The sequence below is a fragment of the Pelagibacterium limicola genome, assembly GCF_015694405.1.
In the GTDB taxonomy this organism is placed as follows: Bacteria; Pseudomonadota; Alphaproteobacteria; order Rhizobiales; family Devosiaceae; genus Pelagibacterium; species Pelagibacterium limicola.
In genome coordinates, this window is sequence record NZ_JADQDB010000005.1 from 344344 (window position 1) to 402014 (window position 57671).

52 protein-coding genes and 1 tRNA gene (1 of these 53 running past the window's edge) are annotated in these 57671 nt (G+C 62.9%); 22 read left to right on the forward strand and 31 right to left on the reverse strand.

Going from position 1 to position 57671, the window contains the following annotated elements:
- The 4 genes in view from I2G20_RS12445 to I2G20_RS12460 are tightly spaced (at most 21 nt apart) and all read left to right on the forward strand, a layout consistent with a single transcriptional unit that may run on beyond the window.
- Positions 1-690: the 3' portion of a carbohydrate ABC transporter permease gene (locus I2G20_RS12445; protein ID WP_196260107.1), read on the forward strand. The gene continues 189 nt to the left of window position 1, outside the view; only the last 690 of its 879 coding nucleotides appear in the window; its start codon lies beyond the left edge, outside the window; the stop codon is at positions 688-690.
- A gap of 17 nt (positions 691-707) precedes the next feature.
- The gene (locus I2G20_RS12450) at positions 708-1730 is read left to right on the forward strand and encodes a Gfo/Idh/MocA family protein (RefSeq protein ID WP_196260032.1); all 1023 of its coding nucleotides are present in this window, start codon (positions 708-710) and stop codon (positions 1728-1730) included.
- Complete coding sequence (locus tag I2G20_RS12455) at positions 1727-2821, forward strand: Gfo/Idh/MocA family protein (protein WP_196260033.1); 1095 nt, start codon at positions 1727-1729, stop codon at positions 2819-2821. The genes I2G20_RS12450 and I2G20_RS12455 overlap by 4 nt, the downstream gene beginning before the upstream one ends.
- A 21-nt stretch (positions 2822-2842) precedes the next feature.
- Entirely contained in the window at positions 2843-3928 is a 1086-nt protein-coding gene (locus I2G20_RS12460) for an ABC transporter ATP-binding protein (protein WP_196260034.1), read from the forward strand.
- A 4-nt stretch (positions 3929-3932) separates the two neighbouring features.
- On the opposite strand, the gene I2G20_RS12465 is transcribed toward I2G20_RS12460, so the two are convergent.
- Genes I2G20_RS12465 through I2G20_RS12480 form a run of 4 tightly spaced genes read right to left on the reverse strand, consistent with a single transcriptional unit; the run spans position 3933 to position 8532 of the window.
- Complete coding sequence (locus tag I2G20_RS12465; RefSeq protein ID WP_196260035.1) at positions 3933-4766, reverse strand: sugar phosphate isomerase/epimerase family protein; 834 nt, start codon at positions 4764-4766, stop codon at positions 3933-3935.
- Positions 4756-6198, reverse strand: a complete 1443-nt coding sequence (locus tag I2G20_RS12470) for a mandelate racemase (protein WP_196260036.1) — start codon at positions 6196-6198, stop codon at positions 4756-4758. The genes I2G20_RS12465 and I2G20_RS12470 overlap by 11 nt, the downstream gene beginning before the upstream one ends.
- 5 nt (positions 6199-6203) lie before the next feature.
- Positions 6204-7376: a dihydrodipicolinate synthase family protein gene (locus I2G20_RS12475; protein ID WP_196260037.1), complete on the reverse strand. Its 1173-nt coding sequence runs from the start codon at positions 7374-7376 to the stop codon at positions 6204-6206.
- A gap of 4 nt (positions 7377-7380) precedes the next feature.
- Positions 7381-8532: a Gfo/Idh/MocA family protein gene (locus I2G20_RS12480; protein WP_196260038.1), complete on the reverse strand. Its 1152-nt coding sequence runs from the start codon at positions 8530-8532 to the stop codon at positions 7381-7383.
- Positions 8533-8925: 393 nt separating this feature from the next.
- On the opposite strand from I2G20_RS12480, the gene I2G20_RS12485 reads away from it, so the two are divergent.
- From I2G20_RS12485 to I2G20_RS12500, 4 genes are all read left to right on the forward strand, one after another.
- A complete protein-coding gene (locus I2G20_RS12485) occupies positions 8926-9963 on the forward strand; it encodes a tripartite tricarboxylate transporter substrate binding protein (protein ID WP_196260039.1) in 1038 nt (345 codons plus the stop codon).
- Between the two features lie 66 nt (positions 9964-10029).
- Entirely contained in the window at positions 10030-10578 is a 549-nt protein-coding gene (locus I2G20_RS12490) for a tripartite tricarboxylate transporter TctB family protein (protein WP_196260040.1), read from the forward strand.
- Positions 10579-10598: 20 nt separating this feature from the next.
- Positions 10599-12125, forward strand: a complete 1527-nt coding sequence (locus I2G20_RS12495; protein ID WP_196260041.1) for a tripartite tricarboxylate transporter permease — start codon at positions 10599-10601, stop codon at positions 12123-12125.
- A gap of 22 nt (positions 12126-12147) precedes the next feature.
- On the forward strand, positions 12148-12792 hold the full coding sequence (locus I2G20_RS12500; protein WP_343070338.1) for a TetR/AcrR family transcriptional regulator: 645 nt from the start codon (positions 12148-12150) through the stop codon (positions 12790-12792).
- Here I2G20_RS12500 and I2G20_RS12505 read toward each other — a convergent pair.
- From I2G20_RS12505 to I2G20_RS12540, 8 genes are all read right to left on the reverse strand, one after another.
- Positions 12781-14070, reverse strand: a complete 1290-nt coding sequence (locus I2G20_RS12505; protein WP_196260043.1) for a Gfo/Idh/MocA family protein — start codon at positions 14068-14070, stop codon at positions 12781-12783. The genes I2G20_RS12500 and I2G20_RS12505 overlap by 12 nt on opposite strands.
- Positions 14071-14174: 104 nt before the next feature.
- Positions 14175-15044: a LysR family transcriptional regulator gene (locus I2G20_RS12510; RefSeq protein WP_196260044.1), complete on the reverse strand. Its 870-nt coding sequence runs from the start codon at positions 15042-15044 to the stop codon at positions 14175-14177.
- A gap of 108 nt (positions 15045-15152) precedes the next feature.
- Positions 15153-15473, reverse strand: a complete 321-nt coding sequence (locus I2G20_RS12515; RefSeq protein WP_196260045.1) for a cupin domain-containing protein — start codon at positions 15471-15473, stop codon at positions 15153-15155.
- A 7-nt stretch (positions 15474-15480) separates the two neighbouring features.
- Positions 15481-17622, reverse strand: a complete 2142-nt coding sequence (locus I2G20_RS12520; protein WP_343070339.1) for a methyl-accepting chemotaxis protein — start codon at positions 17620-17622, stop codon at positions 15481-15483.
- A gap of 412 nt (positions 17623-18034) precedes the next feature.
- Positions 18035-18487, reverse strand: coding sequence for a TspO/MBR family protein (locus I2G20_RS12525; RefSeq protein ID WP_196260046.1), 453 nt, complete (start codon positions 18485-18487; stop codon positions 18035-18037).
- A gap of 189 nt (positions 18488-18676) precedes the next feature.
- Positions 18677-20929: a putative bifunctional diguanylate cyclase/phosphodiesterase gene (locus I2G20_RS12530; protein WP_196260047.1), complete on the reverse strand. Its 2253-nt coding sequence runs from the start codon at positions 20927-20929 to the stop codon at positions 18677-18679.
- A gap of 100 nt (positions 20930-21029) precedes the next feature.
- The gene (locus tag I2G20_RS12535; RefSeq protein ID WP_196260048.1) at positions 21030-22412 is read right to left on the reverse strand and encodes a mechanosensitive ion channel family protein; all 1383 of its coding nucleotides are present in this window, start codon (positions 22410-22412) and stop codon (positions 21030-21032) included.
- Between the two features lie 108 nt (positions 22413-22520).
- On the reverse strand, positions 22521-23432 hold the full coding sequence (locus tag I2G20_RS12540; protein WP_246473051.1) for a helix-turn-helix domain-containing protein: 912 nt from the start codon (positions 23430-23432) through the stop codon (positions 22521-22523).
- A 61-nt stretch (positions 23433-23493) separates the two neighbouring features.
- Here I2G20_RS12540 and pobA point away from each other — a divergent pair, with 61 nt between their 5' ends.
- Positions 23494-24663 (forward strand): 4-hydroxybenzoate 3-monooxygenase, encoded by a 1170-nt coding sequence (gene pobA / locus I2G20_RS12545; protein WP_196260049.1) that lies wholly within the window; start codon positions 23494-23496, stop codon positions 24661-24663.
- A 98-nt stretch (positions 24664-24761) separates the two neighbouring features.
- Entirely contained in the window at positions 24762-25277 is a 516-nt protein-coding gene (locus I2G20_RS12550) for a DUF2937 family protein (RefSeq protein WP_196260050.1), read from the forward strand.
- A gap of 49 nt (positions 25278-25326) precedes the next feature.
- Here I2G20_RS12550 and I2G20_RS12555 read toward each other — a convergent pair whose 3' ends face one another.
- Entirely contained in the window at positions 25327-26745 is a 1419-nt protein-coding gene (locus I2G20_RS12555) for a DEAD/DEAH box helicase (RefSeq protein WP_196260051.1), read from the reverse strand.
- Positions 26746-27152: 407 nt separating this feature from the next.
- Between I2G20_RS12555 and ahcY the strand changes: the two genes are divergently transcribed.
- The 7 genes from ahcY to trxA all read left to right on the forward strand — a co-directional run bounded on the left by ahcY (position 27153) and on the right by trxA (position 39383).
- Entirely contained in the window at positions 27153-28556 is a 1404-nt protein-coding gene (gene ahcY, locus I2G20_RS12560; protein WP_196260052.1) for an adenosylhomocysteinase, read from the forward strand.
- 242 nt (positions 28557-28798) lie between these two features.
- Complete coding sequence (locus I2G20_RS12565) at positions 28799-31234, forward strand: ATP-binding protein (RefSeq protein WP_196260053.1); 2436 nt, start codon at positions 28799-28801, stop codon at positions 31232-31234.
- 4 nt (positions 31235-31238) lie between these two features.
- A complete protein-coding gene (gene tsaE / locus I2G20_RS12570; protein WP_196260054.1) occupies positions 31239-31718 on the forward strand; it encodes a tRNA (adenosine(37)-N6)-threonylcarbamoyltransferase complex ATPase subunit type 1 TsaE in 480 nt (159 codons plus the stop codon).
- Positions 31715-32446: a nucleotidyltransferase family protein gene (locus I2G20_RS12575; RefSeq protein ID WP_196260055.1), complete on the forward strand. Its 732-nt coding sequence runs from the start codon at positions 31715-31717 to the stop codon at positions 32444-32446. Before tsaE ends, I2G20_RS12575 begins: the two co-directional genes overlap by 4 nt.
- Positions 32446-35520, forward strand: a complete 3075-nt coding sequence (addB, locus tag I2G20_RS12580) for a double-strand break repair protein AddB (protein ID WP_196260056.1) — start codon at positions 32446-32448, stop codon at positions 35518-35520. Before I2G20_RS12575 ends, addB begins: the two co-directional genes overlap by 1 nt.
- The gene (addA, locus tag I2G20_RS12585) at positions 35517-38939 is read left to right on the forward strand and encodes a double-strand break repair helicase AddA (RefSeq protein ID WP_196260057.1); all 3423 of its coding nucleotides are present in this window, start codon (positions 35517-35519) and stop codon (positions 38937-38939) included. Before addB ends, addA begins: the two co-directional genes overlap by 4 nt.
- Positions 38940-39059: 120 nt before the next feature.
- Positions 39060-39383, forward strand: coding sequence for a thioredoxin (trxA, locus tag I2G20_RS12590; protein WP_196260058.1), 324 nt, complete (start codon positions 39060-39062; stop codon positions 39381-39383).
- Positions 39384-39482: 99 nt separating this feature from the next.
- On the opposite strand, the gene I2G20_RS12595 is transcribed toward trxA, so the two are convergent.
- The 13 genes from I2G20_RS12595 to aroA form a co-directional block, all read right to left on the reverse strand.
- Entirely contained in the window at positions 39483-40775 is a 1293-nt protein-coding gene (locus I2G20_RS12595) for a bifunctional folylpolyglutamate synthase/dihydrofolate synthase (protein ID WP_196260059.1), read from the reverse strand.
- Between the two features lie 67 nt (positions 40776-40842).
- Positions 40843-41820: an acetyl-CoA carboxylase, carboxyltransferase subunit beta gene (gene accD / locus I2G20_RS12600; protein WP_196260060.1), complete on the reverse strand. Its 978-nt coding sequence runs from the start codon at positions 41818-41820 to the stop codon at positions 40843-40845.
- A gap of 108 nt (positions 41821-41928) precedes the next feature.
- Entirely contained in the window at positions 41929-42756 is an 828-nt protein-coding gene (trpA, locus tag I2G20_RS12605) for a tryptophan synthase subunit alpha (RefSeq protein ID WP_196260061.1), read from the reverse strand.
- 196 nt (positions 42757-42952) lie between these two features.
- Complete coding sequence (locus I2G20_RS12610; protein ID WP_196260062.1) at positions 42953-43132, reverse strand: hypothetical protein; 180 nt, start codon at positions 43130-43132, stop codon at positions 42953-42955.
- A gap of 126 nt (positions 43133-43258) precedes the next feature.
- Complete coding sequence (gene trpB / locus I2G20_RS12615; protein ID WP_196260063.1) at positions 43259-44479, reverse strand: tryptophan synthase subunit beta; 1221 nt, start codon at positions 44477-44479, stop codon at positions 43259-43261.
- The gene (locus tag I2G20_RS12620; RefSeq protein WP_246473052.1) at positions 44476-45138 is read right to left on the reverse strand and encodes a phosphoribosylanthranilate isomerase; all 663 of its coding nucleotides are present in this window, start codon (positions 45136-45138) and stop codon (positions 44476-44478) included. The genes trpB and I2G20_RS12620 overlap by 4 nt, the downstream gene beginning before the upstream one ends.
- Position 45139: 1 nt before the next feature.
- The gene (locus I2G20_RS12625; RefSeq protein ID WP_196260064.1) at positions 45140-45490 is read right to left on the reverse strand and encodes a lipopolysaccharide assembly protein LapA domain-containing protein; all 351 of its coding nucleotides are present in this window, start codon (positions 45488-45490) and stop codon (positions 45140-45142) included.
- A gap of 80 nt (positions 45491-45570) precedes the next feature.
- Positions 45571-45852: an integration host factor subunit beta gene (locus I2G20_RS12630; protein ID WP_196260065.1), complete on the reverse strand. Its 282-nt coding sequence runs from the start codon at positions 45850-45852 to the stop codon at positions 45571-45573.
- A gap of 54 nt (positions 45853-45906) precedes the next feature.
- Positions 45907-46848 (reverse strand): signal peptide peptidase SppA, encoded by a 942-nt coding sequence (sppA, locus tag I2G20_RS12635; RefSeq protein ID WP_196260066.1) that lies wholly within the window; start codon positions 46846-46848, stop codon positions 45907-45909.
- 63 nt (positions 46849-46911) lie between these two features.
- Positions 46912-47400 carry a GNAT family N-acetyltransferase gene (locus tag I2G20_RS12640; protein WP_343070340.1) on the reverse strand — a complete coding sequence of 163 codons (489 nt, stop codon included), beginning with the start codon at positions 47398-47400 and terminating at the stop codon, positions 46912-46914.
- 75 nt (positions 47401-47475) lie between these two features.
- The gene (rpsA, locus tag I2G20_RS12645) at positions 47476-49182 is read right to left on the reverse strand and encodes a 30S ribosomal protein S1 (protein ID WP_196260067.1); all 1707 of its coding nucleotides are present in this window, start codon (positions 49180-49182) and stop codon (positions 47476-47478) included.
- A 214-nt stretch (positions 49183-49396) separates the two neighbouring features.
- Positions 49397-50038, reverse strand: coding sequence for a (d)CMP kinase (gene cmk, locus I2G20_RS12650; RefSeq protein WP_196260068.1), 642 nt, complete (start codon positions 50036-50038; stop codon positions 49397-49399).
- The gene (gene aroA, locus I2G20_RS12655; RefSeq protein ID WP_343070341.1) at positions 50035-51384 is read right to left on the reverse strand and encodes a 3-phosphoshikimate 1-carboxyvinyltransferase; all 1350 of its coding nucleotides are present in this window, start codon (positions 51382-51384) and stop codon (positions 50035-50037) included. The genes cmk and aroA overlap by 4 nt, the downstream gene beginning before the upstream one ends.
- A gap of 228 nt (positions 51385-51612) precedes the next feature.
- Here aroA and I2G20_RS12660 point away from each other — a divergent pair, with 228 nt between their 5' ends.
- The 3 genes from I2G20_RS12660 (at position 51613) to I2G20_RS12670 (ending at position 53069) form a co-directional block, all read left to right on the forward strand.
- Positions 51613-52029 (forward strand): TIGR02300 family protein, encoded by a 417-nt coding sequence (locus I2G20_RS12660; protein ID WP_196260070.1) that lies wholly within the window; start codon positions 51613-51615, stop codon positions 52027-52029.
- Between the two features lie 92 nt (positions 52030-52121).
- A tRNA-Ala gene (locus I2G20_RS12665) sits at positions 52122-52197 on the forward strand.
- A 263-nt stretch (positions 52198-52460) separates the two neighbouring features.
- A complete protein-coding gene (locus tag I2G20_RS12670; RefSeq protein ID WP_196260071.1) occupies positions 52461-53069 on the forward strand; it encodes a YdeI/OmpD-associated family protein in 609 nt (202 codons plus the stop codon).
- Positions 53070-53138: 69 nt separating this feature from the next.
- Here I2G20_RS12670 and I2G20_RS12675 read toward each other — a convergent pair whose 3' ends face one another.
- Entirely contained in the window at positions 53139-53789 is a 651-nt protein-coding gene (locus tag I2G20_RS12675; RefSeq protein WP_196260072.1) for a pyridoxamine 5'-phosphate oxidase family protein, read from the reverse strand.
- Positions 53790-53906: 117 nt separating this feature from the next.
- On the reverse strand, positions 53907-54764 hold the full coding sequence (locus I2G20_RS12680) for a glycosyltransferase family 2 protein (protein WP_196260073.1): 858 nt from the start codon (positions 54762-54764) through the stop codon (positions 53907-53909).
- A 129-nt stretch (positions 54765-54893) separates the two neighbouring features.
- Here I2G20_RS12680 and I2G20_RS12685 point away from each other — a divergent pair, with 129 nt between their 5' ends.
- Positions 54894-55316, forward strand: a complete 423-nt coding sequence (locus I2G20_RS12685; protein ID WP_196260074.1) for an Hsp20 family protein — start codon at positions 54894-54896, stop codon at positions 55314-55316.
- A 13-nt stretch (positions 55317-55329) separates the two neighbouring features.
- Entirely contained in the window at positions 55330-55632 is a 303-nt protein-coding gene (locus I2G20_RS12690; RefSeq protein WP_196260075.1) for a DUF1150 family protein, read from the forward strand.
- A gap of 46 nt (positions 55633-55678) precedes the next feature.
- Here the strand turns inward: I2G20_RS12690 and I2G20_RS12695 are convergent, their stop codons facing one another.
- The 3 genes from I2G20_RS12695 to hpf all read right to left on the reverse strand — a co-directional run bounded on the left by I2G20_RS12695 (position 55679) and on the right by hpf (position 57544).
- The gene (locus I2G20_RS12695; RefSeq protein ID WP_196260076.1) at positions 55679-56350 is read right to left on the reverse strand and encodes an NADPH-dependent F420 reductase; all 672 of its coding nucleotides are present in this window, start codon (positions 56348-56350) and stop codon (positions 55679-55681) included.
- 56 nt (positions 56351-56406) lie between these two features.
- Positions 56407-56874, reverse strand: a complete 468-nt coding sequence (locus I2G20_RS12700; protein ID WP_196260077.1) for a PTS sugar transporter subunit IIA — start codon at positions 56872-56874, stop codon at positions 56407-56409.
- A gap of 100 nt (positions 56875-56974) precedes the next feature.
- Entirely contained in the window at positions 56975-57544 is a 570-nt protein-coding gene (gene hpf / locus I2G20_RS12705) for a ribosome hibernation-promoting factor, HPF/YfiA family (RefSeq protein ID WP_196260078.1), read from the reverse strand.
- Positions 57545-57671 lie beyond the last annotated feature (127 nt).

Consider the following 57671-nt stretch of genomic DNA (forward strand, 5'->3'; position numbering starts at 1 on the left):
GTTTCTCTCGAGGCCTATCCGCGGGGCTGGTTCGGCCTGCGGGTCGATTTCGGGACCTTCTTCTGGAATTCGCTGGTCATCTCGGTGCTTTCGGTCGCGGGCAATGTCATGGCGTGCTCGCTGGCCGCCTTTGCCTTCGCTCGTCTTCAGTTTCGGGGGCGCAACTTCTGGTTCGCGATCATGCTGGGCACGCTGATGCTGCCCTATCACGTGACGCTGATCCCGCAATATGTGCTGTTCCTCAACCTGGGGTGGGTGAACTCCATCCTGCCGCTGGTGGTCCCCAAATTCCTCGCTGCCGATGCCTTCTTCATCTTCCTGATGGTGCAGTTCTTCCGGGGCATTCCCAAGGAGCTCGACGAGGCGGCCATGATGGACGGGTGCAGCCCGTGGCGCATCTACTGGCGGATCATGCTCCCGCTCTCCATGCCGGTGCTGGCGACCGCCGCCATCTTCACCTTCCTGTGGACCTGGGACGACTTCTTCGGGCCGCTCATCTATCTCAATGACATGCGCACCTATACCGTCCAGCTGGGCCTGCGCTCGTTCGTGGATTCCCAAGGTGGACAGTCGGATTGGGCGGGCCTTTTTGCCATGTCGATCCTCTCGCTGGTTCCGGTCTTCTTCTTCTTTCTGTTCTTCCAGCGCCTTCTCATCGAAGGCATCGCCACAACCGGCATGAAACGCTAGGCAGGGGAGATCGCGATATGACGGCTTTGCGCTTTGCTGCCATCGGCATCAATCACGGCCACATCTACGGGCAGGTCGACGCCCTTGTTAGGGCCGGGGCCCAACTGACCAGCTTTCACGCGCCCGAGAACGACCTGGCGGCCGCATTCAGCGCCCAATATCCCGATGCCATGCGCGTTTCGGACCCGCGTGCCATTTACGAAGACGAGAGCATCGGGCTCGTCACCAGCGCGGCCATTCCTGCAGACCGCGCGGCGATCGCGATTGCGGCCATGGAGCACGGCAAGGACGTGCTGATGGACAAGCCCGGCATGACGACCTTTGGCCAGCTCGCGGCCATAAGAGAGGTCCAGCAACGCACCGGGCGGATCTTTTCGATCCTCTATTCCGAGCACTTCGAGAACAGGGCGACGGTTAAAGCGGGAGAGCTGGTCCAGGCCGGCGCCATCGGCAAGGTGATCAACACCGTGGGCCTCGGACCCCATTCCATTGGCAATTCCAAACGCCCCGGGTGGTTTTTCGAAAAGGACCGGTATGGCGGGATACTTGTCGACATAGCCTCCCATCAGGTCGAGCAGTTCCTGTTCTTCACGGGTGCCGAGACAGCCGAGATCGTCTCGGCCAATGTCTTTAACCGTGCCCATCCCGACAAGCCCGGGCTTGAGGATTTCGGCGATTTCCATTTGAGGAGCCCCGAGGCCACGGGCTATGTCCGGGTCGACTGGTTTTCGCCCGCGCGTCTGCCCACCTGGGGAGATGGTCGGCTCACCCTCCTGGGCACAGAGGGGTATATCGAAATCCGCAAGAACATCGACATCGCCGGACGCGAGGGGGCCAACCACCTGTTCCTCGTCAACGGCGAGGGCGTGCAACACTTCGACTGCAATAGCGTCGATCTGCCCTTCGGGCGCCAGCTGATTGCCGATATCGCCAACCGGACCCAGACGGCAATGCCCCAATCGCGGTGCTTTCTGGCCATGGAACTGGCGCTCAAGGCACAGGCGCTCGCCGACGCCAACAGGACGACCCCCATAAGATGACGACCAAGATTTTCAATGTGGCCATCGTTGGATGCGGGATCGGCCGCTCGCACATGACGCAGGGTTATCTCAACAACGAGGACCGGTTTCGCGTCGTCGCTGTCTGCGACCTCGACCCGGTCCGGCTCGACGCCGTTGCGGACGAGTTTGGAATTGCGCGCAGGACGACGCGGTTCGACGATCTTCTGGCGATGGACGATCTGGACGTCATCGATATCTGCACCCCGCCCGCGATCCATTACGGGCAGATCATGGCTTCGCTCGCGGCGGGCAAGCACGTCATCTGCGAAAAGCCGCTGGTGGGGACGCTTCGGGAGATCGATGCGGTGATGGCCGCCGAAAAGGTTGCCGGCAAACTGCTAATGCCGATCTTCCAGTATCGCTACGGCAACAGCGTTCAGAAAGCCAAGGCGATAATAGATGCCGGGATTGCAGGGCGCCCTTATGTCGGGACCGCCGAGACCTACTGGCAGCGCCTGCCCGAATACTATGCCGTGCCCTGGCGGGGCAAGTGGGCCACCGAACTGGGGGGTGTGCTGATGACGCATGCCATCCACCTGCACGACATGCTGAGCTACCTCATGAGCCCGCCCGCGGCGATTTTCGGACGCATCGCAACCCGGGTGCACGATATCGAGGTCGAGGATTGCGCCTCGGCCACCCTCGAACTGCAATCGGGAGCGCTGGCCTCGCTCACGGCGACGCTCGGCGCGCGCGAGGAAATCTCCCGGCTCCACCTTGCTTTCGAGAATGTGACCTTCGAGAGCAGCCATGGCCCTTATAACCCGGGAGAGGACCCCTGGCGGATCGTGCCGCGCGATGCGGAAACCGCGGCCCGGATCGATGCCCTGCTCGATGGCTGGACGCCGGTGCCGCCGCGCTTTGCCGGTCAGGTCAGGGATTTTTACGATGCGCTGACGGGAGAGGCGCCGCTGCCCGTGACCACCGCCGATGCCCGGGCCGCGCTCGAACTGATCGCGGGCTTTTATCATTCGCACCGGACCCGGCAGGAGGTCCGCTTTCCCATCGATACGGGGCACCCGACCTATGAAGGCTGGATACCCGTGCCCCAGCCGACCTCCAATGCCTGAGCCGGAAGGAGACCCGACCCGATGTCCACCCCGATAACGCTTTCACAGGTCTACAAGCGATATGGCAGCGTCGAGGTCATCCATGGGATCGATCTCGAGATCGAGCCGGGCGAATTCACGGTGTTTGTCGGCCCTTCGGGGTGCGGCAAGTCCACGCTGTTGCGCATGATCGCGGGGCTTGAGCCCATTTCCGGGGGGAAGCTACTGATCGACGGGGAGGTCATGAACGAGGTGCCCGCTGCCGAGCGCGGCATTGCGATGGTCTTCCAGTCCTATGCGCTTTACCCGCACATGTCGGTCTACCAGAACCTCGCTTTCGGGCTCGAGACCGCCAAGTTGCCCAAGGCGGTCATAAAGGAAAAGGTCCAGCGGGCGGCCGAAATCCTCCAGATCGAACCTCTGCTCGGCCGCAAGCCCAAGCAGCTTTCCGGCGGGCAGCGCCAGCGGGTGGCCATCGGACGCGCCATCACGCGCGAGCCGCGGATATTTCTGTTCGACGAACCGCTCTCGAACCTCGATGCCGAGCTGCGCGTGCAGATGCGGGTCGAGATCGCCAAGCTCCATCGCGACCTGGGCAACACGATGATCTACGTCACGCACGATCAGGTGGAGGCCATGACGATGGCTGACAAAATAGTCGTGCTGCGCCTGGGCCATGTCGAACAGATCGGCGCCCCGCTCGAACTCTACAACAGGCCGGCCAACCGATTCGTGGCCGGGTTCATCGGCAGCCCCAAGATGAATTTCATCAAGGCGGCGATCAGTTCGGCGGGCGGGGGGCAGATCGTGCTCGACGTTGCGGGCCAGACCCTCGCGCTGCCCCGCACCCTCGCAAAGGGCGCGCCGGGCGATGCGGTCGAATTCGGCATTCGCCCCGAACACCTCTCGATCGAGGACGGACCGGGCAAGGTTCCCCTTGCCGAGGTTTCCATCGACCTTGTCGAGAACCTGGGCGGGCAGACGCTGCTCTATACCAGAGTGCCCGACGGGCAACCCCTCACCATTGTGTTGGACGGGCAGCACGATCTCGGTCCGGGGTCGCGGATCACGGCCCGGTTCGATCCGGCCCGCTGCCATGTCTTTGACCGCGAAGGCGCGGTGATCTGAGGGGCTAGCGGGTGCAGACGGTGTTGAAACGCTCGATGCAGGTTGCGAGCGTTTCATCACCGGGACGCTTCCACCAATTGTCCTGCGAGAAGATTTCCACCTCCTGGGCGCCGTGGAATCCGGCGGCCTCGATCCAGCCGCGGATGCGCGGCAAGTCGATGACGCCATCGCCCATCATGCCGCGATCGAGAAGGAGGTCCCGGGTCGGCACGAGCCAGTCGCAGATATGGTGGGCAAGGATCGCGCCCATTTTCCCGGCGCGGGCGATCTGGGCTTCAAGCTCGGGGTCCCACCAGACGTGATAGACGTCGATGGCGACGCCGACGCCCTCCCCGAGCTGCTCGCATATGTCGAGCGCCTGACGGAGCGTGTTCACGCAGGCCCGGTCTGCCGCATACATGGGATGGAGCGGCTCGATGGCGAGCGGCATGCTCTGCGCCTGGGCATAGGGAAGGATGGCCGCGATGCCCTCAAGGACTTGCTTGCGTGCCTCGCCGATATCTTTCGACGACCCGGGCAGCCCTCCGACGACCAGGACGAGGCAATCGGCACCCATTGCCGCAGCTTCGTCGATCGCACGCTTGTTGTCCTCGATATTAGCCTGGCGGCCTTCCAAGGTGTCGGCAGGGAACATGCCGCCCCGGCAATGGCCGGTGAGCTTGAGCCCATTGGTCTGGACGATGCGCACGGCTTCCTTGAGCCCGATGGCATGAACCTGATCGCGCCAGGGCGAGATGGCGGTAATGCCATGGCGAAGGCAGCCGTCCACCGCTTCGGCAAACCCCCACGCGCCGCGGGTGGTGGCGAGATTGATCGAGATACGGCCTTCAAGGCTCATGGGTTTCCTCCAATTTCAGTGCCGACATCGCTGCGCGATCGGGAGCGACGAGCGCCCCCAGCCCCGGCGCACTGGCCACGGAAGCAAGCGCAACGCGACCCTTTTCGATCTTGAGACGCGTCCGGCCTAGCGTCGATGCGTAAAGGTCCCCGTGCGCTGCGAGAAAAGCATCCTGTTCCGCTTTCGGCGCGTTGGGCATGCCATCGACGAAGTGGTGCCCATTGCGCTCGACATGGTCCGCACCCACCAGCCCCGCGAGGACCAGATCCTGCTGCAGGGCGATGCCCGATTGCATGGTCAGGTCTTCGGCGGACATGAAAAACGGCTTGTCGGGGGTGTCCGCATTCCAGCGCGCGATGCGCGCCCGATTGAGCAGGGCACGGTAAAAGCCTTTGCACGATTTCGATGAGATGCCGCGATAGCCGAGATGGCGCGCGCGCAAGAAGGCATCCATATCCGCATCGGATTCATCGATTTCGAGCGAGACACGCTGCGCGATCCTTTCGACCGGCGCGGAAAGGGCTTTTGCCCTTGCGATAGGCTGCTCGAGAAACAGCAGGCGTTCGCCTAAAAGCCGGAGCCCGGGGGCGGATTCGAACGCGTCGAGAAAGGCAAGGACATGGCTTTCGTCCTCGAACTGCTCATTGCCATCGAGGGTTGCGCGATAGTGCGGCACCCTGACCTCGATAATCGATACGATGCGTTCAAGGCGCGCGATATCTGCGTCGATGGCACCGGAAAGCTTGAGCTTGAAGAATTGGTGTCCATAGGCGGCAATCACCTCCTCGAGCGTCTCGGGGAGCCCATCGCCGAGCCCGTCGCCATCGCGATCCTGCCGGTCGAGGGCATCGCCCAGGCCGACCGTGTGGCGCACATGGATATGGTCGGGTATGGCGAGGCGCGAGAGGAACGAGGCGAAATCGAAATCCGCGAGGTCCCGCGCCGTTGCGCTGGTGATCCCCAGCCTGTTCTCCCGAACGAGCGTCAGGGCGGGAACGTCCTCCAGCCGCCCCAGCGCATCGATTATGGCACGATCGACAAGCGCCAGCCCGAAGGAGGCGATGAGGCCGTTAAGCCCGACCCGTGCGCAAGCAGAATGGTGTTCGGGCTCGGAAACGGCGTGCAAACCGAAAGCGGTGGCGGCACCTGCGGCCTTGATCGTCTCCATCGCCAGACGGAGGGAGCCGCGCAACTGGTCGGCGTTGTGTTCCGGCGTCAGGTCGGGATTCTTGTCGAACCATTTGGGCATCAGCATTTCTGCAGACCAGCCCGTTGCCTCCCGGCCCGACCCGTCGGAAATCCGCACCCGAACAAAGGCCTGATTGGCGCGGTCAACGCGCGCCGCGCCGAACCGGAATGCGAAGCGGAACGGCACGGGGCGCTCGAAGGCTTCGATCTCCAGAACGCGGATGGTGAGGGGGGAGCCGCCCATCGCGATCAGGCCTGCGCGATACCGCGCACGGACATCACCTCGCGCATGCGCCGCTCGGCCAGAGCCGGGTCGAGGAGCACGCGCGCCTCATCGGCGAGCCGGTAAAGCTCGGCCAGATGCAGGGCCGATCGGGTGGATTCCTGGCCGCCGATCATGATGAAATGGTCCTGAAGGCCATTGAGGTAGGCTAGGAACACCACGCCGGTTTTATAGAACCGCGTGGGGGCCTTGAAGATATGGCGCGAGAGCGCAACCGTGGGCCCCAGGAGGTCGAAGAACGCGTCGTCCTCGCCTTGTCCCAGCGCATCGAGCGCTGCCGATGCCACTGGCGCGATCGCATCGAAAATGCCCAGCAGGGCATCGGAATAGCCGTGCGCGTCCCCGGCAATAAGTTCGGCATAGTTGAAGTCATCGCCCGTATACATCCTGACGCCATCGGGCAGGCGCCGGCGCATGGCGATTTCCTTTTCTTTCGAGAGAAGGGAAATCTTGATGCCATCCACCTTGGCCGCATTCGCGGCAATCATATCGAGTGCCACGTCCATTGCCCCCATGTGGTCTGCCTGGCCCCAATAGCCGGCGAGTGCGGGATCGAACATTTCGCCCAGCCAGTGAATGACGACAGGCTCCCGGACCTGCGAAAGAATGCGGTCATAGACCCTGTGGTAATCGTCCGGGCCCTTGGCCACTGCGGCCAGCGCGCGCGAGGCCATCAGGATGATGCGGCCATTGTGGGCCTCGACCGCCTCCATCTGCTCCTCATAGGCCGCGATGATCGTGTCGATGGAAAGATCGGGGCCCGGGGCGAGATGGTCGGTCCCCACGCCGCAGGCGATGCGGGCGCCTTCGCGCGAGGCGGCCTCCCGGAGGGCGCGCGCAATCAGCTCCTTTGCTTCCGGCCAACCCAGCCCCATGCCGCGCTGGGCCGTGTCCATCGCCTCGGCGACCCCGAATCCGAGGTCCCAAAGGTGATGGCGGAACGCCAGCGTCCTGTCCCAGTCGATGGCGGGGGCGAGCCAGGGATCGTTATCGGCCAATGGATCGGCCACGACATGCGCCGCCGCATAGGCGATGCGGTTGAACCGCGAAGGATCGCGCTTTTCGATCGCAACCGGTGCGTTCTTGATCCTGTAGGGCGAAACCGACCGGTCCGGGTTGGGCAAGACAAGCGCGGCCATGGTCCTAGAACTCCAGTTGCGGCACGTCGAGCCAGCGGCGCTCGGCCCAGCTCCTGAGCCCCAGTTCGGCGAGTTGCACGCCTCTGGCGCCGGCTTCGAGGCCGAACGCCCAGGGCGCATCCTCCGCCACATGACGCAGGAATTGTTCCCACTGCACCTTGAAGCCGTTGTCGGCTGGCCAGTTGTCGGGCACCTCTTCCCAGTCGGCAAGGAAGTTCATGGTCTGTGGCTGGTCGGGATTCCAAACGGGCTTGGGCGTATTTACCCGGTGCTGCGTCCAGCACTTGTGGAGCCCGGCCACCGCCGAGCCATGCGTGCCATCGACCTGGAAGGTCACGAGATCATCGCGCCGCACCCGCACCGCCCAGCTCGAATTTACCGTTGCGACGATCCCGCCCTCAAGCTCGAACATTGCATAGGCCGCATCGTCCGCGTCGGCTTTGTAGCGCTTGCCGGCCTCGTCGACGCGTTCGGGGATGTGGGTGGCGCCAAGGCATGATACCGCCTTTACCGGGGCAAACGTATGATCGAGCACGTAGCGCCAATGGCACAGCATATCGATGATGATGCCGCCGCCATCTTCCTTGCGATAGTTCCAGGACGGGCGCTGCGCCTTCTGCCAGTCGCCCTCGAACACCCAGTAGCCGAACTCGCCGCGCACGGAGAGAATCTGACCGAAAAAGCCGGCATCGCGCAGCATCTTGAGCTTCATGAGCCCCGGCAGGAACAACTTGTCCTGAACCACGCCATGCTTGAGCCCGGAAGCCCGTGCTTTCCTGGCAATGTCGATGGCGATGGAAAGATCGTCCGATGTCGGCTTTTCGCAATAGACATGCTTGCCGGCGGCCAGTGCCTTTTCCAGAAGTCCGGCACGGATCTTGGTCGCCCCGGCGTCAAAGAAAATCTCGTCGTCCTTATTGGTCAGCGCAGCATCGAGGTCGTCCGAATAGCGCGCAACCCCGTGGCGTTCCGCGATGGCCTTGACCTTGTCGAGGTTGCGCCCGACCAGAATGGGATCGACCATCAGGGTGTCGCCATTGGCGAGCGCGAGCCCGCCCTGATCGCGGATGGCCAGTATCGAACGGACCAGATGCTGATTGTATCCCATGCGGCCGGTGATGCCGTGCATGATGATGCCGATGCGGCGCTGCGTCATTGCGGACCTCCACCCTGATGCTCATTGTATTGTAACTATCCAGTTACTTACTGGACACGATTTGGCACGTCAAGAACCTAGGCCAGCGCATTTGATCTGGTGCCTCCGTCGTGGGAGTGCCACCAGTTCCGGCGGCCTGCCTTTAGCGGGCCAATCATGAGGTAGATCAGAGCACTGGCGAGAGCGGCAAATCCGAGCATTTGCAATGTTGTCCTTTTCGCCCGGGCCATCTTTGCTGCCGGCATCTCAAGGCACATCTGTGGCGAAAGCGGGCTCGATCACAAAAGAACTAACCGGTTACTTACTTCTTGACAGGTCTGGACCATCGTTTCAATGTTGTAACCAGCGCTGCGAGGAGGAACCGCCGCGCGAAATTGAAATAGGGAGGATACCATGCGTCTCTTGACGAAGGCTGCACTTGCTGCGGCTACCTCAGGTCTTGCCTTTATGGCGACCGGGGTCCTGGCTCAGGACTACCCCTGGCAGCCCGACCGTCCCATCAATGTCATTGTGCCCTGGGGCGCCGGGGGCTCGACCGACCAAGTCATTCGCGTTCTGACCCCCATCATTGCCGATGCGCTCAACCAATCGGTGGTGGTGGTCAACCAGCCGGGTGCTTCCGGCGCGACCGGCACCGCAGAAGTGCTGGCGGCCCCGCTCGACGGCTATACCTGGACCGGCAATGCCATTGCCAACAATGCCACCTATCACGTTTCCGGCCTGCTTGAAGATACCGATGTCGGCGATTGGCATGTCTATCTCGCCGTTGCCAATGTGCCGCTGATCAGCGTGCCCGCCGACAGCGAATTTGACGATTTCGGCGCATTGCTCGAAGCCTTCCGCGAACGCGGGGAGGGTATCACGGTGGGCACCGCCGGGGTCACCTCGTCGGGCGGCACGGCAATCGCCGCGCTTTCCCATGCCGGCGGATTCGACTACCGGATGGTTGCCTATGACGGCGGCGGACCGGCCGCAACTGCAACCGCGGCCGGTGAGGTGATGGTCACCAGCCAGCTGGCGGTCGAACAGGCCGAACTGGTCCGCGGCGGCAGGCTCAAGGCCCTCGCCGTGCTCAGCGATCATCCGTTGGAGCTCGAGGGCGTCGATCCGATCCCGCCGGTGACCGACTGGCTGCCCGACATGCCGATCTTTCCGGACTACTTCGGTATTCTGGTGCCGGCCGGCGTGCCCCAAGAGGTCATCGCAACGCTCGATGCGGTCTGGGAAGATCACATCATGAACGCCGAGACCCTGCGCACCTACGCCATGACCAATGGCGCGGTGATGGCGCCAGCTTATGGCGAGGAGGCGCTAGCGGCCGTGATGCCCGTCATCATCGAGAAAGCCTGCGCCGCCCTCGCCCGCGACGAAGCGGTCAACGATCCTTCGACCATCGGCATCGATTGCGACACCCGCAGCCTGATGGACTGATGGTCTTGTGCACGAAACTCCGGCTCGCTCCCCTGGGAGCGGGCCAAAACCTGGTGAGGGGGCCTCATGTCCGAGCACGCGTCCGACACAACCGAACAGGACAACCTTGACACGCCAGCGGCGATCAAGGCGGACCTGCTGGCCGGAATGTTCTTTCTCGTCCTTGGCCTCGTGATTGCTTATCTCTCCTGGGACATGCCGCGGCTCGAAACCCGCCGCATACACCCCGCGACCATTCCCGGGCTCGTGCCGGGCCTGTTGGGCGGGGCGCTTGCCCTTTGCGGCTTTCTGCTGGCTCTGAGCAGCGCCCGTGCCGCCCCCCTTGCCAGCGGCTGGAAAACCTTTGGGCACCGGTTCGTGGGCGCCGAGGCCAAGAGGGTCCTTGCCCTCGCAGGCATGGTTCTCGTCTATTCACTGGGACTTATCGGGTGGCTGCCCTTCTGGCTGGCGACCGGATTGTTCGTCTTTGTTGCGATCGTCGCCTTTGAAGTCTGGCTCAACGACGCCCCGGCGCCCCTGGCAAGGTCGCTCATCTGGGCGGCGGTGCAGGCTGTCATTGTCGCAGGCGCGGTAACATTTGTATTTGAGCGCGGCTTTCTCGTCCGCTTGCCCTGACTCATGCCGGGATCGATGGGATGTTTGATGGTCTGATCCTGCTGTCGAACGGTGTCGCGCATTTCCTGACACTGGAATCGCTGTTCAACCTTGCCTGGGCGACATTGCTCGGCATCGTCATCGGTGCGTTGCCGGGTCTGACGGCAACCATGGGCGTCGCGCTGCTGGTGACGCTGACCTACAAGATGGCCCCCGATCAGGCGATCCTGACGCTGATGTCGGTTTATATCGGCGCGATTTACGGCGGCAGCCGGCCTGCAATCCTGCTCGCCATTCCCGGAACGCCAGCCAGCGCCGCCACGGCGCTCGATGGGTATCCGCTCGCCCAGCAGGGCAAGGCGGGGCTCGCCATGGGCATCGCGACGACCTCCTCGGCGCTCGGCACTTTGGTCGGCATTTTCTTTCTCGCGCTGGTCGCGCCTTTACTGGCCGAGTTCGCGCTGCGTTTCGGGTCTTACGAATTCTTCTGGCTGGCGCTGTTCGGGGTTGTCATCTCGGGGCGCCTTACTGCCGTCGACAACCCCATCAAGGGCTATATCGCAGGTATCCTCGGCCTGCTGGTCGCCATGGTCGGCATGGAAAGCCTGCACGCCCATCAGCGCTTCACCTTCGGTCTGCGCCAGCTTGGCGCTGGCATCGACATCATCCCGGCAATGGTCGGCGCTTTCGGGCTGGCAGAGATCCTGACGGTGATGAAGCGCAGGTTTGCGCCAAAGATCGTCTCGAGCACCGACCGTGTCATTCCGCGCATCGGCGAGGTTGCAAAGCACTGGGTGACGACAATCCGCTCGGGGTTGATCGGAACGATTGCCGGCATCATTCCCGGGGTCGGCGAGGATATCGGCGCCTGGGCGTCCTACGCCGCCGCCCGCCGGGCGTCCAAGGAAAAGGAAAAATACGGCAAGGGCTCCATCGAAGGGCTGGTTGCCGCCGAGACCGGCAATTCCGCCGTTGTCCCGGGCGCGATGATTCCCACCCTGACGCTGGCCCTGCCCGGCTCGGCCGCCGCCGCGGTCCTCATTGCCGCTATGTTCATTCACGGCATCCGGCCCGGTCCGATGATCATGACCGAGACCCCCGAAGTTCTCTATCAGATCGTGGGCATATTGTTGCTCTCCACTATTGCGATCATGATTTACGGGCTGTCCTTGACCAGAATTCTGGTGAAAGTGCTTGTCGTCCCCCGCGAAAAGCTGATGCCGGTGGTTTATGTCTTGTGCGTTGTTGGCTCATTTGCCATTACGCAGCGAATGTTCGACGTCTACGTCATGATCGCGTTCGGGATCATCGGGTTCATCCTCAGGGAAATGAAATATCCGATGGCCCCGCTGGTTCTTGGCATTATCCTGGGCGAACTGCTCGATGTGAACCTTCGCCGCGGCCTGCTTTTGACAGACGGAGACGTAACGCCCTTCTTCACGCGTCCTATCAGCGCCGTTCTCTGGATCGTCATTCTGATGACCGTGCTGATGAGCATTCCAAGGATAAACGGTTTTGTCACAGGACTCTTTAGGTCAAGCTCCCCGGACAACGGCAAAGCCGGCTGACCCCAAACCGGAAAAGAGCCGCGTGCGTGACGCGTTGCGCACCCAGGGGACCATTCTCGCGGCCGCGCGGTATGAATTCACCCATCGCGGGTTCGAGGGCGCGCGCATCGATGCCATTGCCAAGCGCGCCAAGACCAACAAGCGCATGCTCTACCATTATTTCGGCAACAAGGAGGGGCTCTATAAACGCGTCCTCGTGGAGGCGTACAAGGAAATCCGCCAGGGCGAACGCGAACTCGAGCTTGACCAGTACGACCCGGTGGGCGCGGTGGAAACGCTGGTGCGGTTCACCTTCCGCCATTTCCTGCGCAGCCCCTGGTTCATCGCGCTCCTGACCAATGAGAACCTTTTGCGCGCCCGCTTCCTCAAGACGCTGCCCGAAATGCGCGGCTTGCACTCGCCCCTGGTCGAACAACTGCGCACGCTGATCGAAAGGGGAGCCAGGGAAGGCATCTTCCGCAAGGACGTCGACCCCGTCCAACTCTATATTTCGATCGCCGCGCTGGGCTATTTCTACGTTTCCAACAACGCCACGCTCTCGGTCATCTTCCAGTCCAACCTCTCGGACGACGACAAGCTCGATTCCTGGGAGAACCACGCGGTGACGGTCATCCTCGATCACCTCAAGACGCTATCCCCGTCCCCCCGGGCGCAATCAGAGCGATAGGCCGTTTTCTTCGAGCAATGTCGCGATATTGGTGGTTTGGCCCGAAGACATTGCCTTGTTGGCCGCAATGCCGGTGAGAATGGACCATGCGCCATCGAGATGGGTCGAGGAGCGGCCATACCGGTCGGCAGGCATGGCTTGCGGATCGAAAAGATAGCCCAGCATGATCGGATCGGCCCCGCCATGGTCGCCCTCGCCGGCCCAGACCTCGACCGACCGGGGAGGCTCGCCCGCGACATGGATGCGTGTCGTCATGGCCTCGCCGGCGGGCGCTTCCCGCCGGCCGCCGAACACGCCATGCACTTCCACATGCTTGTGGGTGAGCTCCCCCCTGGTGCCGTGGAAACGAATCTCGAGCCCTTCCCAGGGGCTATAGGCACATAGGGTGTAGTTGAGCATGGCCCCATTCCGGTACGCGACCCCGACCTGCATGGTGTCCTCGATGGTGATGTCATCGGCAAAAACGCATCGGTCACGGTGGTACCCATCGTGTTGTTCGGCATCGAGGTAGAGCGCGCGCAGGTTTTCGTCCGCTTCAAGCTCCATGCGGAAATCGCATCTATGCGCGACAGGGCAATCGTGGCAGCGCGCGCCGCGCCCGCTGAGCCCAAGCCGATCGGCCGTCTGGGGCGTATAAAACGCCAGCCGCCCGCGTGCGGAGACGCTCTGGGGAACCGAGCCGAGCCACCAGTTCACCAGATCGAAGTGATGGGTGGATTTGTGGACGAGCAGGCCGCCGGACTTGTCCTTTTCGCGGTGCCATCGCCGGAAGTAATCGGCACCATGAACGCGGTCGAGATGCCAGGAAAAATCCACTGCGACGACATCGCCGATGACGCCGCTCGCCAGCAGATCCTTGATCTGGGTGCGCGCCGGCGTGTAGCGATAATTGAAGGTGACCGAGACGCGTTTTCCGGTCTCGTTTTGCGCGTCGAGAATGTCCTTGAGCCGGGGCAGGTCGGTGGTCATCGGCTTTTCGGTGATCACGTTGCAGCCGGCGCGCATTGCCGCAACGATATAGGCGTGGTGCAGGTAATCGGGGACCGTCACGATAACCGTATCGGGCTTCTGCTCGGCAATCATCTGCGCGAACTGCTCGGGCCGATAGGTGGCAACGCCATTGCCGGTCTGGCCGGGAACGCGCGAGGCGGACAGGGCAAGCCTGTGATCGTTGATATCGCACAGGGCCACCAGCTCCGCCGCATGGCCGTGCGTTGTCGTAATGGCGTCGCGGAACATCGCATGGCGCGCGCCGGTGCCGACGATAGCGTATTTCAAGTAACTGATCCCTGGTTAAAGATTGACGACGCAGGTGAGGTCGCCGATGTCGACGCGGTTGTCACCCTAGACCAGAACGCGCCGAGGCGGCAACGATGCGGGACTCATCGGCGCGGCCGCTCGCCCCTTATGAGCGGCATGTTATCGCGCATGAGCGCGGCGATGCGTTCGGCGACCGTGCGCACGACCGGCACGTGCCGTTCCTCATGATGGTTGACGAGCCATTGTTCGGTCTCGAGTTCGGGGATCGGGTCGGCCATGCGGGCGACGCGCGGCTCGAGGTCTCCCACAAAGCAGGGAAATACCGAGATGCCGGCACCGGCGGCCACCAGCTCCATGACGCTCATGGCATCGTTTCCGCGCGTCACTATGCGGTCGCCGTGCTTGGCATTCAGCCAGCGGGCCGAATGGGTCTGCGCGCCGTCCCCGGCGGCCCCCACGAAATACCCCGCCGCGACCCCGCCCACAAGCTCGGGGCGGGCGTAGAGGGCGTAGGCCACATGGCCGACGAGGCGGCCGGCCAGAAACGGCTCGGTCGGGCGTTGGTTGCGAATGCCGATATCTGCGTGACGTCGTCCGATATCGACCTTCTGATTGGCGGTCACAAGTTCGATCCCGAAACGATCATCGACCGTCCATAACCGGTCTAGGTGCCGCGCAAGAAAAGCCGATGTCCAGGGTCCGGCCGAAACTCGAACCGTCCGCTCGCCGATGGCGCCCTCTTTCCATCGCCGAATCGAGAGCATGGCGGCTTCGACTTCCTCGGCCCTCGCCAGAAGGTCCTCTCCCGCAGGCGTGAGCTGATATCCCGTTTGGGTGCGGGTAAAGAGCCGTTCGCCGATGTGCCCTTCGAGCGCCGTGATGCGCCGGCCCAGGGTCGCTGCCGAGAGGCCTGTCGTCCGCGTCGCCGCGGTGAGTCCGCCCAGCCGGGCGACATCGAGAAAGAGCCGGAGATCGTCCCAGGAAAAATCCATTTTTCAGATCTGAAATACCCGTTGCGTCCTCCTCTAGTAGCCAAGCGGGGCGGCGGACGCAATTGCAAGCGATGCGGCACATCGCTGGGTCGAGATCAAAGCGCCATTCTAGAGAAAATCGTCGCGGCGGGGCGTGAAGGTATCGATCAGCCGGCCTGCTTCGAGGCAGGTGCATCCATGAACCTTGTTGGAGGCTATCACGAAGCAATCGCCTTGGGCGACCTCGAATGTCTCGTCACCAACGGTGAACCGGAAGCGCCCACTTTCCACATAGGTTGCCTGGATGTGGGGATGGCTGTGGAGCGCGCCCTCCGCCCCGCGCTCGAAGCGGAAGGAAACCACCATCACCTCGGGGGCGTCTGCGAGCACCTGCCGCGTGATGCCGGCATTGGGCGTAACCGCCGGATAGTGCCTGACGGGTGGGGTCATTGCTCGACTAGCCTACCCGCTTTAGGCCCACGGGCGTCGGTTTGACGGTCGCGTCCTCGCGAACCGGACGGGTATCGTCCGAGCCCAGTTCAAAAACGTCGACAATGGCGTCGAGCGCGGCGGCCTGGCTTTCGGTCTGCTCGATGGCGGCGTTGGTCTCCTCGACGAGCGCCGCATTGTGCTGGGTCATTTCGTCAATCTGACGCACGGCCACCGTTACCTCCTTGAGGGTGCTGGCCTGTTCGGCGGTCGCGCTGGCGATGGCTTCGATGTGGCGACCGTTCTCCTTGATGCCGTCTAGCATTGCAGCGACGCGCGAGGCCGCTTCGGACACGAGCTTGGCACCGGCCCCTACCTGCTGGCTCGACTTCTCGATGAGCGCCTTGACCTCGCTCGAGGCCGTCGCCGCCGACTGGGCGAGCCTGCGCACTTCGATCGCGACAACCGCAAAACCCTTGCCCGCTTCGCCGGCCCGTGCCGCCTCGACCGAGGCGTTAAGAGCCAGAAGGTTGGTCTGGAACGCGATATCGTCGATCATGCCGATGATGTTGGAGATCTTGCTCGACGAGCTTGCGATTGCTTCCATGCCATCGGTTGCGCGCGACATGACGTCGCCCGCCTCGTTGGCAAGGCCCGAAACAGCGCGGGCACTCTCGCTGGCGGAACCGGCCCGTTCGGCGTTGTCGGTGATGGTCGTTGCGAGCTGTTCGACCGCCGCCGAGGTTTCCTCGACTGCTGCCGCCTGGCGGGTGGTCCGCTCGGCGAGATCGTTCGCTCCTGCAAGGATTTCACCGGTGGCGGTGCGCAGGGCGCGCGAGGTGTTCTGGAGCTGCGCGACGATTTCGGAAATCCGGCCCACCGTTTCGTTGAAGGCAGCGCGCACCGGCTCGAGTTCGGCGGGGAAGGTCATGTCGATCGTATGGCTCAGATCGCCTTCCGCAAGGCTTGCCAGACTGGCGCCGACGGTGTCGACTGCCTGCTTGCGGGCCGTAACATCGGTTGCGAACTTGACCACCTTGACCACTTGGCCGGCACGGTCGAACACAGGGTTATAGCTCGCATTGATCCAGATCGTCCGACCGTCCTTGCCGATACGCGGGTATTCGCTCGCATCGTACTGCCCCGACCCCAAACGCTTCCAGAACTCGGCATAATCAGAGGACGCAGCATAGGCGGGGTCGACGAACAAACGGTGATGTTTGCCGACGAGCTCGGAAAGCTCGTACCCCAGGGCGCGGCAGAAATTTTCGTTGGCGGTAATGATGGTTCCATCGGGCTCGAACTCGATAATCGCCTGACTCCGCGATACCGCGTCGAGCTTTGCGCCCGTATCGAGCGCCGCTGAAGCCGCCTCGAGCTCCTTTTCCGCCGTTTCCACGATGCGGGCGGCGTTGGCGCGAAAACGCTCGGCCGCCAGCGCCATGCTCCCGATTTCGTCCTTGTCGTCCGTATAGGGGACGACTGCGTCAACATTGCCGGCGGCAATATAGGCCATCGTCATCTGCATCGTCGTGAGGCGGCGGGCAACCGAAACGAGCGTCACGCGCGCCGCATAGGCCGACACGCCGAGCACGACAAGCGCAATGCCCCCTATCAGCATCAGGACGAGCGAACCGAACCGGTCGATCTGCGCCTGTTCCACTAACGCGGCCTCGACGTTGTAATCGATGAGATCGCTTACCGCATCGCTGATGGGGTCGATGGCCGGATAAAGCTCGCGCTCGATAAACTGCACCAAGGCTGGCATGTCCTTGCCCGCAAGGATGCCCGAGAGCCGATCCAGCGGCGCGGCAGCCGCCGACATCGCGCTTTCCACCGCTCCCGCCAGCTCGATTTCTGCCGGACGCTGGAGATTCGAGCGGTAAAGGTCCCAATCGGCGGCGATCTCGGTCATCGCCCGCGCCATATGCGCTGGGGCATCGGCGAGGTGGGCCTGGTCGGCCCGTGCCTTATGGGCGTTATCGACAATGGCGACGGCGTAAGCGTCGGCTACCGCCTTGAGACGGCTGAGGGGCACGACGTTCTCTTCGACCAGGCTGTCGACCGCCGCAAGGTTGGTGCGCGTCATGACGAAACTCGCGGCGACGAGGGCCAAATTGATCGAGATCAAGGCGCCGAGCACCAAAATCAATTGTTTCTTGAGCGTCACGCGAGTCTCCAAGCAATAGCATCGATGATCTAATATTTTAGGCGGAAAGTGCTAATGGCAAGTTAAACCTAAGTTGGCGGTCTAGTAATTTCGACTGAACGCAGGAGCACGATGAGTCGTTCAGTCTCAGTTAAAGTTACATGTTGTAGTAAAATTTGAATATATAAGTAATATTGCCGTCATGCAGGACTATTAACTATTGGGTCAATTTAGTTTAAGGTTCATTAGTCGTCTCTTAAACATAAATTATCCCTGTTACAGTAATCCTGCGCCCCTTTTACATACCGGCTTCGACGCCGTTTGTGCGGCGTGGATCACAAGTTTTCGGCGCGACAAGGCTGTACAGCCGAACATTGACCTTCCGTCACTGCGTTGCGATCAGGCCGCGAGGCAAAAAAGCGCAAAGCCTGGGTCAGTTGAGAAGGAAAATCGCGATATTGAGGGCTGAGGCATAGCCGACCCAAGCGGCGTAGGGCACGAAAAGCGTTGCGCTCACCGGGTCGCGAGTCCAAGCCTTCCCTATGAACGCCAGGATCGCCGCCAATAGGGCAAGGATTACGATGGCCCCCAGCCCAATCGCCTGGGCGCCGAAAAACACCGGTGACCAGAGGAAGTTGAGCGCCATCTGGACGACCCAGAGCCCCTTGAGGGTCGGGAGCCCAGGCCTATTCCACACACGCCAACCAACGATGGCGATCAGGAGATAAAGCACCGTCCATACCGGGCCGAACAGCCAGTTGGGCGGGGTAAACCAAGGCTTTTCAAGCGCGGCGTACCAGGGCCCCGGCGCGGTAACAATGCCGAGGAGCGAACCTGTACCGATAACCGCGATAATGAATACGGCAAGCAAGAGCCACGAACGCATGCGTTTCCGCCACTGGTCGATTGAGGTCGGGACCTTTTTGTCCCATCACTGCTACCAACGGCGAACCCGCCAACTCGATCCCTTTTATCCGCCGATCTCAGCTATCGGCCCGGGCCGCAAGGCGCAGCCCACTCAAGAGGACCAACCGAGAGACATACGGAGAGGGAACCCGCGGGGACCGCGCGGAATTCACACCGCGCCGCCAGGCGCCAGCGATAGACCGGTGGGATTTTGGAGTTCGACACCCGAAGCCTTAGCGTCCCGAGCGGGTCCCTCGGCGAGCAGTGCGTCGATACCCGAGGCCGGTACCGCGCGCGAATACAAAAAGCCCTGCAATTCGTCGCAGCCGATAACCATCAGCTTGCTGCTCTGTTCGAGGGTTTCCACGCCTTCGGCCGTGGTTTTCAGGCCGCGGGCCCGGGCCATCTCGACGATGGCATGAACGATCGCCTCGTCGCCATTCGTCCGCCCCACGCCATCGATGAAGCTGCGATCGATCTTGATCCGATCCAGTTCGAGGGTCTGGAGCCTGCTCAAGGACGAAAAACCGGTGCCGAAATCGTCAAGGGCGATGCGCACACCCAGTGTCCTCAGCGCCCTTATGTTCTGATCCGCGATCCCATGGACGTCGGTGAGAGCGCTTTCGGTCAGCTCCAGCTCGAGCCGGCCGGGGTCAACGCCCGCTTCCAGCACGCGCGCGGCCACTTTGGCGGCAAAGGCGGGGTTGCGCAATTCAATGGCGGACACGTTCATGGCGATCGACAAATTGGGCCAGCGTCGCGCTGCCTTGCAGACCTCCCGCAGCACGAAATCCCCCACCGCCTCGATCAAACCGCTTTCCTCGGCAATCGGGATGAACTGATCGGGCGGCAACCAGCCGCTGATCGGGTGACGCCAGCGCAACAGGGCTTCCACCCCGATCATCTTCTGAGAAGCGGCGCTCACGAGGGGCTGATAATGCACCTCGAGTTGATCGTTGCTCTGCAAGGCAAGCCGCAGGTCACGCTCCATTTCACGCCGCGCTTGCAGCATCGCATCCATCTCGGGCCCGAAGATGGCGTAGCGGCCGCGTCCTGCGCCCTTGGCATGATAAAGCGCAATATCGGCCTTGCGACAGAGATCGGTGCGGGTTTGCCCATCGCGAGGGGCAAGGGCGATACCGATGGTAACCCCGACAAACACCTGCTGCCCCTCGATATTGAAGGGGTGCCGCACCGCATCGATGATCCGGTCCGAGAGGTACGTCACCGCTTCCTCGGTGGCCAGAGCGGGCATCACAATCGTGAATTCATCACCACCAAGGCGCGCCAGGGTATCGCCTGGTCCGATCAGGGTGCCCAACCTTGCAGTGAATTCGACAATCACGGCGTCCCCGATCGGGTGGCCCAACGTGTCGTTGACCTGCTTGAAGTGGTCGAGATCAAGGTAGAGTACGGCAACCGCGCTGCCGGGAGACCGCTCTTTCAGGGCGGTCTCGAGCCGTTCGTCGAACAGGGCGCGATTGGGTAAGTCGGTGAGAGGGTCATGGTGCGCGAGGTGGCGCATGCGGGCGTCACGCTCGGCAAGCTTGCGCGAGCGCAGGTTCAATACGAACAAAAGGCCCAGGATGAGCGAAAAGACCGCTGCCGCCACCACGGTGGCCACCGGACCAACCTTGGCAATCACCTCCGCGCCGGGGCGGTAAGGCTTCCAGATCAGATATCCTACCGGCTCTCCGGCGTTTGCGCGCAAGGGCAGGGCGACATCGCTATCCGACACCGGTTCATCCCAGCCGAAACGCACCGCCTCGAAGAGATAATCCCCCGCCAAGGTATCCAGGAAATCGCCATCCAGAAACCGCACGGCGATATGGAGATACTCGGCACCGGTGACCTGTTCGATGTCGCCGGTATCGGAGACGATGGGCTTGACGCTGACGAGGGCAGGTCGCCCGGACACAACCGTGATATCAGAGGCACCCTGGCTCAGGATACGATCGGAAAGCCCGGTATCGTCCCCTTCGCGGAGCCTTTGGCGCAGGTCCGCGACAAGCGGCGCGGCACGGCGTTCGGTATCGAGATAGGATGCGCTTTCGTCAACAGAATACTGGTAGATCAGGTGATCGGCCGGATCGAGCACATAGGCGCCGTCGTGGCCAAAATAGGTGTGCATCCAGCGGCCCAGATTGTATTCAATCCATTCGGTTGCATCCTCCTCCTGGACCCGCAGGACAGCGTCGTCCCAGACCGTCACACTTTCCTGATCATGCGCAATGGTTTCGCGCAACTTGCCGACCACGACGTTTGCGAGGGCCGTCTGCCTGGCCACCGACACCTCGTCGGCTTCACGGCCAGCCCATATCAGCAGCATCCCCACCAGCGCGGCGAGCAATGCCACGCTGGTCAGCGCCGGAAGGGCCACCCTTTGGGCAAAGTGGGCCGAGTGATAGATGGCAGATGGCATGAAACAACTCCAGGAGAACCCCAGATTGCCTCAGCAGGCCTTAAAGATGGCTTATCGCTGGCCCCTCAGATCGCGGGTATATCGGCTTTCCTTGCGGCCCTCAGGGCTTGAGAAGATTTTCGGCGGCCTCGGGGATCTCGCCTTCGACCTGGGTTTCCACTTCACGCATTTCATTGGTGAGTTCGCCCTCTCCGGCCGTCACCTCCCCCGCATCCGTGGCTCCACTGCCCGGCCTGGGCGGCGGGGAAGGCAGGGGATTATCCCGGTTGGGGACTTTCGGCTGGGCGGCGCGCGCCTCCTGGCCCGATTGCGGGGAAGGTCGGAGCAGAGCGTTTCTGGTGAGACGTAACAGCGCCGAGTTCGTTTTGGCGGGGGAATAGGTCCGCCCATCGAACCAGTAGCTCACCCTCAGCACCACATTGGCGGCCCCCAGATTGTCCACCAGAACCAGAGGTTCGGGGTGTTCGAGGACCGCCGGGTGCTCCCTCAGGATCGCCAACACCACGGCCTGCGCCTCGGCGACCGAGGCTCCCTGGTCGATATTGACGAGAAACTCGGCGCGCCGCGTGGGTGTGCTTGAAAAGTTGGTTATCGTGCTCTTGAAAACGGTCGCGTTGGGAATCTGGACGTGATTGCCATCGAGCGTCAGCAGGACCGTGCTCCGCGTGTTGAGGTTTTGGACGACGCCGGTTTGGCCCGCCACTTCGATCAGGTCTCCGGTCTTGAACGGATTGCGCACGCTGAGCAAAAGGCTCGCAAGAAAGTTTTCGGCGATGTCGCGGAAGGCAAAGCCGACAATGATCCCCACGATGCCGGTGCCGCCCAGCACGGTTACGGCAAGCCGGGTCAGCCCCGCCACCTGCAGGACAAAATAGATGCCCAAAAGCAGGACGGGGAAAGAGATGAGACGCACGACGACGCCAAGCAGCAAGGGGGAATGAATACGGGGCGCCAATGCGCGGCGCGCACCGCGTGCGACGAGGGCCGAAAGCAGCCAGGTCGCGCCAGCGATGGCTATCGCCAGAATGGCAAGGGGAGCTGTTTGTTCGGCGCGGCGGGCAAGCCGCTCCAGTTCGCCCCCCATGCGCTCGAGCGCCGTCTGGAAGTCGGCGCCTATCGCAAGCCGGTTTACCACAGCGACCGTGCCCTCCATCCGTTCGGCCAAAGTGCTCGCCCAGGCGCGGTGTTCGGCAGTATCGGTGATGCCATCGATGGTGACCACGCCATGCTGGACATCGATCTCGATGTCGCGGAACCACCCGGTCGAAACGAGGATTTGCGTCAGCCGCATCTCCAGGGCGTTTTCCCGGTCCGTCTGCAGACCATTCTCGATACCGGCGGGCTGGCCCGTTTCCGGGTCGCCGGTGATCTCAGGCCCACCCTCCTGAGCGAAGACGGCGGAGAGGGACACCCATACTAGAAAAATGAGTGCAAGCAGCCTCGGCAGGGGACGGATGGCAAGCGTGGCGACTGGGTGCGGCATACCTTCAAATGCGAAAGGCGAAACCGGCGTTCCACCCCCAATGGGAAACGGCCGCCAGCGGGGGAAAAGGGAGGAACGCGGATTACCGATCCCGCCCCTATCCCCGTCTCAGCGCGAACTGATGGCGTTGCGGATAGCCTGGGGGCTCTGGCCGACCCGCTGGGCAAAGAAACGCGAGAAATAGGCAGGGTCGGGGTATCCCAGGAGGATGCCGATTTCCTTGATCGAGAGAACGGAAAACTGCAGGTAGCGCCGCGCTTCGAGCACGATGCGCCGCTCTATGACGCTCAATGCCGAACTGCCGAAAATCTGGCGGCAGACGCGGTTGAGATGGGTGGGGGTAATGCCGAGCCGCGAGGCGTAAAAGCCGATCTTGCGCGTGTCGCGATAGTGCTGGTCGACCAGCGCGACGAAGGCGCGGGCATGGCGCGCCGAAACGTCGGTTTCCTCACGCGCATTGCGCAGGGCGGCGAGGTCTATGCGGAGCAACGCGACGAGAAGCAAGGTCAGCCGCGCCTTGAGTGCCGCGTTCTGCCCGGGCGCCGCGTGGTCGGCCTCGGCAATCAGCAACGTCACCAGCCTATCGAGATGGAGCGGGTCGACAACGCCTTCGACAGGCCGCAGCACACCCGGCCGCATAAGGCTGACGGTCTCCGGACCGATCTCGGCCATGACGTTGCGAACGTCGCGGGCAAAAAAGGTCAGCACCAGCCCCTCGATGTCGGGGGAAAAAGAAAATCCGTGCACCGCGAGCGGGGGAACGACGATGACGGCGGGCGGGGACAATTCGAACGTTTCGCCATCGAGCATCACCGAGGCGCGCCCGCGCGAGACATAAAGGAGTTGGTAAAGCTCCTCATGGCGGTGGGCGGCGATGCGGAAGCCATAGAGCCGCGAGCGCGAGGTGATGGTTTCCCAATGCAGCCAATGCTCGGCGCTGGTTTGCTGTTCTCCGTAGAGGGCATAGGTCGGGATCGAACTCATGTTGAAATAATCCAACACTTTGTCGTCCCTGTCCATTGGCCGAACCGTCATGACGCGGCAAAACTGCGTGGAAAATGTATACGCGGAGGAGGCGTTCATGCGTACCCAGGTTGCAATCATCGGGGCCGGGCCGGCCGGGCTGACATTGGGGCGCCTGCTCGAAAGGGCGGGCATCGATGCCGTCGTGATCGAGCAGCGCAGCCCCGAATACGTACTGGGACGCATCCGCGCAGGCGTGCTCGAGCAGAGCGCGGTGGACGTCTTGCGCGCAATCGGCGTGGGCGCGCGCATGGATACAGAGGGCTTGCCTCATGACGGGGTGGAGCTCTCGTTTGATGGCGACATGCTGCGTATCGATTTTGAGGAGCTCGTTGGCCGAAAGGTCATGGTCTATGGCCAAACCGAAGTGACGCGCGACCTGATGGATGCGCGCGCGGAAACCGGCGCGGTCTCGATCTATGAGGCCGAGAACGTCGCGGCGCACGATTTCGACGGTGCTTCGCCTCGCGTTACCTACACAAAGAACGGACAGAGCTTCGAAATCGCCTGCGATTTCATTGCAGGATGCGACGGCTTTCATGGGGTCACGCGCGCTTCGGTGCCCAAGGGGGCAATCCACAATTTCGAGCGCATCTATCCGCTCGGCTGGCTCGGTGTCCTCGTGGATCAGCCGCCCGTCGCGCCAGAGCTGATCTACGCTCATCACGCGCGTGGCTTTGCGCTCTGTTCGATGCGCTCGGAGACGCGCTCGCGCTATTATGTCCAGGTCAGCGCAAGCGAGGATGTCGCCAACTGGTCGGACGACCGCTTCTGGGACGAGTTGCGCGCCCGGCTCAACCCCGAGATTGCGGAAAACCTCAAGACCGGCCCGTCGATCGAAAAATCCATCGCCCCCTTGCGGAGCTTTGTCGCCGAACCGTTGCGGTTCGGCTCGCTCTTTCTTGCGGGAGATGCCGCACACATCGTGCCGCCGACCGGGGCCAAGGGGCTCAACATGGCGATCCACGACGTCGCCGTACTCGCCGAAGCTCTCACCGAGCATTACGGGGAGAAGTCCAAGGCCGGGATCGACGCCTATTCGGCGCGGGTGCTGACAAACACCTGGCGCGCCGAGCGGTTCTCGTGGTGGATGACCCAGCTTCTCCACACCTTCCCCGACAGCGGGGATTTCGGGCGCCGCATCCAGCGCGCAGATTTCGATTACCTGCGCGCCTCGCGCATTGCCCGGCAATCGCTGGCGGAGAACTATACGGGGTTCAAGCCCTGAGTTTTCAAACCGCGTTCGGACTTCCCGCGTCCTATTGTCCAATTCCGGCCTCCATCCCATGATAGCGAGGATGCCGGTGGGGCGTCGGAGAAGGTTGGATGAAACGGCTGATCTGTCTTGCTGGGGCGGTTCTCGGCGCGGCGGGGATTTCCCAAATCCCGGAATATTCGCAGCAATATGCGCAGCGCCTGGGCGGCGCGATCGACGAGCTCTCGGCCGTCATCGCCCGTTTCGACGACGACGCGGCGGCAAGCGGGCTGACGCGCGCGGAGGGTTTGGACCGGTATAGCCGAAGCCCGGACGATTTTCTCGTCGATCGCGGCGTTTCGATGCGTGTGATCTTTGAACGACACGAACAATTGGTGGCCCAGCGCGACGCCCTCCGGAATGCCGGACCTATCGAACAAGTGAGCGCAATGGCGCGGTATTTCGACACCGATGTGGGGGCGGCCGCGCTCGAGGACTATCGGCCGGCCGTTCCGGTGACCATGGAAGGCCTGACCTTCGCCGCGGTCGGGTTCGGGCTCGGCTACGGACTGTTATGGGGCAGCTGGTCACTGGCTGCGGTTCCGTTCCGCAGGCGGCGCAAGGCCGATAAGGTCCGGATACGCTGACCGGGGTGCGGGCCGGTATTGCCGGCCCACACCCTTGTGCGGTTTGCGATCAGGCCCAGCTTGCCGCCCGGGCGTTCGGCTTGCCACCGCCCTTGCCGCGCCGGGCGCGGAACTTCTGGCCATCCGGACGCGCTCCAGAGGGCTTGTGGCGCTCGCCGCCCTTACCAAGCGCATTGGCGAGGTCGGTGAAAGACGAGCCGCGGCCGTCGCCAGACCGCTCCTGCCGGGGCTGCCTTGGCTTTTGGCCATCGCGTGCGGCCGGACGGCCCTGTTTGGGGGCCCTGTTCGCCGACACCGGTGCCTCGACAACGCCAGTGTGGTTGGCGGTGTGGAGATCGCCCGTGACCGGCAGGGTCAGGCGGATGAGGCGCTCGACATCGCGCAGCTTGCCGCGCTCGGTCGCGTCGCAGAGCGTGATGGCAATACCCGAAGCGCCATTGCGGCCGGTGCGGCCGATGCGGTGCACGTAGTTTTCCGGGTCGTCGGGCAGCTCGTAATTGACCACGTGGGAGATGCCGGGGACGTCGATGCCGCGCGCGGCGATATCGGTCGCCACCAGAATGCGGACCGAACCCTTGGTGAAGCCCTTGAGTGCGGCCTGGCGCGCATTCTGGCTTTTGTTGCCATGAATGGCGGCTGCGCTATGTCCGTCTGACGCAAGGTTCTTGGCTACGCGGTCGGCGCCATGCTTGGTGCGCGAAAATACGATGACGCGCTCCATGTTCTCCTCGCTGCTCGAAAGCAGTTCATTGAGGACGCCGCGCTTGGCCTTGGTCCCCGAGAGGATGACGCGCTGGTCGATCTTGACGACGGTCGAGCCGGCGACCGAGGCCTCGACACGCACCGGGTCCTGCAAGAGGCTCTTTGCAAGATCGGCGACATTGGGGGCCATCGTGGCCGAGAACATCATGGTCTGGCGTTCGGCGCCGATGGCCTTGACGATCTGACGCACGGGAACGATGAAGCCCATGTCGAGCATGCGGTCGGCCTCGTCGAGCACCAGAAATTTGGTGCCCGCGAGCCTGATCTTGCCATCATCCATCAAATCCTTGAGGCGGCCCGGGGTGGCGACGGTGATATCGACGCCGCGCTCGAGACGCTTGATCTGATGGTAGCGCGAGACACCGCCTAAAAGGAGGACGGTGTCGAGCTTCATTTTCGCGCCGGCGAATTTGCGCAGGCTCTCATCGATCTGTACGGCCAGCTCGCGCGTCGGTGCCAGAATGAGAGCGCGCGTGGTCATCGGCTTGGGACGGCCGTTGAGGTTGAGAAGCGCGGCAAGAATCGGCAGGCCGAAGGCTGCGGTCTTGCCCGACCCGGTCTGGGCAATACCCATCATGTCCCGGCCCTCGAGGAGCTTGGGGATGGCGTTGGCCTGGATCTTGGTCGGTTCGATAAAACCGGCGGCCGTGAGGCTGTCGGTGAGAAGGGCCGGAAGGCCCAGTGACTGAAAATCGGTCAAAGTCATATATCTTTCTGCGCCACACGGGCGCGTGGACGCGCAGGACAATCCAGCGCGCGGGCCATCGGCCGTCCAGGACGCCGACGGAATAAACAGGTGCAAACGGGCGACCCTGGTATGGGGAAAAATCGCGCGGGTGCTGGCTCGACCCCGGAAAGCATTTCGCCTTTCGGGCCGACTTCGCCGCTCACCGCCAAGAGGACAAGAGAAGAGAAGTCCATCTGCCGCTTCATTTGGCGGCAGCAATGGGCACCATATGAGGCAAAGACGACCAGATTGCAAGACAATTGCGAATCCAGCGAGTGAAACGGGATATAAATGAATCTTTATATCCCATGTTGTCACTGCCCGTCCCAGCGCGTATAAGCCCTCCATCAGCAATGTACACACGAGATTTGGGAGCGCGATCCGCTATGAGCGCCAGTTTCACCGACTATGCCGTCAGGGACATTTCGCTTGCCGGTTACGGCCGCAAGGAAATCGAAATGGCCGAAATCGAGATGCCCGGCCTGATGTCCATCCGCGCCGAATATGCTGCAAGACAGCCCCTCAAAGGCGCGCGCATCGCCGGCTCGCTCCACATGACCATCCAGACCGCGGTGCTGATCGAAACGCTTGCCGCGCTTGGCGCCGAGGTACGCTGGGTCAGCTGCAACATCTTTTCGACCCAAGACCATGCGGCCGCAGCCATTGCCGCGGCAGGCATACCTGTCTTTGCCCACAAGGGCGAGACGCTCGAGGAATACTGGGCCTTTACCGACCGCATGATGGAATGGGGTGACGGCGGGACACCCAACATGATTCTCGACGATGGCGGAGACGCAACCATGCTCGTCCTAACCGGCGCCAAGGCCGAGACCGACCCCTCTGTGCTCGACAATCCGGGCAACGAGGAAGAAGAGATTTTCTTTGCAACGATCAGGAAGCGGCTTTCCACGCACCCCAATTTCTATTCAAAAATCCGCGCGGCGATCAAAGGCGTTTCCGAGGAAACGACGACCGGGGTGATGCGACTCTACCAGTTGCAGGAAAAGGGCGAACTGCCCTTCCCGGCCATCAACGTCAACGACAGTGTCACCAAGTCCAAGTTCGACAACAAATATGGCTGCCGCGAAAGCCTTGTCGACGCCATCAGGCGCGGCACGGACGTCATGATGGCGGGCAAGGTCGCCATCGTCTGCGGTTATGGCGACGTGGGCAAGGGCTCGGCAGAATCGCTGCGCGGCGCCGGCGCCCGCGTTATGGTCACCGAAATCGACCCGATCTGCGCCTTGCAGGCGGCGATGGACGGCTATGAGGTGGTGACGCTCGACGACGATATCGAGCGTGCCGACATCATCGTCACCGCTACGGGCAACAAGGACATCCTGACGCTCGACCATATGCGGCGCGTCAAGAACATGGCGATCGTCGCCAATATCGGTCACTTCGACAACGAGATTCAGGTCTCGGCCCTGCGCAATCTCAAATGGACCAACGTCAAGCCGCAGGTCGATCTCGTGGAGTTTCCCGACGGGAAAAAGCTCGTGCTGCTGTCCGAAGGGCGGCTGGTCAATCTCGGCAATGCCACCGGGCACCCCTCGTTTGTCATGAGCGCGTCGTTCTCGAACCAGACGCTGGCCCAGATCGAGCTTTTCACGCAAAAGGGCAAGTACGAAAACAAGGTCTATGTGCTGCCCAAGCATCTCGACGAGAAGGTCGCGAGCCTTCACCTCGAAAAGCTCGGCGCAAAACTGACCAAGCTCACCAAGGCGCAGGCCGATTATATCGGTGTCCCACAGCAGGGGCCGTACAAGGCCGACCACTATCGCTACTGACGAGAAGGGGGCCGGCGGCCCCCTCTTCTTTTCCACAGCGCACATCGCCGCCCGGCGGGGCTGACCGCCAAAAGATAAGATTTGCCTTAAATACCCTACTTTGAGACTTGGAGCCGATTCGGCGGCCCTGTATGGTTTAGTGATTCGGTCATCCACACGGCATGGCCTGACGGGCGGGTCACATATTTAGCGAGGCACGAAGGGGCATGAAGCCGGCTGGATTCCGGAAACTTTCTGGATTCGTGGCCCTGTCTGCGGCACCCGTCGCGGTTCTTGCCGCAAGCCCTGCCCTTGCCACTCCGGTCATCTCCGCAAATGTCGTCAATGCCGCACCCTATGCCATTGCGCTGGGCGCAGCCGGGTTCGGGCTCGTCGCCACGTTCATGGCAGCGCGCTGGCGGCGCGCGGCGGACCTGGCTAACGCCTCGACCGCCGAACGACTGGGGGAAATGCGCGCGGCGCTCGACGAATTCGAGACGCTTCTTGCCGGCATGCCCGAAGTCACCATCCTCTGGAAGGATACGGGTCTTGCGCCCTCTGTGCTGGGCCCGGTTCCGGCGCTCATCCCCGGCGAAACGCGACCTGAAACCGTACTCGATTTCCGCAGCTGGCTCGACGCCGACGCCGCGCGCGAGCTGGCCGACCGGCTCACCGACCTGCGGATCGAGGGCAAGGTCTTCGAGACCTCGATCACGGCCCGCGATGGGCGTATCATCCGCTGCGCAGGACGGCTCGTGGGCGGCTCGGCGGTGGTCCGGCTGCGGCCCTCGGGCAGTGTTATGCGGTCCCCGGCCTCGGGCCCGGCGCTTACGCGCCTTCCCTCGCTGACAGAGGCGCAGGGCATTTTGTCCAACCTCACCGTTCCGGCCTGGATCCGCGACAGGGACGGGGTATTGGTCTATGCCAATGCCGCCTATCTCCATTTTACCCGCACGCTTGGGCTCAAATCCGAACGCGGGACGGCGCCCGATATCTTCCCCGCCCCGGCGCGCGAGAGGTTGCTCAAGGCGCTCGAGAACGCAGGGGATACGATTGCGCTCGAACACGCGCACGAGATGGCTGGCAAGCTCGACCTCGTGCTCTTTCCGCTCAATGGCGGCTCGGCGGGGTATTTCTACCTGCCGCTTGCCCGGCCGAAGATGCAGGAGGACGCGCCCCGCGAGCCCGATCTCGGCCATTTGACGACGGTCATCGACACCCTGGCGACACCTGTTGCCGTTTTCGACAAGAACCGGCGCCTGACACACTTCAACTCCGCCTATGCGCAGTTCTGGGCACTCGACCCCGATTGGCTGTCGGGGAGGCCCGACGAGCGGGCCATTCTCGACAAGCTCCGCACCATGGGCGCCCTGCCCGCCGAATCCGACTATCGCAGCTGGCGCGACAAGCACCTCATGAGCTATGCGCTCACCACCCCGCGCGAAACGCCCTGGTACCTGCCGGACGGGCGATGCGCCAATGTGATCGCGGCCCCCGCGACCGGCTCGGGCGGGGTGATCTACGTCTTTGAGGACATGACCGAACGCCTGGCTCTCGAAACCCGCCACAATGCACTCATCGACGTGCAGCGCGAAACGCTCAATGCGCTCAATGAGGGCGTTGCGGTGTTCGGCACCAATGGACGGCTGCGGTTATCCAATCCGCGGCTGTCGGAAATCTGGAAGCTGCCCATGAACGTTCTCGGTGGCCGCCCCCATATCGACGATGTGACCCGCGCCGCGGCGGGCGCCTTTCCCGAGGACGGGGATGCCATATGGCGCGACCTCAAGCGCCGGATCATCGATCTCAACCCCACGCGCGGGGACACCAAGGGGCGCATTGCGCGCGCCGACGGCCGGCTGATCGATTTCGCCGTGGTGCGCCTGCCCGACGGTCAATCGATGATGACCTTCATGGACGTCTCGGAAAGCGCCAATTACGAGCGTGTGCTCAAGGAACGCAACGAGGCGCTGATCGCCGCAGACAGGCTCAAGGACACGTTCGTGCAGAACGTTTCCTACGAATTGCGGTCCCCGCTTACCAATATCATCGGGTTTGCCGATCTCCTTGCCTCGGGCGAGGTCGGCCCGCTCAACGAAAAGCAGCGCGCCTATACCGACTATATCCGTGCGTCCAGCGCCAATCTGGGGCTCCTGATCGACAATATTCTCGATCTTGCCACCGTCGATGCGGGGATCGCCCAGCTCAATACCGAAAAGCTCGACATCCCCGACCTTATCGCAAAGGCGCGCGCCGGCCTTTCGGCAGCGTTCTCGGGTTCTGAAAAACCGGTCAACCTCAAGGTCGAGGTGGCCGAGGACCTCCCTGCATTCGTCGCCGACGGCACGCGCATCGTGCAGATCCTCTACAACCTTCTCTCCAATGCAGCCCGTTTTTCCGAACCCGGAGCCGAAATCCGGCTCTCGGTCGAGGCGCGGGGGGCAAACCGCATCGCCTTCAGCGTCGAGGACGAGGGCGTCGGGATTCCCGAGGAAATCCGCGCCGCGATGTTCTCGCGCTTCGAGGGGCAATCGGTCGAAGGACGCCAGCGCGGGGCGGGATTGGGGCTGGCGATCGTCAAGACCTTCGCCAATCTGCATGGCGGCACGGTCCATATCGAGGGGCGCGAGCCGCGCGGCACGCGGGTCACGGTAATCGTCCCGGCCGACGCCTCCCAGGCGCAGAACGCCGGCGAATAGCGTTATGTTCGCGCTTTTCGCGCACGATCCGGAAACGACCGACGCCATCGGGACAGCCCTAGCGGCGCTTCTCGATAAGGGCGATGTCGTCCTGCTTTACGGCGATCTCGGCGCGGGCAAGACGGCGCTGGCGCGCGCCATTATCCGGGCAAGGCTGGGACAACCCGACATGGCCGTGCCCTCCCCGACCTTTGCCCTGGTCCAGCCCTACGACGGCATCGTCCACGCCGACCTTTACCGGCTGGCTGGAGAGGACGAACTTGAAGAGCTTGGGCTTTTCGACGACGATCGCGCGGTCAAGCTGATCGAGTGGCCCGAGCGGGCCCCAAGACTGGCCGAACGCGAGGGCATTGCAATCGCGCTCGACAGTACGCCATCGGGCGATGGCCGCACCATGACGATAAAGCCCCTAGGCGGCAAGCCGATCGGGAGCTGGTCCCCGGCGCTATCGCGCTGGAGCGCAGAAAGAGGAGAGCCGCAATGACAGCGATGTTGAGCCATGCGCCCGATGTCATGCTGCTTGCAGCGGGATTGGGGACGCGCATGCGGCCGCTGACCTTCGAGACGCCCAAAGCGCTGATCGAGGTGGCGGGCAAGCCGCTCATCGACCATGTGATCGATGCGGCGCTTGCCGAAGGGTGCGGGCGGTTCGTCGTCAATGCCCACCACAAGGCGGATCAAATCATCGCCCATATCGAGCGGCTGGCCGCCGGGTTGCCCGATATCCGTTTTGCAGTCAGCCACGAAAAGGACCGCCTGCTCGATACGGGCGGGGGGCTGCGCAAGGCGCTTGATCTGCTGGGCACCGATCCTGTGCTGACCATGAACACCGACAGCTTCTGGCTCCCCGGCGCGGACAGGCCGATAACGCGGCTGATCGAGGCTTACGGGGCAGGCGAAGCCGACGCGGTGCTGCTTTGCGTTCCGCCCGACCGGGCAAGCGGATACTTCAAGGGCGCCGACTTCCTGCTTTCGGGCGACGGGACGATCTCGAAAAACCTCGGCCGTCCGGTGGTCTATGCCGGGGTGGCGCTCATTGCCCGCCATATCGCCGCCCAAGGCCCGGACGTGCCCTTTTCGCTCTATAAGCATTTCCAGGTTGCGCTCGAAGCAGGACGTCTCAAGGGGGTCGAGATCGCGACGCAATGGTATCATGTGGGCGATCCGGCTGCGATCATCCGCACCGAGGAGCAGATCGGCGCGCTGGTCTGATGGCGGCGGGCGCCAACATATTCTCGATCGCGCCGCACCTTCCCTTTCTCAAGGTGCTCGCCCGGAGCCTTGTCGACGGCACACTGTTGCCCGCATGGCCACGCCAAGGCCCCTTCTGGCTCTCGGACATCACGGTATTCCTGCCCACCCGCCGCGCGCGCGCAGCGCTGGCCGATGCACTGCTCGAAGCGCTGGGCGCAAGGCCGATGCTGTTGCCCGACCTCAGGGCGCTTGGCGGCGAGGACCCAGCGGAGGAACCATTCCTGCCGCCGTTCGAACCCATCTCGCTGCCGCCGGCCATGGGCCGGGTCAAGCGCCGGCTTTTGCTCGCCCAACTTGTCGAGCGATGGCTCGCGACCCGCGCCGATACACCCTTTTCGGCGCCGGCGCTGGGCGGCTATCGCGGCAGGCCCAACACTGCCGAAGTGCTGGCGCTGGCGGATTCCCTGGCCACATTGATCGACGACTTCGCCATTGCCGGGAAGAACCTCTCGGATCTAGGGCAGATCGAAACCGGGCAGCTGGCCGCGCAGTTTCTCGCCAATCTCGAATTCGTCCGCTTCGTGTTTTCCCGCTGGCCGGCAATCCTTGAGGCCGAGGGCGAGATGGATGCCAGCGCCCGAACTGCGGCGCTCGTCCGGCGGCAGGCACAGGGGCTCCAGGAGATTTACGGCGACAAGCCCGTCATCGTTGCAGGTTCGACCGGCTCGATGCCCGCCACCGCCGAACTCATCGCCGCCATAGCCGCGCTCCCCAATGGCGCCGTGGTGCTGCCGGGCGTCGATACCACGCTTGGTCAGGGAACCCTCGATGCGCTCCTCTCGGGCAGGAACAACCCGCACGGACATCCGCAATATGGACTCGTACGATTGCTCAATACGGTCGGGAGCGCCCCGGAACGGGTGATTGCGCTTGGCGCTCCGGCGTCACCACGCACCCAGGCGCTCAATGCCGCGCTGGCGCTCGCCCCGGAAACGGCCCGCTGGGCCGTGTTGGCCGAAAACCTCGAGATCGAGGCTGCTTCGGAAGGGATTTCGATCCTCAAGGCCCGCACGCCAGAGGAAGAAGCGCGCGCCATTGCCATCGCCATGCATGACGCGCTGAGTGTGGGGAAAACCGCCGCGGCAATCGTGCCGGACCAGACGCTCGCCCGGCGGATTGCCGCCGAATTGAAACGCGCCGGAATCGAGGCCGACGACGCGGCGGGCACACCGCTCCACCTCTCGCGCGCCGGCCGATTGGTGCGGCAGGCGGTGACGCTGGTGGTGGGCCGATACGCGCCGGTCGACCTTATGGCGCTGTTGCGCAACCGCCATGTCACCCTTGGGTTGGGACGTGCGCGCATCGCTTCCGCCGCGGAAGCGCTGGACCTCAAGGTCCTGCGCGGTCAGCGCCCCGGCGCCGGTATCGAGGGCCTCAAAAGGATCATCCAAGCGCTGGCCGGAGACGAAAGGCAGCCACGGCGCCTCAAGCTTTCCGCCGACGAGACGCAGGCGATCCTGACGCTGGTCGATGCGGTCTCCACCGCGCTCGCACCGCTCGACACTCTGCTCGAAGTTCCCGGGTTCCATGCCTCGCAGCTGGCCGTCGCGCTCGATGAAACACTTTCGGCCCTGCGTGCGCTCCCCGATGGCCAGGCTTCTCCGCCGCTCGAAGGGGAAAAGGAGCTCGCGCTCCTGCTCGATACGTTGGCCCGGCAAGGCGGACGTGGGCCGCTGCTGGACGCGGACACGCTGTCGCCGGCGCTGGACGGACTGATGACCGGCCAGAGCGTGCGGGCGCCGCGCAAACCGGCCACCGCCGTCACGCTCTATGGCCGGCTCGAAGCGCGGCTGATGACGGCGGACCGGGTGATCCTTGCCGGGCTCGTCGAGGGCGTCTGGCCGGAAGTCGCCGATCCGGGCCCGTGGCTGAGCCGGGGCATGCGCATGGGCGCGGGACTGGAGCCACCGGAAAAGCTCCACGGGCTTGCCGCCCACGACTTCCTGATGGCGATGGGCGCGCGCGAAGTGATCGTGACGCTTTCACAAAGGCAGGGCACCGGCCCGGCAACGCCATCGCGGCTCATCGAACGGCTTGAAGGGTTTTTCGGCGCCGTGCCGGTCGAAACCATGCAGGCGCGCGGCGGCCATTGGCTCGACCTGGCGCGGCGCATCGACCTCACGGGCGCGCCGCCCTCGGCCCAACCTCGGCCCGCCCCGGCCCCGCCGGCCGCCAAACGGCCCAGGCAGCTTTCGGTGACCGATGTCGAGACCCTGTTGCGCTCGCCCTACGACATCTACGCCAAATATGTGCTGAGGCTGCGAAAGATCGATCCGCTTGGCGCGGACCCGGATCTTGCCGAACGCGGTACGATCATCCACGACGTGGTAGGAGACTTCATCAAGGCGAAACACGATATCGCCGCCCCGGATGCGCTCGATAACCTCATGGCGCTGGCGCGTGCGCGGTTTTCGGCGCTCGATGCCGTGCCTGCCCGGCGGGACCTCTGGCTCAACCGGTTCTCGCAAGCGGCGGCGCAGTTTCTCGACTTCGAACGCGAGCGCGATGCGGGGGTCGCAGAACGTCGGGCCGAAATCGACGGCGAATGGAAATTTCCCCACGAGGGAGACGTCTTTACGCTGCGGGGCCGGGCCGATCGCATCGACATTTTGAAAAACGGAAAGCTGGCCATCATCGATTTCAAGACCGGATCGGTGCCTGCTCCAGCCGACATGAAAGCCTATTTCGCCCCACAATTGCCGCTCGAAGCCGTGATGGCGCGCCATGGCGGATTTGGGGACATTCCTTCGGTGCGTTCCGAAGCGCTTTTTTACATCAAGATCGGCGCCAAGCCCGATGCGCTCGATCCGCAAGCCTTTTCCCTGCCCAATGACACCGATCTCGACGGTGCAATCGCGGGCACTTTCCAGCGCTTTTTGAGACATATCTCGGCCATGCTGATGCGCGAGGGGCAGAAAATGCCCGCGCGGGTGTTTCCCAAAAAGGGCCAGCGCTTCAAGGGCGATTACGAACATCTGGCGCGTACCGGTGAATGGGCGCTGACCGAAACTGGCGAGGACGATACGCCATGAGCGAACGTCCCTTGACCCTTCCGCCCGACGCGCGCGCCAGCCAATTGGCTGCAACCGACCCGGAGGCCAATGTCTGGGTCAATGCCAATGCCGGATCGGGCAAGACATTCATCCTGACCCGTCGCGTGATCCGGCTGCTGCTTGGGGGTGCGGCGCCGGAAACGATCCTCTGTCTTACGTACACCAAGGCCGCCGCTACCGAGATGCGGCACCGGGTTTCCGAGATTCTCGGGGCCTGGACCCGGCTCGATGACGGCGATCTCGCCGCTGCGCTCACCGACATGCTCGGGCATGCCCCCGATGCCGCAACGCAATTGCGCGCGCGGCAACTGTTCGCGCTGGCGCTGGAAACCCCGGGCGGACTCAAGATCAACACCATCCATGCCTTTTGCGAGGCGGTGCTGCAGCGGTTTCCGCTCGAAGCGGGCGTGCCGGTCAATTTCTCGGTGATCGAGGAGGCCGACGCGCGGCAGATGATCCTCGAAGCGCGCGAAGCCGTTCTGGCCGAAGGCCTCGTTGCCGGGAGGGCGGCGGGTGATGCGGCGCGGCTCCTCTTTGCGCAATTGAGCGATCACGCGATCGAAAAGGCCATTGCCGATGCGCTTAAACTGGGGCGCAAGCTCGAACCCCTTCTTGCCAATCCAGCGGCCGCGCATATCAATCTGCAGCGGTTTCTTGGTCTCTCGCCCGGCGTGAGCGCCGCATCGGTGCTGGCGGAGGCAATTTCAGGCATGATCGTGCCGCCGTCCGATTGGCCCGAGATTTTCGAGATCGCGCCTCCCGACATGGGCAAGACCCGGTTCGAGGACAAGCTTTATGCGCTCGATCCGGTCAATCCCGACCCGAAGGATTTGATCGGCGCCTATTTGACCGGCGAGGGCAGCGTCCCCAAGAACTTCCCCAAAAAGGCGTTCGAAAAAGCAAATCCCGCATTGGCGGCTAATCTCCTGGCCGAGGCCGAGCGGCTCGCCGGTGTGCTCGACCGCTACAAGGCGGCGCAGATTGCCGAACAATCGAGCGCCCTGTTCGGCGTTCTTTCGAGCATCGTCTCGCGTTATGAAGCGCAGAAGCGGGCTCGGTCCTGGCTCGATTTCGACGATCTTGTGGTCCGTACGGCAGCGCTGTTCGCCAACCGGGAGTACGGCGCATGGGTGCGCTACAAGCTCGACGCCGGGATCGACCATATTCTGGTCGATGAAAGCCAGGACACCAATCCCGAGCAGTGGCGGGTGATCGAGGCGCTGGCCGACGATTTCTTCGACGGCGAAGGCACGGGGCGGCCCAAGACACTGTTCGCGGTGGGCGACCCCAAGCAGTCGATCTATTCCTTCCAGGGGGCCGATCCGGCGCTGTTTCTCGAAACCGGGCGCAAAATGGGTCTCAGGGCGCGACAATCCGGACGGGAATGGCGCGACCGGACGCTGCGCACGAGCTTCCGCACGCTTCCCGCTATCCTCGATGGGGTCGACAGGGTGGCCAATCTCCCCGAGGTGGCCCGCGGCCTGTTTGCGCCGCCCGAGGGCATACGGCACGAAAGCGCGCGCCGCGACACGGGCGGCACGATCACGCTCTGGCCCCTGATTGCAGCCCCCGAAACCACCGAGCCCGGTGAAGAATGGCCGCTCGAACCGATGGAAAACCTTGGCAGCGCGCCGCGCCAGCTTGCACGAAAAATTGCGCGGACCATCAAGCACTGGGTTGAAATCGGCACCCCCCCCGGGCCGCGGGGGCGTGCGATTGTGCCCGAAGACGTGCTGGTGCTCGTGCAGCGCCGCTCGGCGGTGTTCGGCGAGATCGTCCGGGCGCTGAAAGAAGAACGCATCGAAAGCCCGGGCGCTGACCGCCTGCCGGTTTCGGCCCATATCGCGGTCGACGATCTTCTGGGCCTGGCCGACGTGCTGCTGAGCCCCAGCGACGACCTCACACTGGCCGCCGTCCTGCGCTCGCCGCTCTTTGATTTTTCCGAAGACGATCTCTATGACCTCGCCGAGCCGCGCGGCAGGGGGGCTTCGCTTTGGCAGGCGCTCGGGGCAAGCGACAGGCCGGTTGCGCAGGCGGCTTATCAGGTGCTTTTCGACCTCCGCCAAAGGCTCGATCTCGACCGGCCTTACGAGTTCTTCGCCCACGTGCTTTACGAAAGGGGCGGGCTCAGACGGTTTCACGCCCGGCTCGGGGCAGAGGTCGATGAGGTGATCGCCGAATTCCTCGATCTGGCGCTCGAACACGAGAACTCCAACCAGCCCTCGCTCACCGGCTTTCTCGCGGCCATGCGCAAGAGCCACATCGTCATCAAGCGCGATCTCGCCGCCAAGACCTCGGGGGTGAGGGTGATGACCGTGCACGGGGCCAAGGGGCTCGAAGCGCCAATAGTCATTCTCGCGGACGCCGCCGGCAAGCCGCCCCCGGTCAAGGACTGCGTATTCGCCGGGCCTCCGGAGACGCCGTTCCTGCTCTATTGCCCGGGGACGGAGCATCACTGCCGCGTCTCAAGTACCTTGCGCGAGGCGGTCGCCGCGCGGCAGGGCGAGGAATACTGGCGCAATCTCTATGTGGCGATGACGAGGGCCGAGGATGAGCTGATCGTCGCGGGGACGCTCACCGAGCGGGGCAAAGCGGAGGGAAGCTGGCACACCGTCATCGAGACCGCCCTGGCGGCCGGGAGCGAGACCATAACCGATCCGGCGAGCGGAGAGGAGGTGGTGCAATATCCCCTGGCCACGCCGCCCCCTAGACCGGTCTCGGACCGTCCCCTTGCGTTACGTACCGCAGATCTAACGTTTTCCCTTCCGCCACTCGCGCTACCGACATCAAGGGAAACCGTTTCGCCCTCATCGTTGGGCGCAGCGGAGCGAGCGGACGCAGCGCTTGCCCCGGAGGTCGAACGCCTGCTCGATGCACGCACTGCGCGCGACCGGGGCATCGCGCTCCATGCCCTGCTCCAGCACCTGACGCACGTGCCGCCCATTCGCCGCGAGGCGGTTGCGCTGGCAGCGGCGGTGACGCTCCTGCCCGATGCGCCCGAGCTTGCGCAGCCGGTCGCGGACGAAGCGCTCGCCATCCTCTCCGATCCGACGCTGGCCCGGTTGTTCGGGCCCGATGCGCGCGCCGAGGTGAGTTTTGCGCTCGATGCGACGCGGGATGGTACCCCGATCAGGCTTACGGGCAGGATAGACCGGCTCGTCGCAGATGAATCGGGTATTATGGTTATCGATTTCAAATCCGATGCCGCCGCACCGCATGGCGAAGATGGGGTACCCGAGGCCTATTGGGCGCAACTGGGGCTTTACGCGCGCATCGCCGAGAGGCTGTTTCCCGGGCAGGAAATAACCACGGCGATCCTCTGGACGACCCCCCGGCGGCTGATGGTGCTCGATCCCGGCCGGCTCCGGGCGGCGAGCGACAGCATCGCGCTTGTGTGATGGGTGCCATGCGGCGGGCAGGGTTGAATTGGCTCCCGACTCCGCCTAGCTATTGATCAATATAGGTTTCCCCGGGGCGGGGCTCGTGCGGGTTCGCCTCAAATTTGCAAAGGTATCTCCATGACTGGACATGTGACAGACGCCACCTTCTCTTCGGAAGTGCTTGGCTCGAGCCAACCCGTTCTCGTCGATTTCTGGGCCGAATGGTGTGGGCCGTGTCGCGCGATCGCGCCGATCCTCGAAGAAATCTCGACCGAGCTCGAAGGCAAGGTCAAGATTGTCAAGCTCAATGTCGATGAGAACCCCGGTACCGCCGCCCAGTACGGCGTACGCTCGATTCCCACGATGATTCTTTTCAAGGGGGGCGAGGCTGCCGACATGAAGATCGGCGCAGGCACGCCCAAGGCCGGTCTCGTCAAATGGCTCGAAAGCCACGCCGCATAAGACGGTTTGCTTCGCTTCTCCTTTCGTAAAGCGAAGCGCAAAAGCGCTTGTTCCGATCCTGTCGGGACAAGCGCTTTATTTTGGGGTGACACCTGCGGCTTATTCCGGCTGCGTCTTGTTGAGTTTGAGAACCGCGCCGGCGAGGTAGAGCGAGCCACAGATGACGATGCGCGCGCCCTCGATGTGAGCGGCGCGCGCGAGCGCATCGGGCACCGAGCGGGCAAGTGTCGTCCTCAATCCATGCTGCTTGGGGAATGGTGCCAGCTCGCGCGCCTTGAGCGCACCCGCCTCGCCCGGAATCGGCACGACAAAGACTTCCTTTGCCATATCCTTGAAGGGCGCGAAAAAGCGTGCCGCATCCTTGGTGGCCATCATGCCCGAAACGAGCACAAGCGGCGCGGGCCGTGCGGCATTCATCTCGGCGAGCGCGGCCGCCAATGTCTCGGCGCCCGCCGCATTGTGGCCGCCATCGAGCCAGAGCTCTTGCCCGTCCTCGAGATAATCACCGAGCGCGCCGCGCAACGGGGCCAGCCGCGCCGGCCAGACCGCGTTGCGCAAGCCCCTGGCAATCGCTTCCTCGGATACCGGCAGCCGGAAATGCCGGACGGCGGCGATGGCCAGCGCTGCGTTCTCGATCTGGTGGGGACCGACCAGCGCGGGCAGGGGAAGATCGAGCAACTGCTCGTCATCCTGATAGATGAGCCTTCCCCGCTGCGAAAACCCATCGAAATCAACGCCGGCGGCGAAAGGTTCTATTCCCAGGGACCTGGCTTCAGCGGCGATGGTTTCGAGCGCGTCGTCGGGCTGGCGCGCGATGACCGCCGGTGCGCCGCGCTTTAAAATGCCAGCCTTTGCCGACGCGATTTCGGAGAGCGTTTCGCCCAGGAATTGCGTGTGATCGATCGATACGGGCGTGATGACCGTGCCCAGAGGGTTGTCGATGACATTGGTGGCGTCGAACCTGCCACCGAGGCCCACCTCAAGCAGCAGGTAGTCGGCCTTTACCTCGCTGAACAGCAGGAACGCCGCGCAGGTGGTGATTTCGAAAAAGGTGATGGGCTTGCCCTTATTGGCCGCCTCGCAGATCTCGAGCGCGGCGTTAAGCCGGCGCGCAGAGACGAGGGTGCCGGCGAGCCTTATGCGCTCGCGAAAGGCCGAAAGGTGAGGCGAGGTATAAACGTGAACCTTGTTGCCCGCCGCCTCGAGCATTGCGCGCATATAGGCGATGGTCGAGCCCTTGCCGTTGGTGCCGGCCACATGGATGACCGGGGGCAGCCGATCCTGCGGGCGGCCCAGCGCCTTGAGAAGGCCGAGCGTGCGGTCGAGCTCGAGATCGATCAGCTTGGGGTGCAGCGTCAGCAGACGCTTGAGAATCGCATCGGTGCGGGACATGGGCGGCCAGGGGCAAACGGAAGGCCCGCCCGGTTCTGCGGGCGGGGCCTTTTTGAAAATCGGCCGGCTATTCGGCGTGACCGGCTACGGGCGTCGTTGCAAGGAGATCGTCGTCTCCCTCCGCCGAAATCGCCACGTCGCGCGCCGTGAGCGCCGGGGCGGCTTGAACGAAGCGGTTGGGAATTGCGTCGTTGGCGGGGGCCTTGGTCAAAATCCCCACGAGCGAGCCGATGGTCGCGCGCAGATCGTGGCGGTGGACCACCATATCGACCATGCCGTGCTCGTAGAGATACTCGGAACGCTGGAAGCCCTTGGGGAGCTTCTCGCGGATGGTCTGCTCGATGACGCGCGGGCCGGCGAAACAGATGAGCGCGCCGGGTTCGGCGATATGGACATCGCCGAGCATGGCGTAGGACGCTGTCACCCCGCCTGTCGTGGGATTGGTGAGCACCACGATATAGGGGAGCCCGGCTTCACGCAGGCGCTGCACTGCAACCGTGGTGCGCGGCATCTGCATCAGCGAGAGAATGCCTTCCTGCATGCGCGCGCCGCCGGAAGCCGTAAAAATGACGAAGGGCAGCCTGCGTTCGACGGCGGTCTCGAGCCCCGTAACGATTGCCGAACCCGCGGCCATGCCGAGCGAACCGAGCATGAAATCGCCATCCTGCACGCCGGCGACGACCTCGCGGCCATAGAGCCTGCCCACGGCGACGAGCATAGCATCGTCAAGTCCGGTCTTGCTGCGGGCTTCCTTGAGGCGATCGGTGTAGCGCTTGGTGTCGCGGAACCGAAGCGGATCCTGCGCGACCTGTGGCAGCGCAATCCTTTCGTACCGGCCTTCGTCGAAGAAATTATCGAGCCGGTCCGAAGCCTTGATCTTCATGTGGTAGCCCGAATTGGGCACCACCCACTGATTTGTCTCAAGGTCGCGGTGGAACACCATCTCGCCGCTCTCGGGACATTTGACCCAGAGATTGTCCTCGACGTCGCGCTTATTGAGAAAGGAACGAATTTTGGGTCGGACGACGTTGTCGATCCAGTTCATCTTGAGCTCTCGCCTTGATCCCTGTTTCTGTCCTGTATTTCCGGCGAACCGGCCCAGGAACCGCTCACTGCGATCCCCGACGGTAGGACATGATTGTGGCAATTTATATCAGCTTCTGGCGCGCTTTGCACCCTCGGCAAGCTTGCGCACGCAGCTGTGCACAGCCTCCGCGGTTCCGGGCTGCGGCTTGCCGTCAACCAGCGAGTCGGCGACCGCTGAAACAAGTGCAGAGCCGACGACCACGCCATCGGCGCCCCTGCCGATCAGCGCGGCATCCTCAGGCGTCTTGATCCCGAAGCCCACCGCGACGGGCAGATTGGTATGGCCCTTGATGCGGCTAACCGCTTCGCCGACGGCCGTGCGATTCTTGATCTCGGCGCCGGTGATGCCGGTCATCGAGACATAATAGACAAAGCCCGAAGTGTTCTTGAGCACCGTGGCGAGGCGCTTGTTGTCGGTCGTGGGGGTGGTCAGACGGATGAAGTTGAGCCCGGCCGCCAGGGCCGGAAGGCAAAGCTCCTCATCCTCTTCGGCGGGCAGATCGACGACGATCAGTCCGTCGACACCTGCCGCGACGGCATCGGCGAGGAATTTCTCGACGCCATAGATATAGATGGGATTGTAGTAGCCCATCAGGACGATCGGGGTTTCGTCGTCATTGCGACGGAACCGCGCTACCGTATCGATGGTTTTTCTCAGGCTCATGCCCGCTGCGAGGGCGCGCTGTCCGGCCAGTTGGATGGCGACACCGTCAGCCATCGGGTCGGAAAAGGGCATGCCGAGTTCGATGATGTCGGCGCCTGCCGAAGGGAGCCCGGCAAGAATGGCATCGGCGGTCGCCTCGTCGGGATCGCCCGCCATCACGAACGATACAAACGCCGGGCGGTTTTCAGCTTTTGTCTTTGCGAACCGCCTGTCGATACGCGTACCGGTCATAGGCTCACTGCCCTCCTCAAGTGGTCGGGCGGGATAAAGAGGAAGAACGCTTGAAGAGTCAACTGCCTGGCCGGGATTTTGAGCAACGCTCTCCCGGCGCTGCAAAAGCGGCGCCCACTTTCGCCCGAAGCCTTCCAAAACCGCAGGCACCCGCAAGCGGGCGCCTCGTTGTCGTGAATTGGTCAAGGTTGGATGCCTAGCGGCGCGTGAATGCCTTGTCGAAGGCATAGCGTGGCAGGTCGGCACGCGACAGGCCACGCGCCTCGAGCGCCTGATCGGAAAGGCCGGCGAGGTCGTTATAGAGCGCGGACGCAGCGCGGGCGCGGCCAATATCCCCGAAAAAGCCGGCAAGGCTATCGATAACGCGATTGGACATGTCTGCCTCCAGGGGCCTTAAGTTCGTCTCAAGGAGGTAAATGGGCCCAAATGCCGGAGCTGACCAGCCCGCCATTGGTCATGCCAGCCATCCCGAATGCGCATGGCTGGCGTAATCCCCCTCAACTCAGAGGGCCATGCCCAGATGCTTGCCCACTGATTCGACGTCCTTGTCGCCGCGCCCCGAAAGGCAAAGCACGATCACCTTGTCCGATTTCATCTGCGGAGCGATCTTCATGACATGGGCGAGCCCGTGCGCGCTTTCGAGTGCGGGAATGATCCCCTCGAACTTTGTGCAGGCCATGAAGGCATCGAGCGCCTCCTTGTCGGTAACCGGAACGTAGGTCACGCGGCCTGTATCGCGCAGCCATGCGTGTTCGGGTCCGACGCCGGGATAATCGAGACCGGCCGAAATCGAATGGCCCTCAAGGATCTGTCCATCTTCGTTCTGGAGGAGATAGGTGCGATTGCCGTGGAGCACGCCGGGGCGCCCGCCGGTCATCGAGGCGGCGTGACCGTTCTCGACGTCCAGGCCGTGGCCTCCGGCTTCAGCGCCGATAATCTGCACGTTCGGTTCGTCGAGGAAATCGTGAAAGGTGCCGATGGCGTTCGAGCCGCCGCCGATGCAGGCGACCAGCGCGTCGGGAAGACGACCCTCGAGTTCCATGATCTGTTCGCGGATTTCCTCCCCGATCACCTTCTGGAAGTCGCGCACCATTTCGGGATAGGGGTGCGGGCCGGCGGCGGTGCCGATGAGATAATAGGTGCTCTCCACATTGGTTACCCAGTCGCGCAGCGCCTCGTTCATGGCGTCCTTGAGGGTTCCCGCGCCTGCGGTAACGGGCCTCACCTCGGCACCGAGCATTTTCATGCGCAGGACGTTGGGCATCTGGCGGGCGACGTCGGTGGCCCCCATGAATACCGTGCAGGGCAGTCCGAAACGCGCGCAGACGGTGGCCGTGGCAACGCCGTGCTGGCCAGCGCCGGTTTCCGCAATGATCCGCGTCTTGCCCATGCGCCGGGCCAGAAGAATCTGGCCAAGGCAGTTGTTGAGCTTATGGGAACCGGTGTGATTGAGATCCTCGCGCTTGAAATAGATGCGCGCGCCGCCCAGTTCCGCCGAGAGGCGCTCTGCATAATAGAGCGGGGAAGGCCTTCCGGCGAAATGGGTACGCAGATCGTTCATCTCGGACAGGAACGCAGGATCCTTCTGCGCCGAACGATAAGCCTTTTCGAGATCGAGGATCAGCGGCATCAAGGTTTCGGCGACGAACCGGCCGCCGAAAATGCCGAATTTGCCTCTTTCGTCCGGTCCCTGGCGCAGGGAATTGGCGGCTCGTTTGTTCATTTCCTTAACTCCGTTGCGGCAGCGCGCGCGTTGGCGATGAAGGCGGAAATCAATCCTGCATCCTTCACCCCCTTTTCCCGCTCGACGCCGGACGCAGCATCGAGCCCGAAAGGCATCACCTCGCGCACGGCTCGTGCCACGTTGTCCTTATCGAGGCCACCCGAAAGCATGAAGGCGACGTCCGGGTCAAGCCCGGCGAGCAGCGACCAGTCGAAGGTTGCGCCCAGCCCACCCGGGCGGGTGGCGTCCGCAGGCGGCTTGGCGTCGAGAATGAGCCCATCGGCGAGTTGGGCGTAGGCGGAAACGGCAGCTAGGTCCTCGGGCCCGCCCACCGGCAGGGCCTTGATGACCTTTTTCCCCGTGGCCGCCTTGATGGCAGAAACGCGTGCGGGCGTTTCGTGCCCGTGAAGCTGGAGCCAGCCGGCACCCGTTGCGGCGGCGGCGCGAACATCGTCGTCATCGGGATCGACAAGCAGGACAACGGATTCGATACGCCCCGAAGCCCTCGCGACAAGCGCTTCAATCGTTGCCCAATCTATATAGCGGGGGCTTTTGCCGAAGGTATTGAACCCCACCATGTCCGCGCCCTGGGCGACGACGCAATCGAGGATTTCGGGGGTTTTAACCCCGCATATCTTGATAACGGGCATGTAAGGCATATCAGACCAGTTCGTCGGCTGCGGCAAGGGCGGGATCGGGTTCGCGGGCCGGGGCGCGGCGGGCGGCGTCGAGTTCGGCCTTGAGGCGTTCATTTTCCCTCGCCAGCCGTTTTTCGGACCGTCTATGGGCTCCTTGGGTCCACCACACCGCTATACCGCCCAGGGCAATGCCGAAGAACAACACCGCATAAACGATCAGGAACAGCGGCACCCCATAGCCGGGTGCATCGCCGGCAACCGCGACGAGCGGATTGAAATTGACGGCAACGGTGTGCCGGTTGGCCAGCGCAAAGACGAGAATGATTGCGCAAAGCGGCACGAGCACGAGCCAGCCGATGATGCGTTTGCGCATGGGTCGAGTCCTCAGGAGCACCTTTGACAAAGGTGATTATCACCTTTGCGGCCGGGAAGCTCCATTCAAAATGGCGTGGCCTATTTGCCGTTCAGGCGCTCGCGGATTTCCTTGCCCGCCTTGAACTGGGGCACGTATTTTTCGCCCACATCGACCTGCTCGCCCGTGCGCGGGTTACGCCCGACGCGCGCGGGGCGGTTCTTGACCGAAAAAGCGCCAAACCCGCGCAATTCCACCCGGTCCCCGCGCGCCAACGCATCCCCTACTTCATCGAGGATCGCGTTGACGATGTTTTCGACGTCGCGATGAAACAGATGCGGGTTTTCCGCAGCAAGCTTTTCAACGAGTTCCGACTTGATCATCGTTTGATGCGCCCCCCGGCGCGTTTCTCTAAACGGCTTTTTTGCCTTGCTTTTTTACCGTGTGGAAGGGTGCCAAAGCGAGACCAGCCCGTCAAGCGCTATGGCGCTATGGGCGCCCAGACCAAGTGCCTGGGACGCACTTTCCGTGAGCCACTGGCGCAGCCAGCCGGCATTCGAAGCCGGGGGCCAGGCGGTGAAGACGTCGAGATCGGGGTCGATACCGTGCGTTTCGGCAAGCCATTGCCGCGCTTCGGCCTCTCCGCCAAGGGCATCGATCAGCCCCGTCCCCAGCGCCATCTGGCCGGTCATGATGCGGCCATCGGCAAGGGCGAGCGTCTGGGGCCGGGACAGCCCGCGCCGCTCGGCTACGATGTCGACGAACCAGGTGAAGCTGTCTTCAACGAGCGCAGCCAGACTGCGGCGAACCTCTGGGCTGATGGGCGCATCGAATTCGGGCTCTGCCTTGAGCTCTCCCGAGGCGACCTTGTCGAGATCGATACCGATGGTCTCGAGCAGGCGGCCCGCATCGACATGGCGGTAAAGCACGCCGATCGACCCCACGATGGAAAGCCGGCGCGCAAAGATCCGGTCGGTGCCGATGGCGGTCATGTAGGCCGCCGAGGCACCGAGTTCGTCGATGACCGCCACGGTCGGCTTGGCCTGCGAAAGCGTCCGCAGCGCCTCGTAAAGCTCCTCACCGCCCGCCGTGGTGCCGCCGGGACTGTTGATGGCCACGATGACGGCGCTGACGCTAGCGTCATCGGCCAGGTCCTTGAGGCGCTCGACCCGGTCACGGTCGGTGGTGATGGTGCCGTTGATCTCAACCCGGGCGATCGCTTCGCCCTGTGGTGAGATCTCGGGGCCGAATCGGGCGACCCCCACCATCACGGCTAAGGCCAAGGCAAGAAAGGCAAATATCCGCCAGCGCCCGCGCGAGCGCCTGATGGCCCGCGTTGCGGGAATAGCGTGAACGGGATCGTCACCGAGCTGGGTCATCTGGCCGCTGAATACCTTCAAAAGTTTCCGCTAGGGCTAAAGGCTTGCCTGGACGAATGCAAGTCAGGTGCGCTGCCGCACCATGAGGCGCGCCTGCGGATCGTAGGTTTCGAGCTTTTGGGCAAGATCCGGGCGGTTCGCCACGGCAAAGTCGAAGCGCGACCAGAAGGGGGCCGAGCCGTTGACCGCAACAAGGCTCATCGTGGGATAAGGACGCGCCACATCGATGAGGATATCGACAATCCTGCGCGCGGCGCCGGTGCCACGTACCTTGGGCAAAAGCGCGAGATCGTGAATATAGAAGCTGTCTGGATCCTCAGGGAGCGCGCCTAATGCCGTGTTGAGGGCGGGCGGGGCCTGCAGCGTCCAGGGATGGCTCAGGACGTAACCGAGTGGCCTCTGGTCGCCCTCGCAAACCCAACACCCTTCAGGGGCCAGCGACCGTCGCTCGCTAAAGATCGCGTCCTCTTCGAAAAAATCCGGATGCACCCGACCGGCGATCGCAGAAACGAAGGGCAGATCGCGGCGGGTCATGGGACGCCAGTTGTACAACAATACGACCTCCGGAAGACAAAAAAGGTCCGCGCCGGGGCGCGGACCTCATCATATTGCAAGTGCGCGCAAGATTTACTTCTTGTCGCCCTGGCCCTTGAGAGCCGCACCGAGAATGTCGCCGAGCGAGGCGCCGGAGTCGGACGAGCCGTACTGGGCGACCGCTTCCTTTTCCTCGGCAATTTCGAGCGCCTTGATGGAAAGGGCGATCTTGCGATTCTTCTTGTCGAACTGGGTGATGCGGGCATCGACCTTTTCGCCAACGGCGAAACGCTCGGGGCGCTGGTCTTCACGATCGCGCGAGAGATCGGCACGACGGATGAAGGCCGTGAGATCGGTATCGGCGATCCGAACCTCGATGCCGCCGTCGTTCACCGCAGTGACCTCCGAAGTTACGATCGCACCCTTGCGCAGGCCGTCTGAACCGGAAGACGCATCGGCGAACGAATCGGTGCCGAGCTGCTTGATGCCCAGCGAAATGCGTTCCTTTTCGATATCGACGTCGAGAACCTTGGCCTTGACGATGTCGCCACGGTTGTAGTCCTCGAGCGCTTCTTCGCCCGGGCGGTTCCAATCGAGATCCGAAAGATGGACCATGCCGTCGACGTCGCCGTCGAGACCGATGAAGAGACCAAATTCGGTCTTGTTCTTGACCTCGCCCTCGATTTCAGCGCCGACCGGGAACTTGTCGGCAAAGCTTTCCCACGGATTGGCGAGGGTCTGCTTGAGGCCAAGCGAAATGCGGCGCTTGTCGGGATCAACCTCGAGCACCATGACCTCGACTTCCTGGGAGGTCGAGACGATCTTGCCCGGATGGACGTTCTTTTTGGTCCAGCTCATTTCCGAAACGTGGATCAGACCTTCGATGCCCGGCTCGAGCTCGACGAACGCACCGTAGTCGGTGATGTTGGTCACGCGGCCGCTGAACTTGGCGCCGATCGGATACTTGGCGGCAATGCCTTCCCAGGGGTCGGCCTGGAGCTGCTTCATGCCCAGCGAAATGCGGTGGCTTTCCTGATTGACGCGGATGATCTGAACCTTGATCGTCTCGCCGATGGAGAGCACCTCGTTGGGGTGGTTGACGCGGCGCCATGCGATATCGGTAACGTGCAGGAGCCCGTCGATACCGCCGAGGTCAACGAACGCACCGTAATCGGTGATGTTCTTGACGACGCCCTCGACCACCTGGCCTTCTTCGAGCTGCTGGACGATCTCCGAACGCTGCTCGGCGCGGCTTTCCTCGAGGATGGCGCGGCGTGAAACAACGATGTTGCCGCGGCGCTTGTCCATCTTCAAGATCTGGAAGGGCTGGGCAACGTTCATCAGCGGGCCGATGTCGCGGATCGGCCGGATATCGACCTGGCTGCGCGGCAGGAAGGCCACGGCACCGTCGAGATCGACGGTGAAGCCGCCCTTGACCTGGTTGAAGATCTGGCCCTCGACCTTCTCGCCCTTTTCGTAGAGGGCTTCGAGGCGGACCCAGCTTTCCTCGCGGCGGGCCTTCTCACGGGAGAGGACGGCCTCGCCCATGGCGTTCTCGACGCGGTCGACATAGACCTCGACTTCCGAACCCACGGCAATGGTGCCGTCGCGGCCGGCGGCGCCGAATTCCTTCAAAGGCACGCGGCCTTCGGTTTTGAGGCCCACGTCGATGATCGCGAGATCCTTTTCGATCGCGACGACGGTGCCCTTGACGACAGACCCTTCAACGGGGTCGATATCGTGGAAGCTCTCAAGCAGGAGCTTTTCAAAATCTTCTGCGCTAGCAGTTTGGGTAGCCATTAAATCTCCGATCCGGGACAGACCCCGGAACATTTTAGGTTGGTGTTGACACGCAATGCCCCCAAATGACGGTATCCGCACCGGCCTCCCGAAAGGAAACCCGCGCAGACTGACGATCCGGCACTATCAGGGCATACTGTAAGGCGAACTGGAGAGACGTTTCGTTCTCCCGAAGAAATCGGACCGGCCCAAAGCCGCAAGTTTGGATTTGCCTCTAGCGCGAGGCTTTCTTGCGAGCCATGGCCGCCTCGACTTCCGCGATGGCTGCCTTGATGGCGGCCTCTATATCCAAATTGGACGTATCGAGCAAGACCGCATCGTGCGCCGGCCGGAACCCGCCATGGGGGGCAGCCGCATCGCGCGCATCGCGTTCGCAGATGTCCCTTAGAAGTTTTGCCCTGTCGACCGTCTCCCCGCGCGCTTCGAATTGGCGCGCACGCCGCTCGGCGCGGATTTCGGGATCGGCAACGATAAAGAGCTTGGCCTCCGCCTCGGGCGCAATCGCCGTGCCGATGTCGCGTCCATCGAGCACCGCGCCCCCGTCCTGCAGCGCGAAGCTGCGCTGGGCGGCGAACAGCGCCTTCCTCACGCCCGGGAATACGGCGATCCTTGAGGCCAGAATCCCCGTTTCGGCGCCGACCAGCCTGTCGGCGTCGAGAGTCGTCAGGTCGAGCGCCTGCGCGGCGGCCGTAGCCAGCGTCTCGATATCGGCATCATCGATCCGCGCGGCGACCGCGCGGCCGATGGCCCGATAGAGAAGGCCCGTATCGAGATGCGGAAGGCCGAAATGGGCCGCGAGGGCCGCGCCGATGGTGCCCTTGCCCGAAGCGGCCGGTCCATCGACAGCGATGATCACGCCGCGTCCTCATTGGCGGAAAGGCCGGCCCCGAGCCGGGAAAAGTCCTTGATGAAAGAGGGAAAGCTCGTGGCGATCATGCGGTCGTCATCAACCGTCACCGGCCTGTCGGAGGCCATGCCCATCACCAGAAAGCTCATGGCGATCCGGTGATCGAGGTGCGTCTTGACCGTGCCGCCGCCCGGCACGTGCCCCTTGCCCTCGACGACAAGATAATCCTCGCCCTCCTCGCAGGAAACGCCATTGGCTTCGAGCCCGCGCGCAACCGCAGCCAGCCGGTCGGATTCCTTGACACGCAGTTCTTCGATCCCCGGCATTTCGGTTCGCCCCTCGGCAAAGGATGCGGCAACCGCCAGCACGGGGTATTCATCGATCATCGATGGCGCGCGTTCGGGCGGCACGCGGACGCCTTTCAGCGAAGAATGCCTGACGCGCAGATCGGCGATGTCCTCTCCGCCCGAGACACGTCGGTTTTCAATTGCGATATCGCCGCCCATTTCGATGAGCGTCTCAAGAAGTCCGGTGCGGGTCGGGTTCATCAGGACGTTTTCGATGGTGACGTCCGAGCCGGGAACGATCAGCGCCGCGACCAGCGGGAAGCCGGCCGACGACGGATCGCCGGGAACGGTCAATTCCTGTCCCTTGAGATCTGGCAGGCCCTTGACGGTAATGGTCCGGACGCCTTCGGCATCGGTTGCGACCGAAATATCTGCGCCGAAGCCCTCGAGCATTTTTTCAGTATGGTCGCGGGTCATTACCGGCTCGATGACCACGGTCTCGCCGGGAATGACGAGGCCGGCCAGCAGGATGCAGCTCTTGACCTGGGCCGAAGCCATCGGCACGCGGTATCGGATCGGCAGGGGCGTTTTGGGTCCCTTGAGGGCGATGGGGAGCTTGTTGTCGTGATGCTCGACGACCTCCACCCCGATAGCGCGCAGCGGATCGAGCACCCGACCCATGGGCCGGGCGGTGAGCGAAGCGTCGCCCACGAAGCGGGAAATAAAGGGCGAGGTGCCCACGAGCCCCATCGTCAGGCGCACGCCGGTTCCGGCATTGCCGAAATCGAGATCGGTCTGTGGGGCCAGAAAGCCACCGACCCCCAAACCGTCGATCTCCCAGACGTCGCCGTTCTTTTCGATCCTCGCGCCGAGTTCGCGCATGGCACGCCCGGTCGCAAGGATATCCTCGCCTTCGAGGAGGCCCGAAACCGTCGTGCGCCCGCGCGCCATCGCCCCGAACATCATCGAACGGTGCGAGATCGATTTGTCGCCCGGCACCTTGATCGTGCCGTTGAGAGCTCCGCGATTGGATGCGGCGCGGGGACGGGGAGGAAGGGCGTGAGACACGGTGAAATCCAGGACTGAGCCTTGCGGCGTTGAAGCATAAATCGCGTCCGGCATTACCATGATCGGCGCAGAGTGCCAACGGCGCCGCTTAGGCAGACGCATTTTGCGTTTGACAGGGCTGAAAATTTCAATGTAACCGGACGATCAAGATGCGGCGCGAAGGCTCAAAGACCAGCCCTAACAACCTCCGCAACAGCCAACCCTTTGATAAGACTGTGGGGAATTGCCTTGGCCAGTGATGAACGCGGTACCAAGCGGACCTGCCCGGTAACGGGGCGCAAGTTCTACGACCTCAACAAAGACCCCGTTGTCTCGCCCTATACGGGCAAGTCCTATCCCTTGTCCTTTTTTGAATCGGCCAACGAGAAGGTCGCCGTCAAGTTCGGCGCCAAGGCGGTCGTGGCGGATGAGGATGAAAGCGAAGAGGTCGAAGTCGACCTCGCCGCAGAGGCCGCCGGGGCGGAGGTCATCTCGCTCGATGACGCCGAAGATACCGATGAGGACGCCGGGGAGGACATCCCCGATGTGGAAGATGTCGATGTCGAGGACGATCTTGGCGGTGACGATGACGACACCTTCCTTGAGACCGACGACGAGGACGACGACATCGATTTCGACGTCGAAGTGGACGAAGACGAACGATAGAAAATTTGTTGCCGGGGGCGCAAGTTTGCTCTTGCGTCCCCTGGCACTCTCACATAGGTTCGCCGCCGATTGACGGGGCTAACCTGTCCGATGGGGCCATAGCTCAGCTGGGAGAGCGCCTGCATGGCATGCAGGAGGTCAGCGGTTCGATCCCGCTTGGCTCCACCATTTTCTCGATATCACGCGCCGCACCATTCGCCGCATGACGCGCTGAAGCCGCGCTATGCGGCTCTCTGGCGCTCCGATGGGGCGGCCAAAATGTTGGCCGGGGTCCTTCGCTACGCTCGTCCGTCCTCTATTTCACGTGCCGCACCGTTCGCCGAATGACGCGCGACACCACTCACCGCATGACGCGCCGGAACCGGTGTGCATCCGTCTTGCGATGCCGGTACGATCCCTGTTCAATGCCGCTCCGTTCCGAGGAGCCGATAATGCCGCCTGTCATCCCCGATCCCGACCGAATCCTGGCGTTTGCCAGTTTCGATGCCTTTTACGATTGGCTGGAGGAAAACCATGGCCGTTGGCCCGAGCTTTGGCTGCAAATCTACAAGAAGAAGTCCGGGCAGCCGACCATAAGCTATGAGGAGGCCGTCAGGGCGGCGCTATGCTGGGGGTGGATCGACGGGATCAAGAAGACGCACGACCAATCCTCCTTCTTGCAGAGATTTACGCCGCGCAGGGCCAAATCGATCTGGTCGCAGGTCAATACCCGCCATGTCGCGGCACTCGTTGAAGCGGGACTCATGCGGCCCCCGGGGCTGAAGCAGATCGAGGCGGCCAAGGCGGACGGGCGCTGGGATGCCGCCTATGCATCGGGCAGCGCGCTAGAGATCCCCGAGGATTTTCTTGCCGCCCTCAAGGCCAACGCGGCGGCAACGGCCACCTACGAGACGCTCAATCGCGCCAATCTCTATTCGATCATGTTCCGGGTCACGCAGCCCAAACGCCCCGAAACGCGGGCGCGCAAGATCGCCGAAATCGTCTCGATGCTCGAACGCGGCGAGACGCTTCAGCCCAATGGCCGCGCAAAAAAGAGCTAGAATGCCAGCCGCCCCGGTGCTGCAGCCGCCAGCGCGAACGCCCGCCGGCGGGGGAATTGAAAGCTCGGCCTAGTAGAGCGTCCTTTTGTATTCCTCTTCGAGGTCGTCATCGATCTTGCGCATCGCATCGGCGTCCTCGGGCGCGCCGGCTGTCTGGTCGAGGATGATCTTTGAGAGGGAAGGCATCGCGCTGCGGTCCTGGAAGTGCTCGGGATTCCATAATCGCGAGCGGCGGAATGCCTTGGCGCAGTGCATGAAAACCTCGCTTATCCTCACAAGGATCGCGAGTTTCGGGACGCGGCCGTTAACACGCATGCTTTCGAGAATGCCGGGGTCGGTTACCAGGCTGGCCTGCCCGTTGACCCGCAAGGTGTCGTCAAATCCCGGAACAATGAACAAAAGGCCGACAGTTGGGTTGGCGAGGATGTTGGCCAGACTGTCGAGCCGGTTATTGCCGGGCCGATCGGGAATCGCCAGCGTATGGTCGTCAAGAATCTGGACGAAGCCCGGCGGATCGCCGCGTGGGCTGACATCGGCCCGTCCGTCGAGGTCCTGGGTGCCTATACAGAGAAAGGGGGAGCGGCGGATAAAGCCCCGGGTGTGTTCGTCGAGCGCGTCCTGGCATTTCTGCGCCGCCAAAGAAGTTTGTGCGGGAAAGAGGCCGCGCAGGGCTTGTTCATCCCTTATGACGAACTCCGGATCGACCTGGTATCTCCGCATCGTTCTCTCCCTCAAAGCTATTCTGTCATTTTGACGTACGTACCTCATTTGTAGTTAAAGACATCTTTCCGTCGCGATCAAGTTCGTTTTTGGGGAGGGCGTCGGGCTCGGAGAGTTCTAACCAGAAATCGATCCGGCGAGGATCGGTTCGATGTGGTCCTCGAACAACGACACAGGTCTTGCCGGATCGGGCGCAAAGGTGCGTTCGGCTTGCAGCGAAAGCGCGAGGAAACGGTCGACGCCCGCAAATGCTCCCTCATAGGGTTCGGCATAGTATCCCGAAGCGAGCCGGTTGCGCAGCAAGGTCTTGCTGGCGATCATGTTTTCGGCAACGTCGGGTCCGTTGGATTGGGAAAGCGGCATCTTGACGTAATCGTGAAGCGCCGTTCCGAAATGATAGCAGGCGGGGATCGAGCCGAACAATCGCAGGAGAAAATCGAGATCGGCCATCCAGACGAGCGGGGGATCGAAGCGCGGATCGGCGCGCTGCCGGTCGTAAACGAGCATGGAATCGCCAGAGAAATTGGTGAACTTGTAGTCCGAGGGTGAAAGCAGCCGGTCTTCGCCCTCGCCGACCCGGCGCAGGATCGTGCCGTCCGGTAACGCAATATTGAGCGCGCTCGAGGCGAGGCCATGGGCCATGACGGCCGGCATCATCCTTTCGAGCTTGTCGGGCGCGAACCGGTCGTCTGCGTCGAGCTGGGCGGAATAGCGGTAACGCGAAGCCTCGATGCCGATATTGCGCGCAGGCGAAGCACCCCCGCCGATGGCGCCGCTGGCGGTGAAAACGATCCGCGGGTCGGCGATCCCCGCCCGGCCCAACATGGCCTCGTAGTCGGTGTCGTCATCGGCAACAATCACCAGTTCGAAGGCCTCGTAGGATTGGGCTAGCACCGATTCCACCGCCCATACGATCGTGTCCGAAGCCCGATAGGCGGGCATGACGACGGAGACAGGTTCGGGTTTCCCGGCCATTGGCGCGACGGTTACTCCTCACTTGAACGGCAGGACGGCAACCCCATATCATAGCCAAGCCATTGGGGTGCTGATTTTTTCGGGCCCGTTGGCGAGTTGCTTGAGTTATCAAGGACAAGACCGACCGCCATGACCCGCGTTTCGCTGTTTTCCGCGCCATTTCTCCTCGGCTTCGATACGTTCGAAGAGCGCTTCGACAGGCTTGCCAAGGCCTCGGAGGGCTATCCTCCATACAATATCGAACGCACCGGGCTGGAAGAGGGCGGAGAGTCCTATTTCATCTCCATTGCCGTTGCCGGATTTGCCCGTAACGATCTGGAAGTGATTGCAGAGGATAATCAGCTTATCGTGCGGGGTCGGCAGACCGAGGATGGTGCGCGCCAGTACCTGCACCGCGGCATTGCCGCGCGACAGTTCCAGCGCACCTTTCTTCTGGCCGACGGCATGCGCGTCGAGGGTGCTGAACTTGCGAACGGCCTCCTCGTTATCACCGTATACCGGCCCGTGGCCAAACCGGTGACGCGCCGGATCGACATAAGGTCGGTCGAGTAGAGAGGTATGCGTTATGAACAAGGCCAATGAAAAGCGCGCGTTCACCGATGCCCCGCTGGGACAGGCGGCCGAGCCGCTCAGAATCCTGACCCCGGACGAATTTGCCGCTCTGGGCGCGGGCGATATCGTGTTCTGGCGCCAGATGCGGGCGCGCGATCTTGCGCGCTTTATCCCCCAGGCAGGGCTGGCGCCGTCCCATCAGGTGCTCGAGCTCCTGATGAGCGCGGACGGCGCTCCGGTGCTGATTGCCGACAGCCGGGAGGCCATCCTCGACTGGATCGAGGGTCACGAGGTGCATCTGGCGACGCTGCACTAGGGACGACCATAAACAAGGCTGAAACCGATAGGGGCAATGCCCCCGGTCAGGTCAGCCCTTGGTCCCCGTCATTCCCTTCGTCGGTCACGAGGGTGAAATTGAACTGCGCGGTGCCCAACCCCTTCCAGAGCGAAAGCCAGAGCGGCATCATCATTTCCTGCCCGCGTGCCGTCTCTATCCCGCCAAGGTCGATGACCTTCCGCCAGCCGAACTCGACAAGCAAAGCCCTTATCGCCTCCTTGGCCGCTTCATCATTGCCCGAAAGATAGACGTGGTGGTTGCCGGAAAGACGCCTCGGCTCGACCATTATGTCGGCGTTGACCGTGCACAGCGTCTTGACGACGCACGTCTCGGGGAAGGCGCGCTGGATGGTTTCCGCCAAGGAATCGGTGTTGCAGACCGAAAGAAACGGGGGAAACCCGCGCGAGAAATCGAGGGGGTTGCTCAGATCGGCCAGCACCTTGCCCCTGAGATTGTCCGCACCGGCCAACTGGAGGGCTGAAAGCGCGTTGGCGCCATTGGTGCAATTGAAGACGATTTCGGCGAAATCGGCGGCTTGACCGAAGCTGCCTGCCCTGGCGCCTGATGCCGCGGCAAAATCGAGCGCCTTGGGGTTGTTCGCCTCTCGCGAACCCATCATGACCTCGTGACCCAGGCCCGCGAGCCGCGCGGCGATGGCCTGGCCGACCATCCCTGTTCCCAATACACCGATGCGCATCTGATCCTCCCCAAACCGGTCACACATACCCGTCGGGGGCGATCGTGCGGCCTTGCTCAGGCCGCGTTGATGGCCTCGAGCGGGGTCACGAGAATATCGCGCAGCTTTGCCTCGTCTCTGGTGGCCCGCAGGCGATCGACGACGCCGTCGATGCGCAGGAGACGCGCAACGCGGCTCAGCGCTTTCAAATGGTCGGCGCCCGATCCCTCGGGCGCCAGCAGCATGACCACGAGATCGACCGGCTGATCGTCCACCGCGTCGAACTCGATGGGCTGCTCGAGGCGCGCAAAAACCGCAGTGACGCCGGGAAGGCCCTTGATCTTGCCATGGGGAATGGCGATGCCGTTCCCCAGCCCGGTCGACCCAAGCTGTTCGCGATGCACAAGCGTCTCGAATATTACCGTCGAATCGATACCAACGAGCTCGGAGGCCTTCTCGGCGAGAAGCTGAATGAGCTGGCGTTTGCTCGCGACCTTTGCGCAAGGAACGATAGCGTCCCGCGACACAATGTCAGCAAGTTCCATCTATAAAGCCTTCGGGTGTTGTGGTTGTTGGGGACTCATCGCTCTCGGGATCAGTCTTTCGCCAGAGTTCCGGCGGCGCCGACCATTTCCTCTTAGGGGATCAACTTGGTGAGAGCGCTGGATCTATCCATCCAATGTTTCCATCAGCGCGGCGGTAAACCACATTCATGCCGCCATGTCCAGCGTGGCGGAACACAATGACGTCAGATTGGGTCAGATCGAGCTCCATGACCGCCTCCCCGACGCTCATGGTCTTGAGGCTCTGGGTCGATTCCGCAATGATGGGCGGAGCGAAGTCGTCGGCGACCTCTTCTTCGTCGCCGGGGGCGGCGAGCACATAGGCGGCATAGCCGTCCTCGCTGCCGTTGACATGCCGCCTATGGTTCTTGAGCTTGCGCTTATAGCGACGCAGGCGCTTTTCGATGTGCTCTGCCATCGATTCATAAGCGGCAACCGCGTCATTGGCCGAGGCGCTCGCCTGCAGCACGACGCCGGTGTCGAGATGGACCATGCAATCGGCCCGGTAGCCGATGCCCTCGGGCTCGAGCGTCAGATGTCCGTCGTAGCCGCCGTCGAAATACTTCCCCACCACCGCGTCGAAATGGTCGACCGCCTTGCCGCGCAGCGATTCGCCGACATCCATGTTCTTTCCAGATACTCGCAGGCTCATGGGGGGATACCTCCTGGTCTCGTTACGATTGCCGAGCGGACCGGCCTTATCGCGAACGCCGGTACCCGCGCGCAGTGGCCAGGAAGAAAGCCCTGACCATACGGCGAGTCTAGTCCCGTCAAGCACC

Coding starts and splice junctions, on each gene's coding strand:
- I2G20_RS12575 (WP_196260055.1), top strand. CDS start 31,715: ATGACAGCGATGTTGAGCCATGCGCCCGATGTCATGCTGCTTGCAGCG.
- I2G20_RS12525 (WP_196260046.1), bottom strand. CDS start 18,487: ATGCGTTCGTGGCTCTTGCTTGCCGTATTCATTATCGCGGTTATCGGT.
- sppA (WP_196260066.1), bottom strand. CDS start 46,848: ATGACCCAGCTCGGTGACGATCCCGTTCACGCTATTCCCGCAACGCGG.
- I2G20_RS12680 (WP_196260073.1), bottom strand. CDS start 54,764: ATGGCCGGGAAACCCGAACCTGTCTCCGTCGTCATGCCCGCCTATCGG.
- I2G20_RS12450 (WP_196260032.1), top strand. CDS start 708: ATGACGGCTTTGCGCTTTGCTGCCATCGGCATCAATCACGGCCACATC.
- addA (WP_196260057.1), top strand. CDS start 35,517: ATGAGCGAACGTCCCTTGACCCTTCCGCCCGACGCGCGCGCCAGCCAA.
- I2G20_RS12630 (WP_196260065.1), bottom strand. CDS start 45,852: ATGATCAAGTCGGAACTCGTTGAAAAGCTTGCTGCGGAAAACCCGCAT.
- I2G20_RS12530 (WP_196260047.1), bottom strand. CDS start 20,929: ATGCCATCTGCCATCTATCACTCGGCCCACTTTGCCCAAAGGGTGGCC.
- I2G20_RS12515 (WP_196260045.1), bottom strand. CDS start 15,473: ATGACCCCACCCGTCAGGCACTATCCGGCGGTTACGCCCAATGCCGGC.
- I2G20_RS12555 (WP_196260051.1), bottom strand. CDS start 26,745: ATGACTTTGACCGATTTTCAGTCACTGGGCCTTCCGGCCCTTCTCACC.
- tsaE (WP_196260054.1), top strand. CDS start 31,239: ATGTTCGCGCTTTTCGCGCACGATCCGGAAACGACCGACGCCATCGGG.
- addB (WP_196260056.1), top strand. CDS start 32,446: ATGGCGGCGGGCGCCAACATATTCTCGATCGCGCCGCACCTTCCCTTT.
- I2G20_RS12475 (WP_196260037.1), bottom strand. CDS start 7,376: ATGGCCGCGCTTGTCTTGCCCAACCCGGACCGGTCGGTTTCGCCCTAC.
- I2G20_RS12685 (WP_196260074.1), top strand. CDS start 54,894: ATGACCCGCGTTTCGCTGTTTTCCGCGCCATTTCTCCTCGGCTTCGAT.
- ahcY (WP_196260052.1), top strand. CDS start 27,153: ATGAGCGCCAGTTTCACCGACTATGCCGTCAGGGACATTTCGCTTGCC.
- I2G20_RS12535 (WP_196260048.1), bottom strand. CDS start 22,412: ATGCCGCACCCAGTCGCCACGCTTGCCATCCGTCCCCTGCCGAGGCTG.
- I2G20_RS12610 (WP_196260062.1), bottom strand. CDS start 43,132: ATGTCCAATCGCGTTATCGATAGCCTTGCCGGCTTTTTCGGGGATATT.
- I2G20_RS12690 (WP_196260075.1), top strand. CDS start 55,330: ATGAACAAGGCCAATGAAAAGCGCGCGTTCACCGATGCCCCGCTGGGA.
- I2G20_RS12485 (WP_196260039.1), top strand. CDS start 8,926: ATGCGTCTCTTGACGAAGGCTGCACTTGCTGCGGCTACCTCAGGTCTT.
- trpA (WP_196260061.1), bottom strand. CDS start 42,756: ATGACCGGTACGCGTATCGACAGGCGGTTCGCAAAGACAAAAGCTGAA.
- I2G20_RS12550 (WP_196260050.1), top strand. CDS start 24,762: ATGAAACGGCTGATCTGTCTTGCTGGGGCGGTTCTCGGCGCGGCGGGG.
- I2G20_RS12700 (WP_196260077.1), bottom strand. CDS start 56,874: ATGGAACTTGCTGACATTGTGTCGCGGGACGCTATCGTTCCTTGCGCA.
- I2G20_RS12470 (WP_196260036.1), bottom strand. CDS start 6,198: ATGGGCGGCTCCCCCCTCACCATCCGCGTTCTGGAGATCGAAGCCTTC.
- I2G20_RS12455 (WP_196260033.1), top strand. CDS start 1,727: ATGACGACCAAGATTTTCAATGTGGCCATCGTTGGATGCGGGATCGGC.
- I2G20_RS12670 (WP_196260071.1), top strand. CDS start 52,461: ATGCCGCCTGTCATCCCCGATCCCGACCGAATCCTGGCGTTTGCCAGT.
- I2G20_RS12480 (WP_196260038.1), bottom strand. CDS start 8,532: ATGACGCAGCGCCGCATCGGCATCATCATGCACGGCATCACCGGCCGC.
- I2G20_RS12540 (WP_246473051.1), bottom strand. CDS start 23,432: ATGGACAGGGACGACAAAGTGTTGGATTATTTCAACATGAGTTCGATC.
- accD (WP_196260060.1), bottom strand. CDS start 41,820: ATGAACTGGATCGACAACGTCGTCCGACCCAAAATTCGTTCCTTTCTC.
- pobA (WP_196260049.1), top strand. CDS start 23,494: ATGCGTACCCAGGTTGCAATCATCGGGGCCGGGCCGGCCGGGCTGACA.
- I2G20_RS12465 (WP_196260035.1), bottom strand. CDS start 4,766: ATGAGCCTTGAAGGCCGTATCTCGATCAATCTCGCCACCACCCGCGGC.
- I2G20_RS12460 (WP_196260034.1), top strand. CDS start 2,843: ATGTCCACCCCGATAACGCTTTCACAGGTCTACAAGCGATATGGCAGC.
- rpsA (WP_196260067.1), bottom strand. CDS start 49,182: ATGGCTACCCAAACTGCTAGCGCAGAAGATTTTGAAAAGCTCCTGCTT.
- trpB (WP_196260063.1), bottom strand. CDS start 44,479: ATGAACAAACGAGCCGCCAATTCCCTGCGCCAGGGACCGGACGAAAGA.
- I2G20_RS12495 (WP_196260041.1), top strand. CDS start 10,599: ATGTTTGATGGTCTGATCCTGCTGTCGAACGGTGTCGCGCATTTCCTG.
- I2G20_RS12675 (WP_196260072.1), bottom strand. CDS start 53,789: ATGCGGAGATACCAGGTCGATCCGGAGTTCGTCATAAGGGATGAACAA.
- trxA (WP_196260058.1), top strand. CDS start 39,060: ATGACTGGACATGTGACAGACGCCACCTTCTCTTCGGAAGTGCTTGGC.
- I2G20_RS12490 (WP_196260040.1), top strand. CDS start 10,030: ATGTCCGAGCACGCGTCCGACACAACCGAACAGGACAACCTTGACACG.
- I2G20_RS12625 (WP_196260064.1), bottom strand. CDS start 45,490: ATGCGCAAACGCATCATCGGCTGGCTCGTGCTCGTGCCGCTTTGCGCA.
- hpf (WP_196260078.1), bottom strand. CDS start 57,544: ATGAGCCTGCGAGTATCTGGAAAGAACATGGATGTCGGCGAATCGCTG.
- I2G20_RS12510 (WP_196260044.1), bottom strand. CDS start 15,044: ATGGATTTTTCCTGGGACGATCTCCGGCTCTTTCTCGATGTCGCCCGG.
- I2G20_RS12620 (WP_246473052.1), bottom strand. CDS start 45,138: ATGCCTTACATGCCCGTTATCAAGATATGCGGGGTTAAAACCCCCGAA.
- I2G20_RS12595 (WP_196260059.1), bottom strand. CDS start 40,775: ATGTCCCGCACCGATGCGATTCTCAAGCGTCTGCTGACGCTGCACCCC.
- I2G20_RS12695 (WP_196260076.1), bottom strand. CDS start 56,350: ATGCGCATCGGTGTATTGGGAACAGGGATGGTCGGCCAGGCCATCGCC.